The sequence below is a fragment of the Anoxybacillus ayderensis genome (assembly GCF_000833605.1).
In the GTDB taxonomy this organism is placed as follows: Bacteria; Bacillota; Bacilli; order Bacillales; family Anoxybacillaceae; genus Anoxybacillus; species Anoxybacillus ayderensis.
In genome coordinates this window covers 115,344-173,014 of the sequence record NZ_JXTG01000004.1, presented here as the reverse complement: position 1 = coordinate 173,014, position 57,671 = coordinate 115,344, and the positions used below count along the sequence as shown (strand labels likewise).

At 40.8% G+C, this 57,671-nt stretch carries 58 protein-coding genes and 1 other annotated feature (2 of these 59 cut by a window edge); of the genes, 8 read left to right on the top strand and 50 right to left on the bottom strand.

Annotation, left to right across the window (positions count from 1 at the left end):
* The 29 genes from mmsA to JV16_RS06340 all read right to left on the bottom strand — a co-directional run.
* A protein-coding gene (gene mmsA, locus JV16_RS06480; RefSeq protein WP_042534786.1) for a multiple monosaccharide ABC transporter ATP-binding protein crosses the window boundary here: on the bottom strand, positions 1-257 show its 5' end (the start). The gene continues 1,279 nt to the left of window position 1, outside the view; only the first 257 of its 1,536 coding nucleotides appear in the window; it begins with the start codon at positions 255-257; its stop codon lies beyond the left edge, outside the window.
* Positions 258-333: 76 nt separating this feature from the next.
* Positions 334-1,410, bottom strand: coding sequence for a multiple monosaccharide ABC transporter substrate-binding protein (gene chvE, locus JV16_RS06475; protein WP_042534784.1), 1,077 nt, complete (start codon positions 1,408-1,410; stop codon positions 334-336).
* A gap of 165 nt (positions 1,411-1,575) precedes the next feature.
* Entirely contained in the window at positions 1,576-2,823 is a 1,248-nt protein-coding gene (locus JV16_RS06470; RefSeq protein WP_042534782.1) for a response regulator transcription factor, read from the bottom strand.
* Positions 2,817-4,583, bottom strand: a complete 1,767-nt coding sequence (locus tag JV16_RS06465; protein ID WP_042534781.1) for a cache domain-containing sensor histidine kinase — start codon at positions 4,581-4,583, stop codon at positions 2,817-2,819. The genes JV16_RS06470 and JV16_RS06465 overlap by 7 nt, the downstream gene beginning before the upstream one ends.
* A gap of 11 nt (positions 4,584-4,594) precedes the next feature.
* On the bottom strand, positions 4,595-5,593 hold the full coding sequence (locus tag JV16_RS06460) for a substrate-binding domain-containing protein (protein ID WP_042534779.1): 999 nt from the start codon (positions 5,591-5,593) through the stop codon (positions 4,595-4,597).
* A 901-nt stretch (positions 5,594-6,494) separates the two neighbouring features.
* The gene (locus JV16_RS06455) at positions 6,495-7,580 is read right to left on the bottom strand and encodes a M42 family metallopeptidase (RefSeq protein ID WP_042534777.1); all 1,086 of its coding nucleotides are present in this window, start codon (positions 7,578-7,580) and stop codon (positions 6,495-6,497) included.
* 55 nt (positions 7,581-7,635) lie between these two features.
* A complete protein-coding gene (locus tag JV16_RS06450; protein ID WP_042534776.1) occupies positions 7,636-8,124 on the bottom strand; it encodes a dUTP diphosphatase in 489 nt (162 codons plus the stop codon).
* Between the two features lie 60 nt (positions 8,125-8,184).
* The gene (gene rplT, locus JV16_RS06445; protein ID WP_003397837.1) at positions 8,185-8,544 is read right to left on the bottom strand and encodes a 50S ribosomal protein L20; all 360 of its coding nucleotides are present in this window, start codon (positions 8,542-8,544) and stop codon (positions 8,185-8,187) included.
* Between the two features lie 18 nt (positions 8,545-8,562).
* A complete protein-coding gene (gene rpmI / locus JV16_RS06440) occupies positions 8,563-8,763 on the bottom strand; it encodes a 50S ribosomal protein L35 (RefSeq protein ID WP_003397838.1) in 201 nt (66 codons plus the stop codon).
* A 19-nt stretch (positions 8,764-8,782) separates the two neighbouring features.
* Positions 8,783-9,325, bottom strand: a complete 543-nt coding sequence (gene infC, locus JV16_RS06435) for a translation initiation factor IF-3 (RefSeq protein WP_004889092.1) — start codon at positions 9,323-9,325, stop codon at positions 8,783-8,785.
* A 25-nt stretch (positions 9,326-9,350) separates the two neighbouring features.
* Positions 9,351-9,474: a sequence feature (ribosomal protein L20 leader region), on the bottom strand.
* A 118-nt stretch (positions 9,475-9,592) separates the two neighbouring features.
* Positions 9,593-11,524, bottom strand: a complete 1,932-nt coding sequence (gene thrS, locus JV16_RS06430; RefSeq protein WP_042534774.1) for a threonine--tRNA ligase — start codon at positions 11,522-11,524, stop codon at positions 9,593-9,595.
* 296 nt (positions 11,525-11,820) lie between these two features.
* Positions 11,821-12,675: a putative sporulation protein YtxC gene (ytxC, locus tag JV16_RS06425; RefSeq protein ID WP_042534772.1), complete on the bottom strand. Its 855-nt coding sequence runs from the start codon at positions 12,673-12,675 to the stop codon at positions 11,821-11,823.
* Between the two features lie 62 nt (positions 12,676-12,737).
* A complete protein-coding gene (gene dnaI, locus JV16_RS06420) occupies positions 12,738-13,670 on the bottom strand; it encodes a primosomal protein DnaI (protein WP_035050332.1) in 933 nt (310 codons plus the stop codon).
* 10 nt (positions 13,671-13,680) lie between these two features.
* On the bottom strand, positions 13,681-15,078 hold the full coding sequence (locus JV16_RS06415; protein ID WP_021093799.1) for a replication initiation and membrane attachment family protein: 1,398 nt from the start codon (positions 15,076-15,078) through the stop codon (positions 13,681-13,683).
* Positions 15,079-15,111: 33 nt separating this feature from the next.
* The gene (gene nrdR / locus JV16_RS06410; RefSeq protein ID WP_009361824.1) at positions 15,112-15,582 is read right to left on the bottom strand and encodes a transcriptional regulator NrdR; all 471 of its coding nucleotides are present in this window, start codon (positions 15,580-15,582) and stop codon (positions 15,112-15,114) included.
* A 61-nt stretch (positions 15,583-15,643) separates the two neighbouring features.
* Complete coding sequence (locus JV16_RS06405) at positions 15,644-16,036, bottom strand: hypothetical protein (protein ID WP_021093798.1); 393 nt, start codon at positions 16,034-16,036, stop codon at positions 15,644-15,646.
* A gap of 75 nt (positions 16,037-16,111) precedes the next feature.
* Positions 16,112-16,486: an adenosylmethionine decarboxylase gene (speD, locus tag JV16_RS06400; protein ID WP_003397846.1), complete on the bottom strand. Its 375-nt coding sequence runs from the start codon at positions 16,484-16,486 to the stop codon at positions 16,112-16,114.
* Positions 16,487-16,727: 241 nt separating this feature from the next.
* Positions 16,728-17,756, bottom strand: coding sequence for a glyceraldehyde-3-phosphate dehydrogenase (locus JV16_RS06395; RefSeq protein WP_035048760.1), 1,029 nt, complete (start codon positions 17,754-17,756; stop codon positions 16,728-16,730).
* A 107-nt stretch (positions 17,757-17,863) separates the two neighbouring features.
* Positions 17,864-18,466, bottom strand: a complete 603-nt coding sequence (coaE, locus tag JV16_RS06390; protein ID WP_084220289.1) for a dephospho-CoA kinase — start codon at positions 18,464-18,466, stop codon at positions 17,864-17,866.
* A gap of 12 nt (positions 18,467-18,478) precedes the next feature.
* Positions 18,479-19,105: a sporulation membrane protein YtaF gene (gene ytaF, locus JV16_RS06385; RefSeq protein WP_026011499.1), complete on the bottom strand. Its 627-nt coding sequence runs from the start codon at positions 19,103-19,105 to the stop codon at positions 18,479-18,481.
* A 64-nt stretch (positions 19,106-19,169) separates the two neighbouring features.
* Positions 19,170-19,985 carry a DNA-formamidopyrimidine glycosylase gene (gene mutM, locus JV16_RS06380; RefSeq protein WP_042534770.1) on the bottom strand — a complete coding sequence of 272 codons (816 nt, stop codon included), beginning with the start codon at positions 19,983-19,985 and terminating at the stop codon, positions 19,170-19,172.
* A 17-nt stretch (positions 19,986-20,002) separates the two neighbouring features.
* Positions 20,003-22,630 carry a DNA polymerase I gene (gene polA / locus JV16_RS06375; RefSeq protein ID WP_021093793.1) on the bottom strand — a complete coding sequence of 876 codons (2,628 nt, stop codon included), beginning with the start codon at positions 22,628-22,630 and terminating at the stop codon, positions 20,003-20,005.
* Positions 22,631-22,825: 195 nt separating this feature from the next.
* Positions 22,826-24,589 carry a two-component system histidine kinase PnpS gene (pnpS, locus tag JV16_RS06370; RefSeq protein WP_021093792.1) on the bottom strand — a complete coding sequence of 588 codons (1,764 nt, stop codon included), beginning with the start codon at positions 24,587-24,589 and terminating at the stop codon, positions 22,826-22,828.
* A complete protein-coding gene (locus JV16_RS06365; RefSeq protein ID WP_021093791.1) occupies positions 24,582-25,298 on the bottom strand; it encodes a response regulator transcription factor in 717 nt (238 codons plus the stop codon). Before JV16_RS06365 ends, pnpS begins: the two co-directional genes overlap by 8 nt.
* Before the next feature lie 89 nt (positions 25,299-25,387).
* On the bottom strand, positions 25,388-25,858 hold the full coding sequence (locus JV16_RS06360; protein ID WP_035062864.1) for a MaoC/PaaZ C-terminal domain-containing protein: 471 nt from the start codon (positions 25,856-25,858) through the stop codon (positions 25,388-25,390).
* A 56-nt stretch (positions 25,859-25,914) separates the two neighbouring features.
* Positions 25,915-26,853, bottom strand: coding sequence for a malate dehydrogenase (gene mdh / locus JV16_RS06355; protein WP_021093789.1), 939 nt, complete (start codon positions 26,851-26,853; stop codon positions 25,915-25,917).
* A gap of 22 nt (positions 26,854-26,875) precedes the next feature.
* The gene (gene icd, locus JV16_RS06350) at positions 26,876-28,150 is read right to left on the bottom strand and encodes an NADP-dependent isocitrate dehydrogenase (RefSeq protein ID WP_035062862.1); all 1,275 of its coding nucleotides are present in this window, start codon (positions 28,148-28,150) and stop codon (positions 26,876-26,878) included.
* A gap of 65 nt (positions 28,151-28,215) precedes the next feature.
* Positions 28,216-29,334, bottom strand: coding sequence for a citrate synthase (gene citZ / locus JV16_RS06345; protein ID WP_021093787.1), 1,119 nt, complete (start codon positions 29,332-29,334; stop codon positions 28,216-28,218).
* 260 nt (positions 29,335-29,594) lie between these two features.
* Positions 29,595-30,050 (bottom strand): DUF441 domain-containing protein, encoded by a 456-nt coding sequence (locus tag JV16_RS06340; RefSeq protein WP_021093786.1) that lies wholly within the window; start codon positions 30,048-30,050, stop codon positions 29,595-29,597.
* 88 nt (positions 30,051-30,138) lie between these two features.
* On the opposite strand from JV16_RS06340, the gene ytvI reads away from it, so the two are divergent.
* Entirely contained in the window at positions 30,139-31,257 is a 1,119-nt protein-coding gene (gene ytvI / locus JV16_RS06335; RefSeq protein ID WP_021093785.1) for a sporulation integral membrane protein YtvI, read from the top strand.
* Between the two features lie 18 nt (positions 31,258-31,275).
* Here the strand turns inward: ytvI and JV16_RS06330 are convergent, their stop codons facing one another.
* The 8 genes from JV16_RS06330 to dnaE all read right to left on the bottom strand — a co-directional run bounded on the left by JV16_RS06330 (position 31,276) and on the right by dnaE (position 41,727).
* Entirely contained in the window at positions 31,276-31,668 is a 393-nt protein-coding gene (locus JV16_RS06330) for an FxsA family protein (protein ID WP_021093784.1), read from the bottom strand.
* A 45-nt stretch (positions 31,669-31,713) separates the two neighbouring features.
* Entirely contained in the window at positions 31,714-33,474 is a 1,761-nt protein-coding gene (gene pyk / locus JV16_RS06325; protein ID WP_021093783.1) for a pyruvate kinase, read from the bottom strand.
* Between the two features lie 48 nt (positions 33,475-33,522).
* Positions 33,523-34,482, bottom strand: a complete 960-nt coding sequence (gene pfkA, locus JV16_RS06320) for a 6-phosphofructokinase (protein ID WP_021093782.1) — start codon at positions 34,480-34,482, stop codon at positions 33,523-33,525.
* A 189-nt stretch (positions 34,483-34,671) separates the two neighbouring features.
* Positions 34,672-35,649, bottom strand: a complete 978-nt coding sequence (gene accA / locus JV16_RS06315) for an acetyl-CoA carboxylase carboxyl transferase subunit alpha (protein WP_042534768.1) — start codon at positions 35,647-35,649, stop codon at positions 34,672-34,674.
* The gene (accD, locus tag JV16_RS06310; protein WP_021093780.1) at positions 35,634-36,506 is read right to left on the bottom strand and encodes an acetyl-CoA carboxylase, carboxyltransferase subunit beta; all 873 of its coding nucleotides are present in this window, start codon (positions 36,504-36,506) and stop codon (positions 35,634-35,636) included. Before accD ends, accA begins: the two co-directional genes overlap by 16 nt.
* 69 nt (positions 36,507-36,575) lie before the next feature.
* Positions 36,576-37,178, bottom strand: a complete 603-nt coding sequence (locus JV16_RS06305) for a FadR/GntR family transcriptional regulator (protein WP_021093779.1) — start codon at positions 37,176-37,178, stop codon at positions 36,576-36,578.
* Positions 37,165-38,418, bottom strand: a complete 1,254-nt coding sequence (gene ystJ, locus JV16_RS06300) for an NADP-dependent malic enzyme (protein ID WP_042534766.1) — start codon at positions 38,416-38,418, stop codon at positions 37,165-37,167. The genes JV16_RS06305 and ystJ overlap by 14 nt, the downstream gene beginning before the upstream one ends.
* 87 nt (positions 38,419-38,505) lie before the next feature.
* A complete protein-coding gene (gene dnaE / locus JV16_RS06295) occupies positions 38,506-41,727 on the bottom strand; it encodes a DNA polymerase III subunit alpha (RefSeq protein ID WP_042534764.1) in 3,222 nt (1,073 codons plus the stop codon).
* 112 nt (positions 41,728-41,839) lie between these two features.
* On the opposite strand from dnaE, the gene ytrH reads away from it, so the two are divergent.
* Positions 41,840-42,178, top strand: coding sequence for a sporulation membrane protein YtrH (gene ytrH, locus JV16_RS06290; RefSeq protein ID WP_021093776.1), 339 nt, complete (start codon positions 41,840-41,842; stop codon positions 42,176-42,178).
* On the top strand, positions 42,175-42,675 hold the full coding sequence (ytrI, locus tag JV16_RS06285) for a sporulation membrane protein YtrI (protein WP_021093775.1): 501 nt from the start codon (positions 42,175-42,177) through the stop codon (positions 42,673-42,675). Before ytrH ends, ytrI begins: the two co-directional genes overlap by 4 nt.
* A gap of 8 nt (positions 42,676-42,683) precedes the next feature.
* On the opposite strand, the gene JV16_RS06280 is transcribed toward ytrI, so the two are convergent.
* Positions 42,684-43,631, bottom strand: coding sequence for a DHH family phosphoesterase (locus JV16_RS06280; RefSeq protein WP_021093774.1), 948 nt, complete (start codon positions 43,629-43,631; stop codon positions 42,684-42,686).
* 98 nt (positions 43,632-43,729) lie between these two features.
* Here JV16_RS06280 and JV16_RS06275 point away from each other — a divergent pair, with 98 nt between their 5' ends.
* The gene (locus tag JV16_RS06275) at positions 43,730-44,029 is read left to right on the top strand and encodes a YtpI family protein (RefSeq protein WP_021093773.1); all 300 of its coding nucleotides are present in this window, start codon (positions 43,730-43,732) and stop codon (positions 44,027-44,029) included.
* A 16-nt stretch (positions 44,030-44,045) separates the two neighbouring features.
* On the opposite strand, the gene JV16_RS06270 is transcribed toward JV16_RS06275, so the two are convergent.
* Together JV16_RS06270 and JV16_RS06265 are read right to left on the bottom strand one after the other, a co-directional pair.
* Positions 44,046-45,356: a CBS domain-containing protein gene (locus tag JV16_RS06270; RefSeq protein ID WP_021093772.1), complete on the bottom strand. Its 1,311-nt coding sequence runs from the start codon at positions 45,354-45,356 to the stop codon at positions 44,046-44,048.
* A gap of 73 nt (positions 45,357-45,429) precedes the next feature.
* Positions 45,430-46,107 (bottom strand): metal-dependent hydrolase, encoded by a 678-nt coding sequence (locus JV16_RS06265; RefSeq protein ID WP_021093771.1) that lies wholly within the window; start codon positions 46,105-46,107, stop codon positions 45,430-45,432.
* A gap of 105 nt (positions 46,108-46,212) precedes the next feature.
* On the opposite strand from JV16_RS06265, the gene JV16_RS06260 reads away from it, so the two are divergent.
* Positions 46,213-47,307 carry a M24 family metallopeptidase gene (locus JV16_RS06260; RefSeq protein ID WP_021093770.1) on the top strand — a complete coding sequence of 365 codons (1,095 nt, stop codon included), beginning with the start codon at positions 46,213-46,215 and terminating at the stop codon, positions 47,305-47,307.
* A gap of 17 nt (positions 47,308-47,324) precedes the next feature.
* Here JV16_RS06260 and JV16_RS06255 read toward each other — a convergent pair whose 3' ends face one another.
* On the bottom strand, positions 47,325-48,104 hold the full coding sequence (locus JV16_RS06255; protein WP_200861312.1) for an SDR family oxidoreductase: 780 nt from the start codon (positions 48,102-48,104) through the stop codon (positions 47,325-47,327).
* Between the two features lie 81 nt (positions 48,105-48,185).
* Positions 48,186-48,314, bottom strand: a complete 129-nt coding sequence (locus JV16_RS16085; RefSeq protein ID WP_021093768.1) for a hypothetical protein — start codon at positions 48,312-48,314, stop codon at positions 48,186-48,188.
* Positions 48,315-48,419: 105 nt separating this feature from the next.
* Between JV16_RS16085 and JV16_RS06250 the strand changes: the two genes are divergently transcribed.
* On the top strand, positions 48,420-48,872 hold the full coding sequence (locus tag JV16_RS06250) for a universal stress protein (RefSeq protein WP_009361531.1): 453 nt from the start codon (positions 48,420-48,422) through the stop codon (positions 48,870-48,872).
* A 12-nt stretch (positions 48,873-48,884) separates the two neighbouring features.
* Here the strand turns inward: JV16_RS06250 and argH are convergent, their stop codons facing one another.
* Together argH and JV16_RS06240 are read right to left on the bottom strand one after the other, a co-directional pair.
* Positions 48,885-50,261 (bottom strand): argininosuccinate lyase, encoded by a 1,377-nt coding sequence (gene argH, locus JV16_RS06245; RefSeq protein ID WP_042534762.1) that lies wholly within the window; start codon positions 50,259-50,261, stop codon positions 48,885-48,887.
* On the bottom strand, positions 50,258-51,466 hold the full coding sequence (locus JV16_RS06240; protein ID WP_021093766.1) for an argininosuccinate synthase: 1,209 nt from the start codon (positions 51,464-51,466) through the stop codon (positions 50,258-50,260). The genes argH and JV16_RS06240 overlap by 4 nt, the downstream gene beginning before the upstream one ends.
* A 146-nt stretch (positions 51,467-51,612) precedes the next feature.
* Between JV16_RS06240 and JV16_RS06235 the strand changes: the two genes are divergently transcribed.
* Positions 51,613-51,927: a hypothetical protein gene (locus JV16_RS06235; protein ID WP_021093765.1), complete on the top strand. Its 315-nt coding sequence runs from the start codon at positions 51,613-51,615 to the stop codon at positions 51,925-51,927.
* A gap of 27 nt (positions 51,928-51,954) precedes the next feature.
* On the opposite strand, the gene JV16_RS06230 is transcribed toward JV16_RS06235, so the two are convergent.
* From JV16_RS06230 to JV16_RS06210, 5 genes are all read right to left on the bottom strand, one after another.
* Positions 51,955-53,148, bottom strand: a complete 1,194-nt coding sequence (locus JV16_RS06230) for an acetate kinase (protein WP_042534760.1) — start codon at positions 53,146-53,148, stop codon at positions 51,955-51,957.
* 157 nt (positions 53,149-53,305) lie between these two features.
* Complete coding sequence (locus JV16_RS06225; protein WP_042534759.1) at positions 53,306-54,280, bottom strand: class I SAM-dependent methyltransferase; 975 nt, start codon at positions 54,278-54,280, stop codon at positions 53,306-53,308.
* 85 nt (positions 54,281-54,365) lie between these two features.
* Positions 54,366-54,872: a thiol peroxidase gene (tpx, locus tag JV16_RS06220; RefSeq protein ID WP_042534756.1), complete on the bottom strand. Its 507-nt coding sequence runs from the start codon at positions 54,870-54,872 to the stop codon at positions 54,366-54,368.
* Positions 54,873-54,949: 77 nt separating this feature from the next.
* Entirely contained in the window at positions 54,950-55,378 is a 429-nt protein-coding gene (gene ytfJ, locus JV16_RS06215; protein ID WP_042534754.1) for a GerW family sporulation protein, read from the bottom strand.
* Positions 55,359-56,009: a DUF2953 domain-containing protein gene (locus JV16_RS06210; protein WP_042534752.1), complete on the bottom strand. Its 651-nt coding sequence runs from the start codon at positions 56,007-56,009 to the stop codon at positions 55,359-55,361. Before JV16_RS06210 ends, ytfJ begins: the two co-directional genes overlap by 20 nt.
* A gap of 125 nt (positions 56,010-56,134) precedes the next feature.
* Between JV16_RS06210 and JV16_RS06205 the strand changes: the two genes are divergently transcribed.
* Positions 56,135-56,938, top strand: a complete 804-nt coding sequence (locus JV16_RS06205) for an NAD kinase (protein ID WP_042534750.1) — start codon at positions 56,135-56,137, stop codon at positions 56,936-56,938.
* A gap of 21 nt (positions 56,939-56,959) precedes the next feature.
* Here JV16_RS06205 and JV16_RS06200 read toward each other — a convergent pair whose 3' ends face one another.
* Positions 56,960-57,671: the 3' portion of a phenylacetate--CoA ligase family protein gene (locus JV16_RS06200; RefSeq protein WP_042534748.1), read on the bottom strand. It continues 419 nt past the right edge of the window; 712 of the gene's 1,131 nt are visible here — the last part of the coding sequence; the start codon falls outside the window, past its right edge — the gene reads right to left on this strand; the stop codon is at positions 56,960-56,962.

The following is a 57,671-nucleotide window of genomic DNA, read 5'->3' as shown; positions in this document are numbered from 1 at the left end:
ATGACAATCCCTAACTCCTCACTTTGTTTAATATCTTTAAATTTACATACTTCCCCTTTAAATAAAATGTCACCACTATACGTGCCGTAAGGATAGACACCGCTCAACACTTTCATTAGCGTCGATTTTCCTGCACCGTTTTCCCCGCAAAGCGCATGAATTTCTCCTTCTTTCACTTGCAAATTTACATTTTCAAGCGCTTTTACCCCTGGAAATTCTTTTGTAATTCCACGCATCTCTAATATGAATTGTGACATTGCTCACCACTTCCCTATTGTGAAATAAATGATATAGTGATAGCTCTTGGACTATCACTATATCATTTCACCCTGATTACTTAGTTAACTGGTCTTTTGTGTAATATCCGCTATCTACTAACACTTTTTCGTAGTTAGAAATGTCTACAGAAACCGGCTCCAATAAATAAGATGGTACGACTTTTACCCCGTTATTATATGTTTTCGTGTCATTTACTTTCGGTTTTTCTCCTTTTAAAACAGCGTCAGCCATTTCCACTGCTTTTTTCGCTAATTCCCGCGTATCTTTAAATACTGTTTGTGTTTGTTCTCCCGCGATAATAGATTTTACAGACGCCAATTCAGCATCTTGACCTGTAATTACTGGCATCGGTTTTCCTGAGCCATAGCCAACTCCTTTTAATGATGAAATAATGCCGATACTAATTCCGTCGTAAGGAGATAATACTGCATCTACTTTTGCATTTGTGTAATGAGCGCTTAATAAGTTATCCATGCGTGCTTGAGCCGTTGCTCCATCCCAACGCAACGTAGCTACTTGATCAAATTCAGTTTGTCCGCTTCGAACGACTAATTTTCCAGAATCAATATATGGCTTCAATACAGACATCGCCCCATCGAAAAAGAAATACGCATTGTTATCATCAGGCGAACCTGCGAACAATTCGATGTTGAATGGACCTTTTCCATCTTTTAGACCAAGCTTTTGTTCGATATATGAGCCTTGAAGCACTCCTACTTTGAAGTTATCAAACGTAGCGTAGTAATCGACGTATTTGCTGTTTTTAATAAGACGATCGTAAGAAATGACTTTAATGCCTTGTTTATGCGCTTTTTCTAATACATCCGTAAGCGCTTCCCCGTCAATTGGCGCAATAACTAATACGTTAACTCCTTTTGTAATCATGTTTTCAATTTGTGATACTTGGTTTTCAACAACGTCTTCAGCATACTGCAAATCCGTTTTATAGCCGAGCTTTTCAAACTCTTTTACCATGTTTTCCCCATCGTTAATCCAACGTTCAGAAGACTTTGTTGGCATTGATATTCCAACAAATCCAGCATCCCCTTTTCCTCCTGTTTCCTTTCCGCTACACGCGGCTAATGCAAATACAAATACAAGCAAAATCAATGTTGTGAAAAACTTCTTCATCTTCTTTTCTCCCCCTTTAATGATTCGTGTGATTCAACTAGAATATAACACCTATAAAATTTTCAGTCTTTTCAATCAACAGACTTTTTTTATAAAAATTTAACTTTGGTAAAGCGTTTTCAAAAAAAGAGGGTGTGTGGGTACCCTCTTTTTGTACGTACCAATTTATAATAAAACTTCCCGAACTTCCTTAAATAAAAACGCTCCTTTGCGATATTGATTTGGAGACACACCTACTACTTTTTTAAACGCCGTACTGAAATAGTGTTGTGTATCATACCCTACTCGTTCAGAAATTTCATGAATGGTTAGCTGTGTCGAGACCAACAATTGAATCGCCTTTTTAATTCGTACTTCCGTTAAAAAATTGACAAACGATATCCCTAGTTCTTGTTTCATAATGCGGCTCAAATATACAGGCGAAACGTTTAGTGATTGAGCAACGGATTCTAATGTAAGTGTTTGATCGGAAAAATGTTCTTGTACATATTGTTTTGCTCGTCGCACGATTGGCGAAATATTCGTTGCGCTATACGCCCTCTTTTTGCAGATTTCATATGCGTCTGCTACTTTCGTGAGTTCTCCTTCCACCTCTGCAGCGTATATATTGGCTTGTATGTTTAAATACTGCTTTATCGTTTTCTCAATTGTGCGAAATAGTTCTTCATCGGCCCAATCCCATAAACATACCACAATAAAGCCTACCGTATCGCGAAAAACCACTTTTCTTTTTCCCTCTAACAACTCCGAAGCGATATTTTCAATAGCAAAAAAGAACAATTGTTTCTCCTTTTCACTCATTAGTAGTTTGGTGCTGAAAAACTCTTGCCAGTAAATCACCGCCAGTTGTACAGGACAGGTGGAGGGGAGCTTGAAAAACTGCAATTGGGCAAAGATTTCGATTTCTTTCAATCGACCATGAATCCATTCTAAACAAAATTGCTGACGGATGAGCTGAAAATTTTTTTGCACTTGTTTTGACAATAACGTAACATATTCCGATTGTTGCAATTCCTTTGTTAGTTGCTGTTGAATTTTTTTCGCCACTTCACGCAAATGAGAAGGATTCGTTGGCTTTAAAATATAATCGTCGACTTGTAAACGAATCGCTTCTTGAGCATAAGCAAATTCGTCATGTCCGGTGACGACAACAATCCTGCATTTTGAAAGATTTTTTCTTATTTGTTTCATTAAAGAAATTCCGTCCATAATAGGCATAGTCAAATCAACAAATAGAATATCAATTTGATGGCGTAACGCTAATTCCATCGCTTCTTCTCCATCTTCCGCTTCCGCTACTACTTCCATTTGGAACTCGTTCCAATCAATCGCTTCTCTAATCCCCTCACGAATAATCGCCTCGTCATCGGCAATCAATACTTTCCATGTTCGCACATTTCTCCCCCCTAGCATCTTATGATAGGATGAACGATTGTTACCGTTGTTCCCTTTCCTTCTTCGCTTTCTACTTTTAAGCCATAAGCGTCGCCAAATGTTAATCGAATTCTTGCATGTACATTCATCATTCCATAACCTTTTATTTTTTTTCCTCCAGCAGTAAAATTAGCGGTTAAACTTTCCCTTAACGAAGACAATGCTTCTTGAGACATTCCAATGCCATCGTCTTGCACTTTAATAATTAACTTTCCATCTTTTTCTTCTGCTCTAATGAAAATATGCCCAGATCCTCTTCTCTGCTTAATCCCATGATAAATAGCATTTTCCACAATCGGCTGTAGTATGAGCTTTACTATATATAAATCGTGAACACTTTGGGAAATAGCAAACGTGTAATTTAGCTTCTCTTGATACCTTACTTTTTGAATGCTTAAATAGCTTTGAATATGTTCCATTTCTTCAGAGAAAGGAATCATGTCTTTCCCTTTGCTTAGCCCGATACGAAATAGTTTAGATAACGATTCGACGACTTGTGCGACATCATCAGCCCCTCTTTTTCGTGCCATCCAGTGTATCGTATCAAGCGTGTTATAAAGAAAATGTGGCTTAATGTGCTCTTGTAAACTGCGAAGTTCTGCTTCCCATCTTTGGCGTTCCTTCCATTCCACTAGGGAAATAAAACGCTGAATTTGGTCAAGCATTTTATTAAAGCTCTTCCCTAACATGCCTATCTCATCCGAACGGTTCTCTCGATAACGGCTCGTTAAATCTCCTGCCTCCGCTTTTTCCATAAAGGATATGAGCTGCCCAATCGGCCTTGATAATGAGCGGGCTAAGTAGTAGGAAGCACCAAGACCGATAAAACATACAAAAAAGACGAAGCAAGTAACGTAAAAACGGATTTCTTTAATCTCTAAAGCCGATTCTTGATTAGAAAAAACCCCTATTGTCGTCCAGTTTGTAAATGGCGAACGTTGGTAAATGAACTGAAGATACCGACCGTGGATGTTATGTGAGAACGTTCCAGAATCTTTTTTAAACCACTCTGTTCGAATTTGTCCAATTAGCGAGCGAGCAGGAGAATAAATATTTTCTCCCCGATGATCGATTACCATCAAATACCCCCATTTTCCTAAACGAACGTTTTTTGTTGCCTCCGCAATGACCCTTAGTTTTAAATCCACTAATACTACACCTTCGACTTCTTGTGTTTCTGGATTTAAAATAGCGCGTACCGCTGATACTACTTCGCTATTTTTATAATTCGTGTGCGTCGTTACGTTTCGTTGATGAGGGTGACCAATGATTTTAAAAATACCTTTATTTTGAACTGCTTCTTTGTACCACGTTTCGTCTGTAAGCGATTTCGTCGAACGAGCATACATTTCGTTGCTAATGTACTCTCCTTTATAGTTGACAAGAAGAATTCCGGCAACTTCAGGATATAACGTAGTAATGCCTCGTAAAAATTGACGAATACGGTACTCGTCATTCGTTTCGCCAACCGTTAAAAAATTTTTTACCTCTGGGTTAAAAGCTACCAAATACGTGATATTTTGCATATTATTTAAATAAAACTCTAATGTTCGGTTCACTTGGTTAATCAGCTGAAGTGTGTTTTGATTAATTTGCCTATCAATCGTTCGGTCTACCGCCCAACTAGTAAGTATTCCTAATCCTAGCGAAGGTAAAATCATAATTAACAATAAAAGTGAAACTAATTTATAACGAATCGGCAAATTGTTAAGCTGAAAATATTGGGTCATTTTCAACATGAATCCCTCTTTCATTTCGCATAAAAACTATCGACATTCTCTTTCGTAACAACTGTAATACCCGTATCGACGTACGAAGGCATCAACGGATAATCGGATGATAACGACGGTGTTAGTTTATGGTGAAGATGAAATAAAAATTGTAGCGCCCAATAGCCCATATTCCATGTGCCTTGAGCAAGCGTTGCATCGATAAGGCCTTGTTTAACCATATCTAACGTTCTTTTGTCTGTGTCGAAACTAATAATTCTTGTTTTCTTTGCGAGTAGGGAAACCGCTTCCCCTACCCCCACTCCCCCATTTGCTTCGGTAACAAAGATTCCGGAAAGGTCGGGGTATTGTTTCAATATTTCCAGTGCTACTTGCTTAGAAACAAGTGCATCTCCTTTTCCGTCTTTTACCACCGCCACTTCTATTCCGGGGTATTCTTTGTACATCGTTTCAATAAATCCTTTTGTTCGTTGCTGGTGATTTAGTTGGTTTGGCAATGTAATGACAGCGACTTTCCCTTTTCTCCCAAGCAGTTCAGCCATCTTGTGTGCAGCTGTTGCTCCGGCATTGTAGTTATTTGTTCCTAAAAAAGAAAACGCTTTACTTCCAAGTGCATCGGAGTCGAATAATACAACAGGGATTCCTTGTTCGACTGCTTTATTAATTGTTTTCGTCAGTTTGTTAGGATCCATTGCTGAAATAGCGATACCTGCTGGTTTTCTAGCAATCACTTGTTCTAACACTGTCACTTGTTCGTTCACATCATATTGCGTTGCTCCTCGATATTCGACCGAGACGTTTAACGCCTGTGCCGCATCTTCGAACCCTTTTAAACAGTTTTTCCAATAATCAATTCCCGATAAAAAGGTGACCATCACGTATTTTTCATCTATTTTTCCTTGAAGTGTTTGAACCTCTTGATGAAAAGAATTAATGTGGGAAATTTGTAGATTGTAATCATATACATAAATAATAAATGCAATGATCAAAAAAACGTAAATAAATAATAACTTTTTCATAATATTTCCTCCTGGAATAGATATTAATATTGTACGTATTAATATTTTTAATCATCCTTTCTTGCAAATCCGTCACCTTACTTTGATATAACCAGGATCAATTTTGTTCGTACAATTTTTATTAATAATCTAACATGTATATAAAACCACTTTCAACAATTTTCTCCTGTCAATCTTAATCAAATCTTAATCACTTGTTGTAAAATCGAGTAGGAGGAGGTGGTTAACCTCCGTCCTCTCACACCACCGTACGTACGGTTCCGTATACGGCGGTTCAATCAAGATAAGTGACGCAAGAATTCTCGATTCAAAAGCATCGTTCTTCCTTCCGTAAATAGCTGATCTTCTTATGCCAGTCGTCACTCCACCCTCCTAGAGATCTCCCACGGAATTCACCGTTTCCTTTCTCTTGGTAGGTTCTATGTTTTCTGTGTTCATCATGACGAACTGAATGCCAAGGGCTATTTTCTCTTGATTGTTCGGTCCTTCCGAATCGTTCTACACCGATTCGTACTATGACCTCTGCTGACTTCTGATGGTTCAGCTACCTATCACTAAGTAGGTTATGAAGCGTACTTCACGTATCCATCAGACCTCCTCGGGTAAGAGTGCAATCTTTCCTTCCATCTATCTGCTTCATTTACTCTGTATCATCTTCGGCAGAAAGGACTTTGTTTTGTTTGGCAAACTCATCCAATGATACCTAGCCTTATATGAAGTTCGTGTTCCTCAGACCGGAAGTTTGCCGCTCGCTTCCTTCAGATTCCGCGTCACCACGGACACCCTTACGTTAAGCTAACTGCTACTTCTGCCTTCGCAGTTCGGGACTTTCACCCTATAGATTGCACCCATGCCGAGCGCACCAAAAAAGCCGACCGTGTACAGGTCGACTTCTCTTCTCTTAATCAAAGGTAATTTCTTTTACTTTCTCTTCATCCAGTCGCTTAATGACTTCGACTAATAGTTTTACTGTTTGTTCGTAGTCATCGCGATGAAGAAGCGCAGCATGGGAGTGAATGTAGCGCGTTGGGATGGAGATGGTCAATGCTGGAACACCGCGCATCGTCATATGGATCGCACCTGCGTCTGTTCCGCCACCTGGCATCGCATCAAAACGATATGGAATGTTCATTTCCTCTGCAACATGAATGACGAATTCGCGCAATCCTTTATGGGAAACGAGCGTTGCATCGTATAAAACGATATGCGGGCCACCGCCAAGTTTCCCCATCGCCTCTTTTTCTGATACACCTGGCGTATCGCCAGCGATGCCAACGTCAACCGCAAAAGCAATATCTGGTTCAATCGTAAAAGCAGATGTTCGTGCACCGCGCAAGCCGACTTCTTCTTGTACTGTGCCGACGCCGTATACGACGTTTGGATGCTCGACGTCTTTTAATTGTTTGAGTACATCGATCGCAACGGCGCAACCGATACGGTTATCCCATGCTTTCGCAAGCAACATTTTTTCATTGTTCATCACCGTGAATTCAAAATATGGCACAATGGCATCGCCAGGGCGCACACCCCAAGCAATCGCCTCGTCACGGCTAGAAGCTCCGATGTCAATAAACATATCTTTTATTTCCACCGGTTTTCTTCTTGCTTCAGCAGGTAAAATGTGTGGCGGCTTTGAGCCGATGACGCCTGTAATATCCCCTTGTTTTGTTACGATCGTCACGCGTTGAGCGAGCATCACTTGTCCCCACCACCCGCCAAGCGGTTGGAAACGAATGAAGCCCTTTTCATCAATTTGCGTCACCATAAAACCAACTTCATCTAAGTGACCAGCAATCATCACTTTTGGTCCGTTTTCTTTTCCTACTTTTTTTGCAATTAAGCTACCGAGACGATCCGTCGTGACTTCATCTGCATATGGAGCGATGTACGATTTCATTACTTCACGTACTTCCCGTTCATTGCCCGGAACACCTTTTGCATCCGTTAACGCTTTCAACATCGTTAACGTTTCATCTAATTTCTTCACGTATGTCACTCCTCTCTATGTACAACATTCATTATACTAAACATTTTGACAGTTGTTAATAATTGTGACTTTGTCGCTCATGGTTCACTTCGTTTTTTGCGACATACGCTCGCTCAATTTGTTCAGCATTAAATTGAAGCGCATGACCGAGCTGTGCATACGCATACACTAATTGATCGTATGCTTGTTCGTCCATCTTTTCGCGAAACGTCTGAACGGCTTCAAATACGTGTAAAAACTGTTCAACGAGCGGATGACTTTCTTGCACATGCGGCCATTTTACATGCTCATGAAGCGAAAGATCAAGCCCGAGCGATAAAATAAAATGAAGGCCGTCTACATATTCCTCTAAAATTGTTTCTTCTGCCGCTTTCGGCTTCGAACTCCAAAATTTAAAGCAACGTGTTTCGTTCGCCAGTTCTCCAATTTCAACAAGAAGAGCTAACAACTTGCGCTCAACTAAACGTTCACCGCGCAAACCACGCTCCGTTTCAATTCGCTCATCTAATTGCCGTTGCATAGAAAATAATTTTTTTATATCCATTTTTCTCCCCCTCTTATAAAAAATGACCATCCCCTCAAGGGAGAATGGTCATTTCCTTTATTACTTGTTTAAGTTTTCTTTTGCGATGTTTGCAAGTTGTGTGAATGCTGCTGCATCGTTTACTGCTAAATCAGCAAGCATTTTGCGGTTTACTTCGATTCCTGCAAGCTTTAATCCGTGCATTAAACGGCTGTAAGAAAGACCGTTCATGCGCGCTGCAGCGTTAATGCGCGTAATCCAAAGTTTGCGGAAATCGCGTTTGCGTTGGCGACGATCGCGATACGCATACATTAACGATTTCATTACTTGTTGATTTGCAACTTTATATAAACGATGTTTCGAACCGAAATATCCTTTTGCAAGTTTAAGAATTTTTTTACGACGTCTGCGTGTGACTGTACCGCCTTTTACACGTGGCATAACATTTCCCTCCTAAAATTATTTTACGTTATCTAACAATTGACGAATGCGTTTGAAATCGCCTTTTGATACGAGCGTTGCTTTACGAAGTTTACGCTTTTGTTTTTGCGTTTTGTTTGCGAATAAGTGGCTAGTGAATGCGTGTGAACGTTTTAATTGACCTGTTCCTGTCTTTTTGAAACGCTTCGCTGAGCCTTTGTGAGTTTTCATTTTTGGCATAAGGTGTTCCTCCCTTTTGTTATTTGTCGTTTTTCGGTGCTAGCACTAAAAACATGCTGCGGCCGTCCATTTTCGGAGCCGTCTCAACCGTACCAATATCCGCGCACGCCTCAGCAAATCGATCAAGCACGCGCTGACCAATTTCCTTATGCGTAATCGCACGTCCTTTAAAGCGAATCGTCGCTTTCACTTTATCTCCTTTTTCAAGGAACTTCCGCGCGTTGCGCAATTTCGTGTTGAAGTCATGTTCTTCGATCGTTGGGCTTAAACGAACTTCTTTTACGTTAATCACTTTTTGCTTTTTGCGCGCTTCTTTTTCTTTCTTTTGTTGCTCGAAGCGGAACTTACCATAGTCCATAATGCGGCACACTGGCGGTTTCGCATTTGGTGCAACCATCACTAAATCTAAATTTAAACGCGCTGCAATTTCTAACGCTTCTTGCTTCGTCTTAATCCCAAGTTGCTCTCCATTTGGATCGACTAAACGAACTTCACGTGCCCGAATGTTTTCATTAATAATAAAATCTTTGCTAATAACTAGCCACCTCCACGGTTTTTTCAAGCTTGTTTGTTAAAGCAGAACGCACACGACAAAAAACGTGTGGGCACAATACACCCACACGTCTCGCTCACAACATTTTTCTGTCATGAAACCTGCTAACAGCCATACGGCGTCGATCAGGTGAGAAGCGGGTGCTTCTGCTTATGTTCAAACAAGTATTTACTTTTACTTCAACATATATACCATATATCAAAACACATTGTCAACTGATGTCAATTGATCACAACAAATAAAACTATAACAAACATGGGGCGAAAATGCAACTATTTATTTACGCACTTCTTTTACGATGGAGTCAACGAACGCATCGAGCGGCATCGTTTCGCTCTTTTGTTCCCCATATTTTCGCACGTTCACTGCCCGTTCGTTTACTTCGTTATCCCCAACAACGAGCATGTACGGAATTTTTTGCATTTGCGCTTCGCGAATTTTGTATCCAATTTTTTCTTCACGCTCATCGACTTCAACACGAATGCCTGCAGCTTGTAACGCCTGTTTTACTTCATACGCATAATCTATATGAACAGCTGGGGAAACAGGAATAACTTGTACTTGTACAGGCGCTAACCATGTCGGGAACGCCCCTTTATACTCCTCAATTAAAAAGGCAACGAAACGTTCCATCGTTGATACGACACCGCGATGGATGACAACCGGGCGATGCGGTTTTCCGTCTTCACCGATATATGTTAAGTCAAAACGTTCCGGTAACAAGAAGTCAAGTTGAACGGTAGATAACGTTTCATCTTTTCCGAGCGCTGTTCGCACTTGAACGTCTAGTTTTGGACCGTAAAACGCAGCTTCTCCTTCTGCTTCGTAATAGTCAAGTCCGAGCTCGTCCATCGCCTCTTTTAACATGCTTTGTGCTTTTTCCCACATCGCATCGTCATCGTAATATTTTTCTTTATCTTGCGGATCGCGATACGACAGACGGAACGAATAGTCCGTTAAACCGAAATCTTTATATACATCTAAAATTAAATTAACGACGCGCTTAAACTCGTCTTTAATTTGATCTGGGCGAACGAAAATATGCGCATCATTCAACGTCATCCCACGAACGCGTTGCAATCCTGTAAGCGCCCCTGACATTTCGTAACGATGCATCGTACCGAGCTCTGCGATACGAATTGGCAATTCGCGATAGCTATGAATTTTATGTTTATACACCATCATATGATGCGGACAGTTCATCGGACGTAAGACAAGCTGTTCATTATCCATCTCCATTGGCGGAAACATTCCATCTTTATAATGATCCCAATGGCCAGACGTTTTATATAACTCGACGCTACCGAGCACCGGTGTATATACGTGTTGATAGCCAAGCGACAGCTCTTTATCGACGATATAACGCTCAATTGTTCGGCGAATAGTTGCACCTTTTGGAAGCCAAAGCGGCAATCCTTGTCCTACTTTTTGCGACGTCATAAATAAGTCAAGCTCTTTTCCGAGCTTACGATGATCACGCTCTTTCGCTTCTTGTAAAAGACGTAAATATTCATCTAAATCTTCTTTTTTGAAAAAGGCTGTACCGTAAATACGTTGCAACATTTTGTTTTTGCTGTCACCACGCCAGTACGCACCTGCTACACTTAACAGTTTAAACTCTTTAATTTTTCCTGTTGATGGGACGTGCACCCCACGGCAAAGGTCGAAAAACTCTCCTTGTTCGTAAATGGAAACGACTTCTCCCTCTGGAATGTCGTGAATAAGTTCAATTTTTAAATGATCACCAATTTCTGTATAGCGACGAATTGCTTCTTCGCGACTCACTTCTTGGCGAACGATATCTAAGTTTTCTTTCACAATTTTTTTCATTTCTTGTTCAATTTTCGGTAAGTCTTCTGCTGTAATTGGTACGTCAACATCAATATCATAGTAAAAGCCGTTTTCAATGACAGGGCCAACGCCAAGCTTCACATCTTTGTACAATCGTTTAATCGCTTGTGCCATTAAATGCGCTGTGCTATGACGTAAAATGTCAAGCGCTTCTGGCATATCTTGCGTAATAATCGAAATGGCACCGTCTTCTTCAATCGGTGTACGCAAATCGATCATGCGATCGTTTAGCTTTCCTGCAATTGCTTTTTTCTTCAGTCCTGGGCTAATGGACGCTGCAATATCTTCCGTTGTCACTCCTTTCGGAAACTCCTTCACTGCTCCATCTGGAAATGTAATTTTTACTACATCCACCAAAGCTGCTCACTCCTTTTTTAAAAAATAAAAAAACTCGTCCCAAAAACGAGGGACGAGTTGGTTTCGTGGTTCCACCCTTCTTCCCGTCTATACGAACATAAAGCGAGCGTATAAACGGCTTCATCTCGATAACGGCGCAAACCGTCAGCAATTACTAAACGGGCAATCGTCCCATTGTTCACTGCTGAAGTTTAGAGGTGGTAAGTGCATTTTCCGTGTTAGGAAGGTTTCAGCCTATGCCTTCCCTCTCTGTGAACCGTAAAAATACACCCATGTCCTCATCATCACTTTTTGCTTTATTCACTATGTATGTCATTATAAGCATATTTTTTTGGAAAATCAAGAGGTGTTCGTAGCTCGATGCGCTCTTGAAACACATTTTGAATCGTTTGAATCATTCCGACATCTGTCACATTTGTATACATATATATTTTTTCTGGTGCTATCGATACGAGCGGCGCTAATACAGATGTATCAATGTACATCGGCTGACTCACCATCAATCGACGGTCAATAAACTGCTTTAGTTGATGAGGTGACAAGTAAAAAAAATGGTCATCGAAAAATTGAAACGTTTCGTTTTCGTATACTAAATGAAGGACGCTCATTTTCGGCTGGCGCGATGCCACAATTTCGCGCAACAGTTGAACAAAAGTTTGGTATTCTTGTTCTAATTTGTATTCGTCAATCGCTAATTCCACATAATGCATAAGCCGATCATAATACGGCTTTAAGCGAAAAGTGATAAGCGACTCGAATGAAAACACCCCTTCCTGCAAACATTCATGCAACGATTGAGCAATCAGTTGCTCACGCGGTACATTTATTTTCTTTCCGAGACGATAATCGTGCCTTTCCCCGTCAATAAACGAATATGTAAGCTGTAAAATTTGTTGTTGCTCTTCTTCGTTTTCATAAAAAAACGTGCGGGAAATGATCGATAAAATCCAACGTGTTTCAAATGCTCGAATGATGCATGAAGAAAAAATAGGAATGAACAATGCGCGCATATGCGCAACATTTTGTTCATGAAAGAAAACGGTAATCGTCTTGTCATCATAAAGCAACTTCCCATATGGTTGCGGTGCTTTACTCAATTGTTCAAATAGTCGTTGTGCATCTTGTCCATTTTGAAATACGATATAAATCAACGGTGCCCCCCCTTTTCCCGAAACATGCTTGTTTTATATATATGGGGAACACCGTTTGTTTATCACATTTCGATTCGGCGATTTTTTCCTGTCATTTCGATCGGAGTAGCTAAATAAACAATTCGTTCGATAATTCGTGCCGCTTTTACTTGTTCTTCTTCGCCTCGCTGCGAGTGAGCAAGGTGATGCGTCAGACGTTTTAAATCAAAATTTGATGTAAAACATGTCGGCAAATGCTCAAGCATGCGATATTGTAAAATCGGACCGAGCACCTCATCGCGCCACCAACTTGACATTAATTCTGCTCCTAAATCATCGAGCATAAGGACAGGTACTTGCTTTGCATATTCAATCGTATCTTGAAATGCATCGGTTTGAAGCGATGATTTCAACGAGCGAACAAACTCTGGTACGTACACGAGAAATGAAGCGATGTGCCTTTGTGCTAACTCATTTGCCATCGCTGCTAACAAATATGTTTTTCCGACGCCAAACGATCCGTATAAATATAGCCCTTTCATTCGTTTGCCTATTTCGTATGTCGATGCAAACGTGTTCGCAAGCTCGATCGCTTCAATTCGCCCAAGATCGTCCGTTTCTAGCTGATCAAACGATGCTTGCAACATGTCGCGCGGAATAAATAAACTACGAATGAGCGACTGTTGTTTTTTTCGTTCATCATCTTGCACTTTACGAGCACACCGCTCATATTGCACGTCAATGTTTTTCCCTTGCCAAATTAAATGAGGCGTATAACCTTTCAGTAAGTTCGGACATTGTTCTAAGCTTTGGCAACGTTCACAATGCTTGCTTTGTTGCACAAACTCGTACAATTTACCGAGATGACGATTTAACATCGCATCCGTCACGTGATGACCACGCAAAAATGTTTGAACATGAGGATCACGTAAAATGTCGCGCTTCATCGCCTCATATCGTTCTTTAAAATCGTGACGATTCATCAAATGGTGAATGGTTTCCCGAATTGGTTTCATCGTTTATCCCCTAACTTTTCGGTTTTTTTAACCGTTCTTCCAACTCGCGCCGTTTTTGTTCTAACTCTTCTTCTGATTTCACTTGTTTTCGCTCAAATTGTGAATAGTCCGTCTGCAGCCAATCTGGCAACAGTTCGGTACGAATCGGTTTTTTAGATCCTTTTTGTTCTTTTTCTTTCATAAATGTTTCATATTCTCGCGCCTCTTTTTTCGCCAATTCCATCGCTTGTTTCACCGTACGTACCTTTTTTCGCGCCCATGAACTCGCAATTTTTTCAACATATTTTTTCGGCAACTTCATATCTGTCCGCAGCATGACGTAGTAAATGAGCACGTTCATGACACCTGGCGGCAATTTTTGTTTAAACATAATGTCTTCAATCAACTGTAAATCAGCTAACGCCGGTTCAACTCCACCAGAAAAATCCATAAGCAATTGTCTCGGCGAAACGGTTTCAAGCTGTTTCATTAAATATTCTTCTTCATTTTTTGGTTCGGCATGTGCCATCGTTCGCTCTGCTAACGGTTGTACACGATCATATAGACGCGGAAGCGCTTCACCACGTTCAAATTGATACCATTCTTGCGCTGCTTTTCGTAATGCTTCAATATCAATTTGTTCAGCGGGATCGATGACGCCCATCACAATTTTTTGCATATCAAGAGGACCAATCCCATACAGAAAAGAAAGCTTTTTAATTGCATCTTTTACTTTTTCAGTAATCGCACGTCGTGGTACGAGGTGATGAGATAGTCCAGCGTAAAAGGCATCGAAGTCAAATATATCATCTTGCATCTTATATATCGCTCGTTCTTTTCCTATATACTGCTGTCCATCTTGAAGCATCACTTCTTGTTTCGCTTCATCACTTAATTTATGAATCATTTTTTCAGGTTGGATGGATGAAAAGACATCGTGAAATGAGCGGGTAATCGGTGTAAATGACGTACGATCAATGGCACGATCGGAAAAAAACTTTTTCAGCTTTTGAAATTTTGTTTTTCCGACACGATCATACAAAAATACATTTAAAACCCCATCGTTGAAAAATTGTTCTGGTGTAAGTGGAAGAAGTAGCTCATAAATAAATACCCGTTCATCGTCTTCATTCGTTCGTTTCATGTACGTATTTAACAACCCGATTCCTTCAAGCTTTAAACGCTCGGCATATATCGTTGGCAAACTACATTGCATAATCGCCATTAAACTATGATGTGTCGTCTCCTCGCTCCATAAACGCGCCTGCTCAAGTTCGCTCCATAACGTCATATATAAGCTATACGCTTGAGCACCAATTAAAGGTTGATATAAAAGTGTCAATACTTTTCGGTCTAATTCGCTTAAAATTCCTTTCGCATGTACAATATATCGGTCGACCGCAATTAACTCTTTCCAACTATATTCCATCTTATCGACCTTCTTCATATGAAAAAGAGCACATTATGCCCTTTCTCCTTGTTCTTTTTTAATGAGCTCTTTTAATTCTTCAATAAAGACGTTTAAATCTTTAAACTGTCGATATACAGAGGCAAAACGAACGTAAGCGACTTCATCAATTTTTGATAATCTTTCCATTACCATTTCGCCGATCGTTTCACTTTTTACTTCATTTATGCCGCTATTACGCAATTCTCGCTCAATTTGCTGCGTCACTTGCTCTAATTGTTCAAGGGCAACCGGCCGCTTCTCACATGCTTTAATCAGCCCGCGCAATATTTTTTCACGACTAAATTCTTCTCTCGTTCCTTCTTTTTTCACGACAATTAACGGTGTTTCTTCGACTTTCTCAAACGTTGTAAAACGAAAATGGCAACGTTCACATTCGCGCCGACGGCGAATGGAACGCCCTTCATCAACTGGACGCGAATCAAGTACCCGCGTCCCATGATGGTGACACGATGGGCATTTCATATGTATCAACTCCTGACAGTAATCTTACCCTTATAGTAGACAAAAAAAGGCGCATGCACAACTACTTCTCACTATATATTCCCGATCCGATGTATGTTAATCGTTTAGCTAATTGATCATATAAACGAATAATAAGTTGACGGCTAAATCCAAAGTCGATTGGCAACCACTTTGTTTCTGTCGTCACAGAAAAATCAATAGCTGTTTCGAACGGTCGAACAGAAATGACTGTGACGACGATAAATGCTTTTTTTCCTTTCGTAAGCGATACGCTCATTTCTCCTCTTTCTTCTGAGATTGCCACAATATGATAGCCGTCCATTTGCTCGAACAATTGTTTCACTTCTTTTAATGCAGCCGCTTGCGTCGTTTTATAATAACGGCTTTTCAACTGCTCATCCGGATGACGTTCCGATGTTTCATTATGATTCGTTAATACGTATTTCCATTTCACCTGTCGTCGCCTCACTTTTCAACGAATGATAAAAAAGAGGTGCAGAATCTACACCTCTTTTCCTCTTACACTTTATTATAAAGCTTTTGCTTGTTTAATTTCAATCGGACCCATGCCACGAGGTAATTCAATTGTTTCACGTGTTTGCGCACCTAACGCTTCTGCAATATAGTCAGCAGCAATCGTTGGATCTAAATGTCCACATGTGTACACATCAATACTCGCATATCCGTGTTCAGGAAAACTGTGAATCGTTAAATGTGATTCAGAAATGATCACAACGCCGCTAACGCCTTGTGGTGCAAATTTATGAAATGCAACTTCACGAATTTCCGCACCTGACTTTAACGCTGCATCAACAAATGTTTTTTCAATAAACTCGATGTCATTCAACTTATCAAAATCGCATCCCCAAAGTTCTGAGATAACGTGACGACCCATTGTATCCATGATCGTATCCCCCTTTAATAAATTTTGAAAAAAATAAACGATGAATTTCTTTTGCTTTCTGGAATGTATAACTACCACGGGGGAAAGTTAGTCCAAAGAGGTCCTAACCCTTTAAGTAGTCACATTACCATGCGTTCAAGAAGTTCACGAAAAATAGTATACTTCGTTTATATCTTTTTTTCAATATTGTTTTTTGTTTTTTATGAAATTAGGCATAAAAAATAACGCTGGAATGCCAGCGTTATGACATCGCAACCGCTTCGTTTTTTGACAACTGTTTTGCAACAAGCTTTGTTAAATCAACAACCCGGCACGAATAACCCCATTCATTATCATACCATGCTAATACTTTTACTTTCCGATTTTCGATTACCATCGTTGATAATCCATCGACAATAGCAGAGTGCGGATTCGTATTAAAATCAATCGATACGAGCGGTTCCATCGTCACGTCTAAAATGCCTTTTAACGATCCACGTGCTGCTTGCATAAATGCTTCGTTTACTTCATCGACCGTTACATCTTTTTTTACATCGACAACGACATCAACAAGCGAAACATTTGGCGTTGGAACGCGCAATGCCATGCCGTGCATTTTTCCTTTTAAATGTGGCAATACGAGCGCCAACGCTTTCGCTGCACCTGTCGTTGTTGGAATGATCGATTGTGCACACGAACGGGCACGGCGTAAATCTTTATGCGGATTATCAATATTTTTTTGATCGTTTGTATATGCATGCACAGTTGTCATCAACCCATTTTCAATGCCGAATGCTTCATCAAGCACTTTTACAACCGGAGCTAAACAATTTGTTGTGCATGAAGCATTTGAAATAATGATATGTTCTGGAGAAAGCATATGTTCATTTACACCGATGACAATTGTTACATCTTCATCTTTTCCTGGCGCTGTTAAAATGACGCGTTTCGCCCCTGCTTCGATGTGCATCATTGCTTTCTCTTTTGCATTAAACTTTCCTGTCGCCTCAATGACAATATCGATTTGAAGCTCTCCCCATGGCAGTAGGCGTGGATCGCGGGAATTGAGCAACTGTACTTTTTTCCCATTCACAATAAGTCCATCTTCAACCGGAATGACTTCCCCTTCAAATTTGCCATGGTTTGAATCATATTTTATTAAATGAGCTAACGTTTCAGGCGGATAGCTCGCATTAATCGCTACAATATCAAAATCTTGTTCAATTATCGCTTTTCGGAACACCATCCGTCCAATGCGTCCGAATCCGTTAATCGCTACTCTCGCTTTCATTATATAGCTCCTTTCAATATATATGTTATACTATTTGTTCGTTATCTACAAAAATAGTATAACACTTTTAGTTTGTTTATGCTATAAAAAAATAAAAAAAGGGCGTCCTATTTTCCAAGAACACCCCAACGTACTAAACATGCATGTAATTGTCGTTTCGTTTCTTCTATCGTTCCGTTATTATCGATCACTGCATCGGCTTTCTTTCTTTTCTCTTCAAGCGGCATTTGTGCTTTCATGCGAGCCCGTGCTTCTTCAACCGAAAAGCCATTGCGCTCACAAAGACGATGAAGCTGAGTTTGTTCATCGACATATACAACGAGAATGCGATCAACAAGATGCTCTAATTTGCTTTCAAATAAAAGAGGAATATCGAGAACAACTGCCTTTTCCTTTTGTTTCGCATATTGTTCTTTTTGTTGTAGCATATGTTTGCGCACAAGCGGATGAACGATGGCATTTAACTGTTTTCGCTTTTGTTCATCATCAAACACGATCGTACCGAGTTTGCGGCGATCAATCGCTCCGTTTGCTTCCAAAATGTCGCGGCCGAACACTTCAACAATAGGTTTATACGCTTCACCATTGATTGCTGTGACACGATGAGCGATTTCATCTGCATCAATAACAGGAATATGTAAGTCGCGAAACATCGCCGCGACCGTGCTTTTTCCGCTCGCAATCCCCCCTGTTAAACCGATCGTTAACACTTACTATCCCCCCTATCTCATTTTAAAAATACCAAGCACAATGAGCATAATTCCAGGCAAAAACGAATATTTTTGTAGCCAGTCATATGTCCTAAACGACTTACCAATTTTTAAACCGCTAAATAAAAAGCTAAAGCTAAGCAAACAAACGAGAAATGTCGTAAACGTTACAGAATAATTTAAAAGCGCTGCGCTCACTCCTGCTCCAAACGCATCAAGAGACAACGCAACACCTAAAAATACAGCTTCCATCCCTGTAATCGTACCTGATCGGTCAAAATCAGCCATCGTCGGCTTGCGTAAAATTTGAATAACAATACCGAGCGAACGAATTTCTACATTCATGAGAAACTTTTCTTCATTGTCGTCTCGTTTAAGGATAAATTGAATGAGCATCCATAGCCCTAATACGATCAATATACTTCCACCCATTGCGTTCGCAACAGTTGAGGAAAAAAACGCATATATGATGCGTCCAATGCCCATCGCTACTAAAAAAGTCATGCACGAAAACAGCGAAATAATGAGCAATGACCGAAGCGGAATATGCACATTCCGCATGCCATACGTAATCCCGACAGTCAAACCGTCGATGCTAACAGCTAAAGCAAGTAAAAATAAAGACCATGTGATCATCAGCGCCCGCCCCTTCCTTTGAAAAACTACCATAGTATATGGAAGAGGCCTAGGCAATGTTCTTACACTATGTTTGACAATGTTTACAATAATGCGTACCGCGATTCGCAACCGTTGTTTTGACAATGGGCTCTCCACATCGACGGCACGGCTTGTTTACGCGACCATATACGTACAATTGCGTCTGAAATGTTCCGATTTTCCCTTGCGTATTGACGTACGTTCGAACCGTACTTCCCCCTTTTTCAATCGCTTCTCGTATCGTTTCAACGATCGCTTCATGTAACGCTTCTACCTCCTGCGCCGTTAACGTAGCTGCGAGGCGTTCTGGGTGAATGGACGAACGAAATAGCACTTCATCGACATAAATATTCCCTAACCCAGCAACAATCGTTTGATCAAGCAATACCGCTTTTATTTTTCGTTTTGTTCGTTGAAGCTGATCGGTAAGCCATGAAACAGTAAACTGCTCATCAAGTGGCTCGATGCCGATGTGCAATAAAGGAGGAATGTTTTCCCCTTTATCGCACAAATGCATTGTCCCAAATTTACGCACATCGCGATAACGAAGTTCTGTACGATCTGTAAATGTAAAAAAGATATGCGTATGTCGATCAAATGGAGCATTTTCTTTTTCGTATATGTAGCGTCCTTCCATACGCAAATGGGACACAAGAACGACATCATCCAATTGAAAAATTAAAAATTTCCCCCGTCGCTCAATATCGTAAATCGTCTGTCCTTTTAATCGATCGCAAAATGTTTCTACGTCAGGATGTTGGACGATCTTTTCCCAATGTACTTTTACACGTTCAATCGTTTTGCCAACAACAAGCGGAAGAAGCGTGCGCCGCACCGTTTCCACTTCAGGGAGTTCTGGCATGTTTGTTCATCCTTTCCTTACTTCGCATCATACCACGTCGGTCCAAAGTGGTAATCGACCTTTAATGGAACACGTAATGACACTGCATTTTCCATCACATCTGGGACAATTTTTTTCAACAAATCAATTTCCTCTTTTGGGGCCTCTAAAATCAGTTCGTCATGTACTTGCAATAATAGACGCGCTTGTAACCGTTCTTCATGTAAACGTGTCGCTAAATCAATCATCGCTTTTTTAATAATATCGGCAGCGCTTCCTTGAATTGGTGTGTTCATCGCTGTTCGCTCAGCAAAGCTACGCATATTAAAGTTGCTGCTTGTAATATCCGGTAAATAGCGACGACGGTGGAGCAACGTCGTGACATATCCTTTTTGTTTTGCATCTTGTACAATTTCTTCCATATATCGTTTGACACCTGGATAGCTTTGAAAATATCGCTCAATAAATTCCGCTGCTTCTTTGCGTGTAATGCCTAAGTTTTGCGACAATCCGTAGTCGCTAATTCCGTAAACGATACCAAAATTGACCGCCTTCGCTTGCCGGCGCATATGTGCGGTCACTTCTTCTTCCTTTACATGAAAAATGTCCATCGCCGTTTTCGTATGAATGTCGAGATCATGATGAAATGCGGCAATTAAATTTTCGTCATTGGCAATATGGGCTAACACGCGCAACTCAATTTGCGAATAGTCAGCCGCAAAAATGACCCAGTCATCAAAAGATGGGACGAACGCTTGACGAATTTTTCTTCCTTCTTCAATGCGAATCGGAATGTTTTGTAAATTAGGCTCCGTTGAACTTAAGCGCCCTGTTTGCGTCAATGCTTGTTGGAAAATGGTATGCACTTTTCCTGTATCTTGGCGCACTACTTTCATTAATCCTTCTACATACGTCGATTGTAATTTTCCGAGTTGACGATAATGTAAAATTTGCTCAATGATTTCATGGTATGGCGCTAATTTTTCTAAAACATCCGCCGATGTGGAATAACCTGTTTTCGTTTTTTTCACAATCGGCAACTGTAATTTCTCAAACAAAATCGTTCCAAGTTGTTTTGGGGAATTAATGTTAAACGTTGTTCCTGCTAATTCATAAATGCGTTGCTCAATTTGTTGGAGCTGAGCGGTGAACTCTCTCCCCATGTTTTGTAAGCAATTCACATCCACCTTTACACCGTAAAACTCCATTTGCGCCAAAATGAACGTAAGTGGTAACTCTAAGTGAATAAGCAATTCAAATTGTTCATTTTGTTTTAGTTCATGAATATATGTTTCTTTTAGAGAAGCAATCGCTTTTGCCTTTCGTACGAGATGTTCAGCTAATACATTTGTCGGCGGAACCGTCTGTTTTGCCCCTTTTCCGTACACCTCTTCATCGCTTTGTACGTCTGTATATTGCTTCGTTTTTGCAACAGCTGCGATATCCCCGTTTGCATCTGTCGGATTGAGCAAGTATGCCGCTAATAATAAATCAAAATCGATTCCTTTTAATTCAATGCCGTGCCACTTTAGCGCAACAATTGCTCGTTTCGCGTCAAACACACTTTTTTTACATTGCTCATTCTCAAGCCATGCTCGAAATACAGAAGATGCAAAAGCAACGTCTGTCGGGATAAAAAAATGTCCTCGCTCATTCACAAGTGCAAATCCGAGAATCGGTGCTTGATGATAATTTTCATCAAGCACTTCGACAACAAGGGCGCTATCTTCCGTCAACATGTGCTCGTCAATCGTTTGTACCGTTACGAAAGAGATGTTCGTTAACGATCGTTGTTCATGTGAAGAATGTCCAATTTTATCCATGAGCGACGTAAAACCTAGCTCTTGAAACAATGCTGCCAGTCGTTCGACATCATATGACTGCCATGCTAATTCATCGAGCGATAGTGTGAGCGGAACGTCGCGATGAATGGTCGCTAACTGCTTACTTAGTAGCGCTTGTTCACGATACGTTTGTAAATTCTCTTTTAGTTTTTTTCCTGAAATATGTTCAAGTGATGCTAGTACGTGTTCAACTGTTCCGTACTCCTTTAACAACTTTAACGCTGTCTTTTCTCCGACTCCCGGAACACCCGGGATATTATCTGATGCATCCCCCATTAACCCTTTTAAATCAACAATTTGTGCGGGCGTTAATCCGTACTTTTCAAGCACATGCTCTGGCGTATATCGTTCCATATCTGTTATTCCTTTTTTCGTCACATGCACATGAATACGGTCAGACGCTAATTGAGTTAAATCCCGATCTCCTGAAATAATCACAACGTGAAATCCTTCTTTTTCCGCTTTTGTCGCAAGCGTCCCAATAATATCATCCGCTTCGTAATTTTCAAGTTCATATGTGCGGATGTTATATGCATCAAGCAACTCACGTAAAAATGGAAACTGTTCTGATAGTTCTGGTGGCGTCTTTTGTCTCCCACCTTTATATTCTGTATACACTTCATGACGAAATGTCGTTTTCCCTGCGTCAAACGCAACGAGCATATGCGTCGGTTTTTCTTCTTCAATGAGCTTCATTAACATCATCGTAAAACCGTAAATCGCATTTGTATGAATCCCTTTATCGTTATGTAAGAGCGGCAGAGCAAAAAAAGCGCGGTAAGCGATGCTATTGCCGTCGATCAATACTAATTTATTTGCCAAACCGAAAACCCTCCTCTTTATTCACTTACGCTTATTTTACCACGATACCCGCTAAAAAAGAAAAAAGACGAGAACATTCGTTGTCCTCGCCTATTCCAAGACAATCGGCTTCTTGGATGAAGGGGTTTTCATCTGTTATGTTACCAGTATTTTTTTAATATATGGTAAATCGTTTGTAAATATATCGTTAAAAAATCATTCATCTAAACAAGCATCAACGCGAAAATGAACAGTAAATGTCGTTCCTACACCTACTTCACTTTTTACAGAAATCGTTCCGTGATGCGCCTCCACTAAATGTTTTACAATCGCTAAACCAAGGCCTGTCCCCCCTGAATTGCGACTTCGTGCTTTGTCTACACGATAAAAACGTTCAAAAATGCGCGGAATTTCTTTTTGTTCAATGCCAATCCCTGTGTCGCTGACATGAACATGCAATTGTTTATCGTCTTTTTCAATGGAAACGGTGACGCGTCCACCTGCTGGCGTATAAGCGATGGCGTTATTAATTAAATTAATAAAAATTTGCTTTAAACGATGTAAATCTCCATACATATAACAAATCGGGGCATTCGATGTGCATGATAATGCAATTTGTTTATCGTTCGCTTTCCCTTCAAGCATGACAATGACTTCTTTTAATACGTCGTACAAGTCAACAACCGATATATTTAATGTAAATCCTTGTTGTTCAATTTTTGATAAATCAAGCAAATCTTGAATCAAATGTTGCAATCGTTCGCTTTCTTTTAAAATAATCGTTAAAAAATATTCAAGTGTTTGAGCATCATGCATTGCCCCATCTAATAACGTTTCCGCAAAACCTTTAATCGATGTAATCGGCGTTTTTAGTTCGTGCGAAACGTTCGCTACAAAATCTTTTCGCATTTGCTCAAGCTTTTTTAGCTCAGTAATATCGTGGAACACAACGATAATTCCTTTCCATTCATCGTTCGTTCCGATAATCGGTGTTCCGTATACTTCAAAATGTTTTCGCTCAATACCGACAGGAAGAAGCAATTGTTTCCGTACGTTTACTTCGGTCATAAATATTTCTTCGACAAGCGCAATAACTTCCTTATGCGGAAACGCCTCATAATATAAACGATGAACGTAGTCGGACGGATCAATATGAAACATTTCCTTATACGCGCGGTTCATGAGCGAAATGTAACCCCGTTGATCAATTAAAATTAAGCCGCTCCCCATATTTTCAATTAATGCTCGCAAGCGATCTTGCTGCATTTCTTGCATGCGCACCATCTCTTGTAAATTGCGCGCTAAAATATTAAGCGACTGGCTAAGCATCCCCGTTTCATCTTCTCGACTTTCGTACGTTCGCGCTTTATAATTGCCGCGTGCAAGTTCCATCGCCACTTTTGTTGCGGCCTCAATCGGTTTTGTATATTGATTTGTAATTTTAATACCTAATAAAAGAATAATGAAAAATGCAATACTTAAGCTGAATGTAAGCAAAATCCAAATTTGTTCATTTACCCGCTCGATCGCATCCATCGGCAAACTGAGAACAATATGCCCAAGTTGCTCATCCCGCTGCCAAAATGGGACGGCATAATAATATAAATCTTGTTCTTCTTCAAAAATAACGGAACGATCTTCTTGTTTTAATAACGTTTGAATCAATTTTTTATGACGCTTTTCATCGATGGATACGTAATTGTTTGTATCAAACATAAGCTGTCCATCTCGGTCAACAATCGTGATGCGAGCGGACAGCATGTCGCTAATGGCACGCAATTTTTGCTCAAACGACGAGGATTGGAACGATTTATTCTCTATATATAAAGCTAAAAGCTTGGCCTCCTTCTCCATCCGTTCATGGACGGTATCCGCATAAAATTTTTGAAATAATTGACCTAATAACACCCCAAGACCAAATAAAACAGATAAAATGACCGAAACGAGCCCGAGCAATAGCCGAGAGCGAAATTTATTCATCCACTTTCGGCTCCTCTAGCTTATACCCTAATCCGCGTATTGTTTTAATGTATACGGGTTTTCGCGTATCTTGTTCGATTTTTTCACGCAAATGGCTAATATGCACATCAACAATGCGCGTATCTCCAGCAAAATCATAATTCCATACGGCGCTAAGTAACTGATCGCGCGTCAATACACGCCCTTTATATTTCGCTAAATATGCTAATAGCTCAAATTCTTTTGGAGTTAATTCTAATCTTTGTTCTGCAAAATACGCCTCATAACGATCTGGGAAAATTTTTAGTTGCCCGACAATGAGCGAATCGTCACCATTTTCTTGTTTTTCTTCATTTTCATGAATAGTCGTTCGGCGCAAAATCGCCTTGACACGTGCGACAACTTCGCGTGGGCTAAACGGCTTCGTCATATAGTCATCAGCACCTAATTCAAGACCAAGCACTTTATCAAACTCATCGTCTTTTGCCGTCAACATTAAAATAGGGGTCATCACTTTTTGTTGACGCAATTGCTTACATACTTCGATGCCATCTAATTTTGGTAACATTAAATCGAGAATGATAAAATCAGGTCGTTCTTCCAATGCTTTATGAAGCCCTTCTTCCCCATCATAAGCCGTCAATACGGTAAATCCAGCTTGTTTTAAATTGTACTCTAATAGAGTGACGATCGAATGCTCATCATCGACAACTAACACACGTTTCGACATAGCCATCCTCCAACAACGTAAATTTGTTACATTTTTATTATAACGAGTTATTTTGAAAGATAAAAATAAAAAAAGAGGCGATGCCCCTTTTAAAAGTTATCTAATGCTTTTTCTTCCATAAACGGATATGGCGGAACGACACGCAACGCTCCAACTAATATTTCTTCCCCATCTCGAACCGCTTGAACCGCAATATGAATTTCATTGTTTTCTTCATCGACATGCGTTACTTCAAATAAAAACTCGACATGCTCATAATGATATACTGGTCGTTTAAATTCAATCGTTTGGGAAACGATATGGCTTCCTGGACCCGGTAAATATTTTGAAATAGCTGATGTAATCATACCTGTTAACATAATCGCTGGTACGATTGGACGTTTCAACGGTGTTTGGGATGCATAATCATGTTGAATATAAAGCGGGTTCGCATCGTTTGTCAGCCCTAAATATAACAATAAATCTTTATCTTCAATCGCTTCCGTTAATACAAGCTTCTCCCCGACCGAAATGTCCGAAATTAAACGTCCAATTTTACGCTTTTTCCCTAACATCGTCATCTCCCCTTTGTTTGACCATATACAAAAATTCGGGGAAAGATCCCCCGAATTTTTTATCATTGTAACACTTTCATCACGTTTTTCACCGATTCAACAGATTTCGCTAATGCTTCTTTTTCTTCGTCTGTTAACTGTAATTCGATCACTTTTTCGATTCCGTTGCCACCTAAAATCGTTGGCACACCTAAATAAATGCCTTCATATCCGTATTCGCCTTCTAAATAAGCGATGGCTGGAAGAACTCGGCGCTGGTCTTTTACGATCGCTTCAACCATCTCAGCAAGGGACGCAGCTGGCGCATAATAAGCGCTACCGTTGCCTAGCAAGTTGACGATTTCACCGCCACCTTTACGCGTACGTTCAACAATGGCATCTAAACGCTCTTTTGGGATTAACGTTTCGAGCGGAATGCCCCCTGCATATGAGTAACGCACAAGCGGTACCATATCGTCTCCATGACCGCCTAAAACAAATCCTGTAATGTCTTTAACAGATAAGTTTAATTCTTGTGCAACAAATGTCCGGAAACGCGCGGTATCTAATACACCAGATTGGCCGATGACGCGGTTTTTCGGAAAGCCTGATTCTTTAAATACTGTATATGTCATCGCATCTACTGGGTTTGTTAAGACGATAATAAAGCAGTTCGGTGAGTATTTAACGACTTCTTTCGTTACAGCTTTCATAATGTTTTGATTTGTCGTTACTAAGTCGTCACGACTCATCCCTGGTTTGCGTGCAATCCCCGCAGTGATGACAACGATGTCCGAATCAGCCGTATCCGCATAATCCGACGTACCAATAATGTTGGCGTCAAAACCAAGAACTGGGCTTGACTCAAGCATATCGAGCGCCTTGCCTTTTGTCGGATTTTCCAATTGTGGAATGTCGACAAGAACGATATCACCTAGCTCTTTTTGCGCTAAAATAAACGCTGTTGTCGCTCCTGTAAATCCAGCACCGATAATTGAGATTTTTTTACGTTTCATACCCACGTTCTTCCATCCCCTTTTTATTTTATTCGCTCATGTTTCGAATGAGGGCATCCGCAAATTCAGAGCATTTCACCTCTGTTGCACCTTCCATTAAGCGAGCAAAATCATATGTGACCACTTTGGATGCAATTGTTTTTTCCATAGAGTCAATAATGAGTTTCGCTGCCTCGTTCCAACCGAGATGTTCAAACATCATTACACCAGATAAAATGACCGATGACGGATTTACTTTATCTAATCCTGCATATTTTGGTGCTGTGCCATGCGTTGCTTCAAAAATTGCATGACCTGTTTCATAGTTAATGTTTGCACCTGGAGCGATACCGATGCCGCCTACTTGTGCTGCAAGCGCATCAGAAATGTAGTCGCCGTTTAAGTTCATCGTTGCAACGACATCAAACTCGCGTGGACGAGTTAAAATTTGTTGTAAGAAAATATCTGCAATCGCATCTTTGATGATAATTTTTCCTGCTGCTTCTGCTTCCGCCTGCGCTCTGTTTGCAGCCTCTTTTCCATCCGTTTCAACGATGCGATCATATTCTGCCCATGTAAACACTTGATCGCCAAATTCTTGCTCAGCTAATTCGTAACCCCAGTTTTTAAACGCACCTTCTGTATATTTCATAATGTTTCCTTTATGAACGAGCGTCACCGATTTGCGGCCGTGTTCAATCGCATATTTAATCGCCGCCCGCACTAATCGTTTCGTTCCTTCCTCTGAAATTGGCTTAATGCCGATTCCTGATGTTTCAGGGAAGCGGATTTTGCGTACGCCCATCTCATTTTGTAAGAAATCGATCACTTTTTTTACTTCTGGCGTTCCTTTCGCATATTCGATTCCAGCATAAATATCTTCCGTATTTTCACGGAAAATAACCATGTCTGTATCTTCAGGGCGCTTAACTGGAGAAGGAACTCCTTTAAAATAGCGAACCGGACGTAAGCATACAAATAAATCGAGCTCTTGGCGAAGCGCAACGTTTAATGAACGAATGCCACCACCGACCGGCGTTGTTAACGGACCTTTAATCGCAATTATGTATTCACGAATCGTATCAAGTGTTTCTTGTGGCAACCATTCACCTGTCAACTTAAACGCTTTTTCACCAGCAAGCACTTCTTTCCAAACGATTTTCCGTTCACCTTTATACGCTTTTTCAACAGCTGCTTCCAATACGCGAGAAGCGGCTGCCCAAATATCTGGACCTGTCCCATCCCCTTCAATAAATGGGATAATTGGATAATTTGGAACGTTTAATACTCCGTTTGTAACTGTAATTTTTTCTCCTTGCATCATCATACCTCCAAATCATGTAGTGTAAAAAGGTGAGAGGTGAACTTCTCACCTTTTCTAAACAATCGTTATGCGCGTTCTTCAAGCGGTACGTACACTTGTCTCATCGGTCCTGTATATTCTGCACGCGGGCGAATGAGACGGTTGTTTTCGTACTGCTCTAAAATGTGTGCAAGCCATCCAGACATACGGCTAATTGCAAAAATTGGTGTAAATAAATCGTGATCAATTCCTAAACTATGGTAAACAGAAGCTGAGTAGAAATCAACATTTGGTGGTAACCCTTTTGTCGATGTAACAATCTCCTCAATTTTCACCGACATGTCATACCAATGCGGTTCACCTGTTAACTTCGTCAATTTTTCAGACATTTTCTTTAAATGTTTTGCGCGTGGGTCTCCGTGACGATAAACGCGATGACCGAAGCCCATAATTTTTTCTTTGTTGTTTAATTTGTTGTGAATGTACGTTTCTACATTTTCAAGCGTACCGATTTCCGTCAACATTTTCATGACCGCTTCGTTTGCTCCGCCATGAAGAGGTCCTTTTAATGCTCCAATCGCTGCAGTAATGCCAGAGTATACATCTGATAAAGTAGCAACACAGACGCGCGCCGTAAACGTTGAAGCGTTCAATTCATGGTCCGCATGAAGCACAAGCGCTTTATTAAACGCTTCTTCAGCGATTGGATCCGGCTCTTTCCCTGTTAACATGTATAAAAAGTTTGCCGCAAAACTTAAATCTTTGCGCGGTGGTACAGGCTCTAATCCTTTGCGAATGCGGGAAAACGCAGCAACAATTGTTGATACTTTCGCCTGTAAACGAATCGCTTTGCGATAGTTCGCTTCCGGATTCATCGCTTCCGCTTCTTCATCGTACAATCCAAGGAACGAAATCGCTGTGCGAAGCGCTGCCATTGGATGAACTTTGTCAAGCGGATACATTTTAAAGTGATCAATGATTTGTTGCGGAATATCGGCATTTTCTGCCAACTGTTTCGTTAACGTTTCTAGCTCTTCTTTGTTTGGCAATTTGCGGTGCCAAAGCAAATAAACAACCTCTTCAAACGTAGCATGTTCTGCTAAATCATCGATATTATACCCAACGTACGTGAGCGTATCATCGATGATCGAACTAATTGTGGAAGTGGTTGCGACAACCCCTTCGAGACCGCGAGTTACTGTCATCTTACATCTCTCCTTTTCTCTTTTATTCCCCTTTTCCCATGTTGAAACGCGTCGTCGAGCGATTGCTCAAAACAGCTGAATAAAAATGCAAAGAAAATGCTTACATTTTGTTATATATTCACCCATCCGCTTAACGAAGCGAGCAGGGGAATATATACGATAGTTTCGTACATGCTCCAATACCATTATAAACAATTATCAGACTTTTGTGAACTAAAAGAAATCATAATTCAAAAATATTATTATAAAAAAGTAATAAATCACGAAAATACATCGACCATTTTCATGAGCATATACGCAATACCCGCACCAATTAACGGCCCAACCGCAACGCCTTTGAATAAAGATACAGCTAAAATCGTCCCAATGACAAGCGCAGTCGTCATATGCGGATCTTTTGCAAGCAGCGTGACGCCTCCTTTTGCTAATAAAGCGACCGCAATACCTGATAACATTGCAATCCACGCGTAAACCGATCGAACAGACTCTGCTAGCTCTTTAAAACCTATTTTTCCAGAGGCAATCGGAACTAATACAGCAATCGTAATGATGGTCACCCCAAGATTGATTCCTTTTTGTTGTAAGTAAGGGAATACTTTTGAACTTAGTCCGATGCTTTTCACAACGAGTAAAAAAAGCACTGCGACAATAAGAGAATGATTTTTTGCCATCATGCCAATGACAAGAAGAATAAATAAAAAAATAAACGGTTGCATCAAATATCACCTTCTTCTTTGAAACTTTTTCTTCTTTTGCATTGTATATTATAATAGTCATAAATGACAAAAGACGGGAGGTGAAAACGTGCCAAATCAATATGTATATCGCTCCCTTCGCTTTTTATTTGTCATCTTTGTCATCATTGCTGGGTTAGCGAGTTTATATTATGTATCAACGTTAACGTATCCGTTTTTAATTGCGTTAGCGATTGCCTTTTTCATTAATCCAGTTGTGGATGTATTAGAGAAAAAAGCGAAAATGCCGAGGGCGCTAGCGGTCATCATTGTTTTAATTTTTTTACTTGCACTCGTTGCAGGGCTTGTCACTCTTCTTGTCGCAGAAATTGTGACGGGCACACAATATTTAGCAACAGTCGTTCCAAGTCATTTTCAAAAGCTTGTTGTTTACATGGAACAGTTTGTCGCCAGCCAAATTATTCCACTATACAACCAGCTAGCTACGCTCTTTAAAAATTTAGATACATCTCAACAAGATACGATTATGGCAAACATTCAGTCGGTTGGGACGAGAATTGCTACAACAGTTGGACAATTTATCCAAAATATATTACAAAATATCCCTTCGATTATCGGATGGTTGCCTAATTTTGCGACAATCTTTATTTTTTCATTGCTCGCTACATTTTTTATAAGCAAGGATTGGTATCGTCTAAAATCGTTGTTCCAAAAACTGTTACCGAACAAAGTACAAACGAGCAGCACAAAAGTGTTTACTGAACTAAAAAAGGCGCTATTTGGCTTCCTTAAAGCGCAAGCCACACTCATTTCTATTACAACGCTCATTGTATTAGTCGGATTGCTTGTGTTGCGAGTAGAATACGCGATCACTATCGCGCTTATTATTGGCATAGTAGATATTTTGCCGTATTTAGGAACAGGTTTAGTATTCGTTCCATGGATTGTTTACACAGCAATAAGCGGGGATACTCATTTTGCCATCGGTCTTGGCGTGCTATATATCGTTGTTCTCGTACAGCGACAAGTGATGGAACCGAAACTTCTTTCTTCTAATATCGGGCTCGATCCATTAGCTACATTAATTGCTTTATTCGTTGGTTTCAAATTGATCGGGTTTCTCGGATTAATCGTTGGACCGGTATTGCTTGTCATTGGACGCACGCTACATCATGCTGGCGTATTTCAAGACATTTGGCATTTCATTGTTGGAAAAAAAGAAGCATAAGCGACGAGCTTATGCTTTTTATTTTCGAATGTATATCCAAGTTTTCGTATAAAACATCCACTTAAACAAACGGACGAGCCACGGTTTCATTTTTTCGCGCGCAAATGGGAGAAGCAAAATAAAACCTGCTGTATCAGTAATAAATCCTGGCGTTAACAATAACGTCCCGCCAACTAAAATGCAAATCCCATCTAATAGCGCATCGCTTGGGATACGTCCATTCATCCATTCGTACTTCGCGCGCTGAAGCGTGTGCAATCCTTGCTTTTTCGCTAAAAATGCACCGATAATGCCTGTCGCCACGATGAAAGCAAATGTTGGCCATACCCCGATTGCCTTTCCAGATAAAACAAGAACGACAATTTCTAACGCTGGGATAACGATAAAAAGAAGAAAAAAGATATTACGCATACATATCCCTCCAAAATGAGAAAAGAAGGGGTTGTCCCCTTCTTATTATAGCACGCTTGCGTGACCACGATAAATGGCACCGAAACTTGCGTCTACTGTAATATCTTGTCCGTCTTTTAAAATGGTTGTCGCATTGTTTACACCGACGATGACCGGGATGCCTAAGCTTAAGCCGACCACAGCTGCATGGCTCGTTAAGCCGCCTTCTTCTGTAATGATCGCAGCAGCTTTTTCTAACGCTTTCATCATATCCGCATCTGTTGCAGGAGCAACTAAAATGCCGCCTTCAATCATTTTTTCAACTGCTTCTTCTGCTGTTTTCGCTACAACAACTTTTCCAAATGCTGATTTGCGACCAATACCTTGGCCTTTGGCAATCATATCGCCAATCATATGCACTTTCATTAAGTTTGTCGATCCTGTTTCTCCAACCGGAACACCTGCCGTAATGACGACGAGATCACCATGTTTCACAATACGTGTATCAAGAGCTGCTTCAACTGCAATATCAAGCATTTCATCTGTTGATGTAGCATGTTGAGCAACGCGTGGGTAAACACCCCAAACGAGCGCTAATTTACGCGAAACACCTTCATTCGATGTAACAGCGATAATTGGCGCTTTTGGACGGTATTTCGAAATCATGCGAGCTGTATGGCCGCTGACTGTCGGCGTAACAATCGCGGCGACATCTAAGTTTAATGCGGTGTGAGCAACCGATTGTCCAATGGCATCTGTAATCGTTGTGCCGCTTTGTTTGCTTCGCTTCGATAATAAGTCGCGGTATTGTAACGCTTGTTCTGTGCGCAAAGCAATGCGATGCATCGTCTGTACCGCTTCTACTGGATAAGCACCTGCTGCTGTTTCACCTGACAGCATAATCGCATCTGTTCCATCGAAAATGGCATTCGCGACGTCACTTGCCTCCGCACGAGTTGGACGCGGATTGCGCTGCATTGAGTCAAGCATTTGTGTCGCTGTAATAACTGGTTTTCCGAGCGCATTACATTTTTTAATTAATTCTTTTTGCACAAGCGGCACTTCTTCTGCCGGAATTTCAACGCCTAAATCTCCGCGGGCAACCATTAAGCCGTCTGCGACTTCTAAAATTTCGTCAATATTGTCTACGCCTTCTTGGTTTTCAATTTTCGGGATAATTTGAATGTGCAACGCGTGATGTTCTTCGAGCAATTCACGAATTTCAAGCACGTCAGAAGCGCGGCGAACGAACGATGCAGCAATGAAATCAATGCCTTGTTCAATACCGAAACGAATATCTTCTGCGTCTTTTTCAGTAATCCCCGGCAATTTCACTTTTACGCCCGGGACGTTCACACCTTTTTTATTTTTCAGTACGCCACCGTTTAACACTTTCGTCCGAATTTCTTTTGCCTCTTTATCGATCGCTAACACTTCTAATCCGATTAATCCATCATCTAATAAAATAGTTGAGCCAACGTGAACGTCATCAATTAACCCTTCATAAGTAATCGAAAATTTTTCTGGCGTACCGAGCACTTCTTTCATGGAAATCGTCACTTCAGAGCCTGCCTTTAACTCAATCGCCCCATTTTCCATGTTATGCGTACGAATTTCTGGACCTTTCGTATCCAATAAAATCGCTACCGTTTTTCCAGTTATTTTTGACGCTTCACGAATGTTGCGAATGCGCGCTGCATGTTCTTCATGACTTCCGTGCGAGAAGTTAAGACGAGCGACGTTCATTCCTGCTTCAATAAGTTGCACAAGCTTTTCTACACTTTCACTCGCTGGACCGATCGTACAAACAATTTTCGTTTTGCGCATAAACACCCTCCTACAAATTGCATATGGAAACGATACCATAAATATACATTAAATTGAAAGCTCTTTGGACAACTGATACATTTTTTGGTCAACTGTATGTTTTTGTGCTAACGCTTCAATGATGTCATGATCAACAAGTTGATTGTTTTGAATGCCGACGCAACGTCCGCCTTTTCCTTCAAGCAACAATTCTACGGCACGAGCACCTAAACGACTTGCAAGCACACGGTCAAACGCTGTCGGTGAACCACCACGTTGGACGTGACCTAATACGGTTACACGCGTTTCAAAGCCTGTTGCTTCTTCAATTCGTTTACCGAATTCCACACCGCTACCGACGCCTTCCGCAACAACAATAATACTATGTTTTTTGCCGCGTTCATGTCCACGTTTGAGACGTGCAACAATTTCATTCATATCATAATCCGCTTCTGGAATTAAAATGCTTTCTGCTCCGCCAGCAAGACCGGCCCAAAGCGCAATGTCACCAGCATGACGCCCCATGACTTCAATGACGTATGTACGCTCATGAGATGTCGCTGTATCACGAATTTTGTCAATTGCATCAATAACCGTATTCAATGCTGTATCAAAACCGATCGTGAAATCTGTTCCTGGAATGTCGTTATCAATCGTTCCTGGCACGCCGACGCAAGGATAGCCGTGTTCTGTTAATTTTTTCGCCCCTTGATACGAACCGTCACCACCGATGACAACGAGCCCTTCAATGCCATGCTTTTTCAATTGCTCAATTCCTTTTAACTGTCCTTCTAACGTTTTAAATTCTGGGCAGCGGGCAGTATATAACATCGTTCCACCACGATGAATAATATCGCCGACATCCCCGATTTCAAGCTTTTTAATGTTTCCGGCAATTAATCCCGCATATCCGTGGTAAATGCCGTACACTTCTAATCCATGGTAAATTGCTTTTCGAACAACTGCGCGAATGGCCGCATTCATTCCTGGTGAATCGCCACCGCTCGTAAGCACACCAATTCTTTTCATCACTCTTCACCTCTTTAAAAAAATAAAATAAGAAGTATGACCTCTTACTTTAAGATAACATGAAGGTATATGGAACACAATACATAATGAAATGTTTCACAAAACGTTGATTTTTTCACGCTACAAAAAGTTTACCCAAAGTCGCCCTTTTCATGTAATAAAAAAGGCCATCGAAATGGATGACCTTTTTTACGTAACGGACACGTGCTGTTGTGACTCGATAAAATCGCCAATCTTTTTATATTTTTCATATCGTTGTGCAATTAACTGTTCAGCGTTTAACGGAAGCAATTCACGCAACGAGCGTTGAAGAACGTCATCAATATATTTCGCCTGTTCATCAACATTTCGATGCGCACCGCCGCGCACTTCTGGAATCATTTCATCAATGACGCCAAGCTGCTTTAAATCTTTCGCTGTAATTTTCATCGTTTCGGCAGCTTTTTTCGCGAGTGACGCATCTTTCCATAAAATAGCCGCTGCCCCTTCTGGCGAAATAACGGAATACGTTGAATTTTCAAGCATATGAACATAGTTTCCGACACCAAGCGCAAGCGCACCGCCGCTTCCACCTTCACCGATCACAATGCATACGACAGGGACAGTCAATCCCGCCATTTCAAACAAATTTCGTGCGATCGCTTCACTTTGTCCGCGCTCTTCGGCAGCTTTTCCTGGATACGCCCCTTTCGTATCAATAAAACAAATAATCGGACGCCCAAATTTTTCGGCTTGTTTCATTAGACGAAGTGCCTTTCGATACCCTTCTGGATGCGGCATGCCAAAATTACGGCGAATATTTTCTTTCGTATCTTTTCCGCGTTGATGTCCGATGACTGTCACAGGCAATCCGTGATATTTCGCAATTCCTCCGACAATCGCTTCATCGTCGCCAAAACAACGATCACCGTGACATTCAAAAAAGTTCGTAAACAACCGATCGATATAATCGAGCGTTGTCGGACGATTTGGATGTCGGGCAATTTGCACACGATCCCACGGGCTTAAATTAGCATAAATATCATTTTCAAGCTTTTCAAGTCGCGCTTCTAACTTATTGAGTTCATCTGAAAAATCGACGTCACGATGTTTCGTAAACTCTTTCAGTTCGCTAATTTTTTTTCGCAGTTCTACAAGCGGCTTTTCAAATTCTAATTCGTATGCCATTCGTCTCCACCTCGCGATTGGTGAATGTCTAATACATTCGTTAATTTATCTTTTAATTCATGACGCGGAATAACAGCATCTAATTGTCCGTGTTTCAATAAAAATTCCGCAGTTTGAAAATCATCTGGCAACTCTTCCCGAACCGTTTGTTCGATGACTCGTCTTCCCGCAAAACCGATCAACGCCCCCGGTTCAGCAAAGTTATAATCTCCAAGCGAGGCGAAGCTTGCTGATACACCACCTGTCGTTGGATGGGTCATGACTGAAATGATGAGCCCACCTTGTTCGCTAAACAGTTTTAATGCAGCGCTTGTTTTCGCCATTTGCATTAAACTTAATACACCTTCTTGCATGCGCGCTCCACCTGAAGCGGTAAAAATAATAAAAGGTACTGATTTTTCCATCGCTCGTTCGATGGCGCGTGCAATTTTTTCTCCGACAACTGATCCCATGCTTCCCATACGGAAACGGGAATCCATCACTGCAATAACAACAGGAAAGCCGTTTATCGTTCCTTCTCCTGTCACAACCGCTTCATTCAATTTCGTTTTCTCACGATCTTCCTCAATTTTCTCCATATACTGTGGAAAATCAAGCGGATTTTTAGAAAGAAGGTGACGATCGTATTCATGAAACGTCCCTTCATCTAACAAACACGCAATGCGTTCAGGAGCAGACATCGGATGATGATAGCCGCACGATATACAAACGCGTAAATTTTTCACTAATTCTTTCGTATACATAATTTTTTTACACTTCGGACATTTTGTCATAATGCCTTCAGGTACATCTTGCTTTGCTTGTTCAGATGGAATGGTCGCATACTTCTTCTTTTTGGAGAACAAATCTTTCAGCACATGTTTCCCTCCCCTACTTAGTCCATTTCTACTTTACTGGATAAAGACAACTTTGTTTGTCACATTGTGTCAATTCTCTTTCGACATTTTTTGCATCACGTATTGCTCATAAACGGCTGTTGCTTCTTCGCACGACCGCTTTTGGAGTGCCTTCCACATCTGTTCGTAACATTCGGAAGGGAGCTCGACCGTATATACGTGTTCAAAAAAATCGCTTAATACAAGCCAAATGCGCAACAATAAATAGTTATCGGTCGCTTCTACAATCCGTCGAAAAAATGAATGGTACATACGATCAGCTTGTGCAATGCGCTCGAGCTTCTCGTCCGTCATTCGTTTGCAAGCAAGCTGTAAGCACATTCGTTCCATAAGTAGTTTTGTTTCTATTAAATCTCTTTTTTCCCGATTTCCTTGCAAAATAAACGAGCCAAGTAGTTGAATGAGCTGATGGTCGCCAAACGGTTTCATAAACGTTCCTTCCCCGCGGCGCGTTTCGATTAGCCCAAGCAACTCTAGTGCTCGGAGCGCTTCACGAACAGAAGAGCGTCCGACTCGCAATCGATCGGCTAGCTCTCGTTCAGATGGAAGCCGATCGCCAGGTTGAAGACCTGCTTCTTCAATCATGCGATGAATTTGCCAAAACGTTTCAATGTATACTTTAGAAGTAGTCATGTTCACCCTCACCTGCAATTAGTGCTAATTGCCGTGTTCGTTTTTCTACCTCTTTTGGATCGACAATCACTTGGGCCACTCCTGTTTCCATGGCGGCTTTTGCCACTGCAGCAGCGACAGCTGGAGCGACGCGCGGATCGAGAGGAGCAGGAATAACATAATCAGCACGCAATTCATCTTCTGTAATTAAATGCGCAATGGCTTCTACAGCGGCCATTTTCATTTGTTCATTAATTTGTTTGGCGCGTACATCAAGAGCACCTCTGAAAATACCTGGAAATGCCAACACGTTATTCACTTGATTCGGATAGTCGGAACGTCCTGTCCCAACAACTGTTGCCCCTGCTTGTAACGCCTCTTCCGGCATAATTTCTGGCGTCGGGTTTGCCATCGCAAAAATGATTGCATCTCGATTCATCGTTTCAACCATGCTCGCTGTCAACGCTCCAGCAACAGACACACCAATAAATACATCCGCACCAACGATGACTTCCTGTAACGTTCCTGCTTTTTTCTCATCGTTTGTCCATTGGGCAATTTCATGTTTGATCTCATTCATTCCATATGGGCGCCCTTCATAAATCGCCCCTTTTGAATCGCACATGATGATATGTTTAACCCCGTAACAACGAAGCAACTTCATAATCGCAATTCCTGCTGCTCCCGCTCCGTTAATGATCACTTGAATATGTTCTATTTTTTTGTTCACTAACTTTAACGCATTCATTAAACCAGCAACAGTCACAATCGCTGTTCCATGTTGATCATCATGAAAAACAGGAATGTTCATTTCTCGCTTTAATCGTTCCTCAATCGTAAAACAATGCGGAGCAGCAATATCTTCTAAGTTAATGCCACCAAATGTCGGCTCAAGCAATTTGACGGTCTGAATCATTTGTTCTACATCTGATGTATTTAAACAAATCGGAAATGCATCAACCCCAGCGAAACTTTTGAAGAGCACCGCCTTTCCTTCCATGACTGGCAACGCTGCGTCTGCCCCAATATTTCCAAGCCCTAACACTGCACTCCCATTGGAAACGACCGCCACTGTGTTCGCTTTTAACGTATAATCATATATTTTGCTCGGTTCGGCATGAATGGCTTTGCACGGTTCTGCTACACCAGGAGAATACGCTAAGCTTAAATCGTAAGCATTTCTTAACGGCACTTTCGCTTTTACTTCCAGCTTCCCTTGATAACGCTCATGCATATGAAGCGCTTCTTTAAACAACGACACGACATATTCCTCCCTAACAAGCGGCCACTGGTCTGACCACTTAACTTCTATAAAAATATAATAAAAATGAAAAATAGTAAAGCATTTTTATTTCACAACGACATTCCCATCCCCCAGCAATGCCGTTAGTTGATGAATGCACTCATCGTGTGGGGACACAGCATATTCATGAGAAAGCTGCACTTTTTTTCGTTCTGCTTCATAGTACAAAATAACAGGTGCATATCCGCGATGAGCGATTAACACTTCTTTTAACTTCTGCAATATAGCTGGCGACGCGTGCTGTTCATCAATTTTCACGTAAACACATACCGGCTTCCTCACTTGTTGTACAATGAGATGCCAGCCATTTGGCCGCTGCTCTATTTTCCCTTCCATGTACAACACGCTTCCTTGTTGTAATAAAGAATGAAATCGGCTATAAATCGTCGGAAATGCGATCGCATACCATTCATCGCTATCATCACAAATCGTCACAAACGCCATTTCTTCCCCTTTTTTTGTCCGCTTTTTCGTCACCTCCTCAACGTATGCGATTACTTTGCCAACATTCTCTTTCTCTATTTCCCATTCGTACATACGTTTTGCTCCCCACATGGAATAAAAATGGGCAAATGATTCAATCGGATGAGGGGAAACGTATACGTTAAGCCATTGCTTTTCGTATTTTAATTGGTCGATGAGCGATAACGGTTCAGCATGAACATATTTTGGTCGTACGTCGAGATTAGGGGTCAGAAACTCGGCATGCTCAAGCGCCACGTCAATACTTGCATAAAGGGTGGCACGCTCCACACGAAATTCGTCAAAACAGCCAGAAAAAATAAGCGCTTCGACGATCTTTCTTTGTGAAGGCTCGATACGTAATCGCGAAACGAAATCAAAAAAATCGGAAAATGGTTGTCTTTGACGCTCCCGAATTATTTGTTTAACAAAGGCGGAACTTACTTGTTTAATCGCTAACAATCCAAAACGAATATCGTTTCCATCAACGGTAAAATGACCTTCACTTCGTCCGACGGAAGGAGGAAGTAAACGTATTCGTTTTTTGCGAAGTTCGTGTACACATTGCATCATCTTTTCTTTTTGTCCGATGACATTTGTTAATAAAACAGCGTAAAAATCGAGCGGATAATGCGCTTTGATATATGCAAGCATATATGCGATATAGCTGTATGCTACTGCGTGGCTCCTGTTAAACCCATAACCAGCAAAACGAACGATTAGCTCATACAATTCGTTTGCGATATGGGCAGCGTACCCATTTTGCATACACCCTTCAATAAAACGCTGTTTCTCTTTTTCCATTTGTCCAACGTCTTTTTTACTTATTGCGCGACGTAACAAATCGGCTTCTGCTAACGAATAGCTCGCCATTTGTTCAGCAATTTTCATAATTTGCTCTTGATACACGATAACTCCATATGTCGATTGCAAAATCGATTGCAAATCATCATGCATGTAAACGATCGGCTCACGCCCATGTTTACGGGAAATATATGTTGGAATTTGTTCCATCGGTCCGGGACGAAATAAAGCGTTTACTGCTACAATATCTTCAAACGTTGTCGGTTGTAATTCGCGCAACACCCGCTTCATTCCTTCTGACTCAAGCTGAAACACACCAAAAGTATCCCCTTGACTGAAAAGCGCATACGTTTGTTCGTCATCAAGCGGTATATTTTCAAAACGCAAACGATGGCCTGTCCGCTGTTCAACGCTATGAATCATTTGTTCAACGATCGTTAAATTTTTGAGGGCAAGTAAATCGAATTTTAATAATCCGATTTGTTCAAGTGCATCCATCGCATATTGCGTCACATACGTTGTCGTTTGTCCGCCTTGAAGGGGGACGATGTCTGTTAACGGGCATGGGCTAATGACAATACCAGCAGCATGAATGGACGTATGCTTTGGCAAGCCTTCAATCCGTTGTACGACGCTATGCCATGGACGCGTATGATCGAATCGTCCCGTAGCTAACGTTTGCTCCATTTCTTGTTCATCTACTTCAAACACACGACCGACTTCACGAATGGCTGAGCGCATTCCAAATGTCCCAAACGTGATAATTTGCGCAACATAATCTTTTCCATATGTTTGTTCAATATAACGAATGACTTCTTCACGACGATGATCAGGAAAATCGATATCAATATCTGGAAGTGACAGACGAGCTGGATTTAAAAATCGTTCAAATAAAAGCCCGTATTGTAACGGGTCGACTTGTGTAATTCCGAGTATGTAAGCAACGAGGGAACCTGCGGCTGATCCACGTCCCGGTCCTGTCAATATCCCTCGTTCACGCGCAAAACGCATGAAATCAGCGACAATTAAGAAATAGTCACTAAAATTCATCTGTTGAATGATTTGCAGTTCATATTGTAACCGAGTAACATATGCTTCTGGGCGATCAGGAAAGCGTTTCGTGAATTGCTCCCAACACCACGTTTGCAAATATTCGTCAGCCGTTTTCCCCGAAGGAACAGGATAGCGCGGCATAAACCATTTTTTAGCCTCAAACGTCACATTGCATCGCTGTGCAATACGCACCGTCTCCTCGATGGCTTCACGATACATTGAAAATAATGAAATCATTTCGTCAGCGCTTTTGAAATGGTATTCATTCGTTAAAAAGCGTGGACGGCTCGGGTCGGCCATTTTCTTTCCGTATTTCATCGCAAGTAAACATTCAAAAGCAAGCGCATCTTCTTTACACATGTAACGTACATCGTTTGTCGCCACGAGCGGCATGTCCCATCGTTTACTATGTTCAAGAAGTAGGGGCAACAAATATTCTTGTTCTTGTAAGCCGTGTCGCTGCACATTTATATAAAAATCGCCGCGTTGAAATAGCTTCGCGTACGTGTGAACGAGCGTTTCTGCTTGATCGATTTCCCCGTTCAGCAAATGCTGCTCCACTCGCCCATGTACTCCGCTTGTCATACCGATTAATTCGCTCGTGTAGCGGGATAAGTCACATAAAGAAATGCCCTTTCCGTCATTTAATTGAATGGCTGTAGCAATATGGACAAGTTGACGATACCCGTCGTTATTTTTCGCCAACAGCACCAGTTGATCTGTATGCCCATGCTTATCAAATACTGTCGCAATCATACCGATAATCGATTTGATTCCGTGCGCTTGACACGCCTTATAAAACGGAATTACCCCATACAAGACGTTTTCATCCGTTAACGCAACTGCTGAAAATTGAAGTTCACGCGCCCGCATAACGAGCTCCTCAATTTTCACCGTGCTACTTAATAAGCTATAACCACTTCGCACTTGTAGATGGATAAACGACAATGTGTCTCCCACCTTTTCTATTTTTTTCATTATATTCACTATATATGTTGAAAAGCAAAACATACCTTGCTTGTTTGTCCCATATACATAGTATACAGAAGGAGTGAGCGAGATGGAGATGAAAACAGCGTTTTTGCCTGCTTTTATTCAAAGCTATTTCATCGCTTTAGGTGTGTTAGTTGGAGGAGCGTTGATCGGTGGATTTGGAGCTTTTTTATCTGGAGAACCACCGCTGACAATGATGTATCGTTTTGCAAGCAGTTTAAAAATTTGGGCTTTAATTGCAGCGATCGGAGGGACGTTTGATACGTTTTATAGCGTTGAGCGCGGATTTTTCCAAGGAGAAACACGAGATGTCATTAAGCAATTTTTACTCATTTTATCAGCAACGGGCGGCGCACAAACAGGTATGACGTTTATTCGCTGGTTTACACAGGAGCATGGCGCATGAGAGTCCCACCGTATGCACGCGATCCAGGATGGCAACGTTTTTTTGCTGGAGCGGCCATCGGAGCAATCATTAGCTGGATCGTTTTTTTACAAATTTTCGGTATTTTACAAGAAAAACAAGTTCGCCAGCTCAACGTACAACGAGAAATCATCGCCCAGTTGAAACACGATTTAAACATTTGGCAACAAGATTACATCGAACTAAATAAAGAAAATAAAAAACGACTAACGATTCAATCAATTGATGTCAAAGTCATTAACGCGCAATCATACGGCATCGATACGTACACAGCGTTTCGAATTGAAGAAGATATAAAAAAAGATATTCAACATATCACAGCGAAAGATATTGAAACAGTATATAAAAGTAAGGAGCTACTAAAAAAAGCGATTGAAAATAAAACGTATATCATCGACAACCGTACGTACCATCTTCATATCGAAACAATTTTATTTTTCACAAATATATCTATTGAACTAAAATTAAAGCAACAGTAGAGGCATCTCTACTGTTGCTTACATACTTCGTTTAAGTCTGCCAACACGTGTTCCACTTCTTCCCACGAATAAATGGACGCTCCTGCTGCTAGTGGATGGCCACCGCCTCGATATTTTTTTGCAACTTCGTTGACGATCGGACCTCTTGAACGAAGACGAACGCGAATTTGATCATCTTCTTCCACAAAAAACACCCATGCTCGTATTCCGTCAATATTTCCAAGCACGCTAACAAGTTGCGAAGCCTCTGATGGTGTTGCATCATATTGTTTTAATAATTGTTTCGTTAATATAATATGAGCCACTCCGTGTTCGGATAGTTCAAAATTTTGCAACACATATCCGCTTAAATGCGCGATAGATAGTTTTGTACGATATAACTGATCATACAAGTCGACAAATGAAAATCCGTATTCAACTAATTCGCTTGCATATTTAAATGTTTTTGGATTCGTGCTTGGGAAAAGAAAACGACCTGTATCCCCAACAATCCCTGCATAAATCAGTCGAGCGGCTTCTTTCGTTAAAACGAGACCGTGTTCCTTGCCGACTAAATACAACTCATAAATCATTTCACTAACCGAGCTAGCGTTTGTATCTACCCATAAAATGTCACCATACGGATCTTCATTTGGATGATGATCAATTTTAATAATTTTTTTTCCAAGTTTATAACGTTGATCGCACACTCGTTCTTCATTTGCCGTATCGCAAACGATCACAAGAGCGTCGTTATACGTTTCATCAGGGATGACATCCATTTTACGTAAAAATTCGAGCGATGGTTCATCTTTTCCAACGGTATATACGTGCTTTTCTGGAAACGACGCTTGAATAAGTTCTGCTAATCCCCCTTGTGAACCGTACGCATCAGGATCTGGTCGAACGTGACGGTGAATAATAATCGTATCAAATTGTTGAATATGACGAATGATTTCCAAAATCTTTTGTTCCATGGCGCTTCTCCCTTTTTTTCTCCATTAAAACATATTTTATTATGATTCGAAAAGATGTAAAATAATCACGCAACGATTTTTTTGTTGGAGGACTGACTATGCCGATATTTGTTATACTTATCATTTTTTCACTTTCGTTTTATTTGTATTACAAAATCAAATATTTCCGCAGCAAACGGCCGATGGAGCGCAAATGGATTAGTGCAAAATCAAGCATTGCGCTTGGCTCATTTGTATTTTTCTTTGCGATCAATCAATTTTTTATTCACCGTTCAACTGTCTCCCTTATCGTTGGCATCGTCTTTCTTTTCGTTGGTGCAGGAAGCATATGGGGAGGTTATCGTGCCCATCGCTACTATTTTCCACTTGCAGTAAAAGAAGCGGAGGAAACGAAATAGGCTGCTATATGCAGCCTTATTGTCGTTCAATCAACTGACACATCATTAACGCCTTTCCGACAAGCGTTCCTTCATTAAACACTTCGACGTCAACCTTCCCAAACTTACGACCTATTTCTAATAGCTTCGGCTTAATGTCGATCACGCTATCAATTTGGACAGGTTTAATAAAATAAATGGTGATGTTTTCTACGACGAGGTCACCTCGTTTATGTAAGCGAAGCGCGCGCGTCGCTGCCTCAGTTACAATCGTTGTAAATACCCCATATGATAACGTCCCTAAATGGTTTGTCATTTGTGGAGTAATGTTGCAACGAAAAACACCGTCAACCGTTTCAGTTAAAAACTGAGTTGTGACAATATCATCGATCGTCTCACCAATTTGCGGCTGACGTTGCACCATTTGCAATGCCTTTAATACGTCTTGACGGCTAATAATTCCTTGCAGTCGATTATATTCATCGACGACCGGCAACACTTCAATTCCTTCCCAAACCATCATATGCGATGCGGAAGCGACTGACGTTTTTCCGCTTACCGTAATCGGATGTTTCGTCATCACTTTCTCAATAAGCACGTCACGCTCATAGTCCATTACATCTTTTGCAGTCACAATCCCTTGTACTTTTAATTGTTGATCGATGACCGGAAAACGACTATGCTTCGTTTCACGATTGAGCTCATACCATCGTTCGACTTGATCTGTCACATACAAATATGCCGTTTTTTCAAATGGCGTCAAAATATCTTCAACGAGAACAATTTCTTTTTTAATCAACTGGTCATAAATGGCACGGTTAATCATTGTCGCAACCGTAAACGTATCATAACTTGTCGAAATAATCGGCAGCTGGCGCTCATCCGCTAGTTTTTTTACATGTTCTTCTGTATCAAAACCACCTGTGATGAGAACGCCCGCTCCTGCTTCAAGCGCTAATTCGTGCGCTTTTGTTCGGTTTCCGACAATCAGTAAATTCCCTGCTCCCGTATATCGCATCATCGCTTCAAGCTTCATCGCACCGATGACGAATTTATTTAACGTTTTATGTAATCCTTCTTTTCCTCCGAGCACTTGCCCGTCAACGATATTGACAACTTCGGCATACGTCAGCTTTTCAATATTTTCTTTCTTTTTTTGTTCAATCCGAATCGTTCCGACTCGTTCAATCGTGCTCACATATCCTTTTGTTTCAGCGTCTTTAATGGCACGATAAGCCGTCCCCTCGCTTACTCCCATTTCTTTAGCAATTTGGCGCACAGATATTTTTTCTCCGACCGGTAAGCTCTCAATATACTGTAAAATTTGTTCGTGCTTCGTAATCGTCAAGTTGCCCCACCCTTTTTCGACAGTTTCTTACTCTTATTATAAGGGTGTGCATGACCGCATTCAATGAACGTTTTCACAGTTCAATACTTTCACCAACATGCAAGACGCGCCCAACGCCCTCAATCATCGACACAAACTGCTGTGGATCTTGTTGAATGACAGGGAAAGTATTGTAATGAATCGGAACAACCATTTTCGCCTTCAACCATCTCGCTGCAACAGCCGCATCTTCTGGTCCCATCGTAAAATTATCGCCAATTGGTAAAAACGCCACATCAATGTCATTCATTTCTCCGATGAGCTTCATATCAGAAAATAACGCGGTATCTCCGGCATGATAAATCGTTTTTCCTTCGGCATGAAACAAAATGCCACTTGGCATGCCTGTATACACGATCGTTTCGTTTTCTTCTACATAGCTGGATCCGTGAAACGCCTGCGTCAATTTGACTTTTCCAAAATCAAACGTAAACGATCCACCGATATGCATCGGATGAACACGAACACCTTTCCAGCTTAAATAAGTAGCTAATTCATACGGAGCAATGACAAGGGCGTCGTTTCGCTTCGCTAATGAAACGGTATCACCGACATGATCGTTATGACCATGTGTTAATAAAATTACATCCACGTGAACGTCTTCTGCTTTTAAATCTGTCATTGGGTTGCCCGTAATAAACGGATCAATGAAAATCGTTTTTCCGTTCGTCTCCATTTTAACGACAGAATGTCCGTGATAAGTGAGCTTCATCTTTCCTTCTCCTTTCCCCGTTTTTTACATCATTTTGTTTCTTCATTTCTGTCCTATTTCCTTCTTTTTTTATCCGTGATAATCTGAAAAAGAAAGGAAGTGAAAATGATGGAGCGAATAAGCAAACTCCAACAAAAACTGAAAGAAAAAAATGGATCATGGGCGTTCATTACATCAACAGCAAACGTTTTTTATTTCAGTGGCTTTTATAGCAATCCACATGAACGACTACTAGCCGTTGTGATCTTCCCGGATGACGAACCGTTTCTCATCTGTCCAGAGATGGATGCGAATCAAGCAAAACAGGCCGGTTGGGCATATACGATCGTCAGCTATGATGATGTGCATCATCCTTGGCATATGTTGCGCGATGAACTAAACAGACGAAACGTACAAACAGAACGAATTGGTATTGAAGCATCTCATATGACGGTAAGTCGTCTTGAGCAGCTACAATCATACTTTTCACATGCATCGTTTTTCGACTTAACTGATACGCTCCATGAACTGCGAATGACGAAAGATGAAAAAGAGTTACAAACGCTTCGGCAAGCAGCTGAATTAGCTGATTTCGGTGTCGATGTCGGCGTTCGTGCCCTAAAAGAAGGGAAAACAGAACTGGATATTATCGCTACCATTGAGTACGAATTAAAAAAACGAGGGGTACGCGCCATGGCGTTTGATACGATGGTGCTTACCGGAACAAATAGCGCGCATCCTCATGGTGTCCCAGGAATGAATCGCATCCAACCGGGTGATTTTGTGCTGTTTGACCTCGGTGTCGTACTTGACGGATACTGTTCTGACATTACGCGTACCGTCGTATTCGGAAAGCCAACTGAACAACAAAAGCGAATATACGATATCGTCTTACAAGCGCAACAAGAAGCTATTCATGCATGTCAAATTGGTGCATCTATCGGAAGCGTTGACAAGGCAGCTCGTTCGCGAATTGAACAAGAAGGGTACGGGGCGTATTTCCCGCATCGAATCGGACATGGGCTCGGTATTGATGTTCATGAATATCCATCGATGAATGCAACAAATACCATGCCGCTTCAAGCTGGAATGGTATTTACGATCGAGCCTGGCATTTACGTTCCTTCCGTCGGTGGCGTACGTATTGAAGATGACATTTATATGACCGACAAAGGACCGCTTCTTTTAACGACATATCCAAAAGAACTACAAATCATATAGGCTGTCATGTTGGCAGCCTATTTTCGATAACGATGAATGACATCAAGCCCGCCTGTCACTTCAATAACTGTTCCGGTAATCATATCGGAAAAATCATCGCATAAAAACTCGACAACGCGTGCAATATCTTCCCCTGTCCCTGAACGGCCAATTGGCGTCATATCGTCTTTCATCTGACGAGCATATGCAATCGTTGCTTCTTTCATTTCTCCAATAATATTTCCCGGACAAACCATATTCGCTGTAATGCCGTATTCTGCTTCTTCAAGTGCAATTGTTTTTGTTAATGAAACAAGCCCCACTTTCGCTGCGCTAAACGCTGATCGATACATCCATCCTGGCGCATGATCTGCCCCTTGAAAACCGTACGTTACAATGCGTCCGAAACGTTGATTCCGCATAATAGGCACAACTCGCTTAAATAAATGAAACATCGCACTTAAATTTCCTTCAATCATTTCATACCACTCATCATCCGTATAATCAGCTAGTTTTTTTCGTTCAAATATGTAAGGACCTGCATTATGAATTAAATAATCGATGCGACCGAATGTAGCAAACGCTTCATCTACAAGACGAACTAAATCTTCTTTATTCGTCACATCTCCTTGCACAAAATGAAGGCGATCATGACAATGACGATACGCTTCTTTCAACGCTTCAACAGCTTGTATGTCGCTTCGGTAATGGACAGTGACAGCATAGCCTTTGTCTAAAAAGCGTTCCGTTACTTTTTTACCAAGTCCTTTCGTTCCTGCTGTTACAATAGCATGTCTCACCATTATCCCTCCATCCATGCTTTGTTATGTTTATCGTACTACAAATAGACGGAGGAAAACACATATTATGCTCGATTACCACGAGAAACAAAAGAGGCATTATCGCCTCTTTTGCTCATCTTTCTGTTCAATAACCCCGCTAATGTATGCGTCCGTAATTTGTTCGGTCACTTCTGCGACCCCATTTTCATCGTAATACAATTGTTCTTTCTGTTCCTTTTCACGCATCGTTTTACCCCTTTCGTCATAAATTTTTCGACAATACGTAGTGTTTGTTTTACAAAAAATGATATACTTGAATTGGAAGGAAAATTTTTTATTGGGGGAGTGTTTATGTACAAGTACAAAAAAATTTTAGTCGCAGTCGACGGCTCAAAAGAAGCAGAATGGGCGTTTAAAAAAGCAATTGAAATTGCTAAACGGAACGATGCTTCACTCGTTCTTTCGCACATTATCGACGTTCGTTCATTCGCGACGATCGAAGCATACGATCGAACAGTGGCAGAGCGAGCGGAAAAATTCGCAAAAGAATTGTTGCAATCATACGAAAAGCAAGCAGTCGATGCGGGCGTCAAAGAAGTCGTCACAGATATTGAGTACGGTTCCCCAAAAGTAAAAATTTCAAAAGAAGTCGCTCCGAAATATGAAGTAGATTTAATTGTTTGTGGCGCAACAGGAATGAGCGCTGTGGAACGATTTTTCATTGGAAGCGTTTCTGAACATATTACAAGATATGCAAAATGCGATGTACTCGTCGTACGCACACCTGAACAAACAGAGGCATAAAAGCGTTTGCTTTTATGCCTCTATCATTTGTTTTGCTTTCTCAATCGCTTTTTTCACTTCCGTAAACCCTGTTCCTCCTGCGCTCGTGCGACGGTTGACAGCTGTATACGGATTGAGCGCTTCATAAATATCTTCCTCAAATAAAGGGGAAGCTTGTTGATACACATGAAGCGGTAAATCAGCTAAAAAAACACCTCGTTCAATACATGTCAGCACAAGTTTTCCGACGATTTCATGCGCCTCGCGAAACGGCACACCTTTTTTCGCTAAATAATCGGCTAGTTCCGTTGCATTCGAAAAATCTTGTTTCGTTGCTTTTTCCATCACATCTGTGCGAATCGTCATCGTTTCAATCATACCAGCAAAAATTTTTAAGCTACCGATCACCGTTTGTACGGTATCAAACATTCCTTCTTTATCTTCTTGCATATCTTTATTGTAAGCAAGCGGTAGCCCTTTCATAACGGTTAATAAAGCCATTAAGTTTCCGTACACTCGCCCTGTTTTTCCACGAATGAGCTCAGCCATATCTGGGTTTTTCTTTTGTGGCATAATGCTGCTTCCCGTCGCAAACGTATCATCCATTTCAATAAACTGAAACTCTTGGCTCGACCAAAGAATGAGCTCTTCACAAAAACGAGATAAATGCATCATTAAAATAGAACTATTACTTAAAAATTCAATAATAAAATCGCGATCACTTACCGCATCTAAACTATTTTCATATATGCTATCAAAGCCGAGAAGTTGTGCTGTTAAATGGCGATCGATCGGAAACGTTGTCCCTGCGAGCGCTCCAGCACCGAGGGGTGATTTGTTAATTCGTTTGAGCGATTCGGTAAAACGTTCGCGATCCCGTTCAAACATCCATACGTACGCCATGAGATGATGGGCAAACGAAATCGGCTGCGCCCGTTGCAAGTGCGTATAGCCGGGGACAAGCGTTTCAATATGTTGTTCCGCCTTTTTGACAAGCACGCGCTGCAGCTGACGAATGAGTTCAACGATCTCGATCACTCGTTTTCGCAAATATAAATGCATATCTGTCGCCACTTGATCGTTGCGACTTCTCCCTGTATGAAGCTTACCACCAACAGGACCAACTTCATCAATTAACATTTTTTCAATGTTTAAATGAATATCTTCATACGCAACAGAAAAAGAAAGTTCTCCTTGTTTCGCTTTTTCTAATAGCTTCATTAATCCGTTTTTGATCGTTGTGACGTCTTCTTTCGGTAAAATGCCACATTCGCCAAGCATCGTCACATGCGCGATACTTCCTTCAATATCTTCTTCAACGAGCTGTTGATCAAAATGGATCGATGCCCCAAAGTCATCGACCCATTGTGCTGCTGTTTTTGTAAATCGTCCCCCCCATAACTTTTTCACACGTTCACCTTCTTTTCTCCATTGACGATGCTATATACTTTTGTAGGCAAGCCAAATAGAGAAATAAATCCGACAGCCGCTTGATGATCGAATTCGTCTTCTGCTGTATACGTCGCTAACTTTTCATCATATAACGAAAACGGAGATTTTCGCCCTTCTACAATCGCATGACCTTTAAACAGTTTCACACGTACAACGCCGGTAACATTTTTTTGTGTTTCTTTTAAAAATGCAACAAGCGCATCTTTTAGTGGCGAAAACCAAAGACCGTTATAAATGACTTCCGCAATTTTTTGCTCGATGATCGGCTTGAAATGAGCTACTTCTTTTACAAGCGTTAAGTCTTCTAACTCTTTATGCGCTTTAATTAGCGTCATTGCTCCAGGGCATTCGTACACTTCACGCGATTTAATGCCAACGAGTCGGTTTTCAACATGATCGATGCGGCCGACACCGTGTTTTCCTGCTAGTGCATTTAATTGTAAAATGAGCTCTGCAAGCGAATACGCTTTTCCGTTAATTGTTTTCGGTACCCCTTGTTCAAAGCCGATTTCAATGACATCTGGTTCATTCGGTGTATGTTCAAGTGCAGTTGTTAACTCATACGCTTCTTCTGGCGGCGCTGCCCACGGATCTTCTAAAATGCCACATTCGTTACTTCTTCCCCATAAGTTTTGATCAATGGAAAACGGGCTATCTAAATCGATTGGAATCGGAATGTTATGTTGCTTTGCATATTCAATTTCTTCTTCGCGCGACCATTTCCACTCCCGAACAGGCGCAATCACTTTTAAGTTCGGGTTTAATGCTTGAATCGATACTTCAAAACGCACTTGGTCATTCCCTTTTCCTGTGCAGCCGTGCGCCACAGCAACCGCTCCTTCTAATTCAGCAATTTCAACGAGCTTTTTCGAAATTAACGGACGGGACAACGCAGAGATGAGCGGATATTTTCCTTCATATAGCGCATGGGCTTGTAAAGCAATTAACGCATATTCATTCGCGAATTCTTCTTTTGCATCAATCATATATGATTGTACAGCGCCAACTTTCAACGCTTTTTCTTTCACAAATTCTAAATCTTTTCCTTCTCCGACATCTAAACAACAAGCTACAACATCATATCCTTGTTCTTGTAGCCATTTAATCGCTACCGATGTATCTAAACCCCCAGAATAAGCGAGCACTACTTTTGGTTTTGCCATGATCGTTCCTCCCTAAAGAATAAAAATACTTATTATTTAATATTTATTCATTTTGCATATTAATAATGTAACAGCTATTTTTCTTTTTTTCAATAACTATTTTGATTAAAATAAAAATTAATAAATGAAAAGGATGGGAGAACGAAATGAGTGCACACTTTGTATATGATGAACGCCTTGGCATTCGCTTGCCACATTTAGAGAAAGCATGGGATATGTACACAAAAGAAGAACAAGCAGAAATTTTATTAGAGTGGGAGACGATTCGTGGGAAAATTCCTGATCGAATTATTGAATTAGAACAGCAAATTAATGAAAAGCAAAGACAACTCGGAGAAGAAAACGATTTCGCTCGCTCATGCATGCTCAACTTTGAAATTGCATCTCTCGCTTCAATCATTAACGATTTATGGATTTGGTATCGAATGAATCAAACAGTAACAAACCGCATACATCAATAAAAAAGGTGCCCGTATGGACACCTTTTTTTACGCTATGTTCGCTAATCTCATGACGTCGCGAGCAATCATCACTTCTTCATTCGTTGGGATGACTAATACTTTTACAGGCGAGTGTGGATAGCTAATGAACGCTTCTTTTCCGCGCACTTTATTTAATGCCGGATCCCAGTATACGCCCATAAATTCAAGACCACGCAATACTTTCGCACGCACGACATCGCTATTTTCTCCAATACCTGCTGTGAAAATAATCGCATCGACACCACACATACGCGCTGCGTATGAACCAATATATTTATGAATACGTCCAGCAAATACTTCAAGCGCTAATTCGGCACGTTGATCGCCTTTTGCCGCCGCTTCTTCAATATCGCGCAAATCGCTTGAAAAAGCAGTTAAACCAAGCATACCGCTCTTTTTATTTAAAATATCAATCACTTCTTCTGCTGTTTTTCCTGTTTTTTGCATAATGTATGGGATTAACGCTGGGTCAATATTACCAGAGCGTGTCCCCATCGCTACACCTGCAAGTGGCGTAAAGCCCATGGACGTATCGATCGATTTTCCGCCTTCTACCGCTGCGATACTTGCGCCATTTCCTAAATGACAAGAAATTAAACGAAGTTGCTCAATTGGACGTCCTAATAGTTCAGCTGCTCGTTGTGTCACATATTTATGTGATGTGCCGTGGAACCCGTATTTACGAATGCCAAACTTTTCATAATACTCGTATGGCAAGCTATATAAAAACGACTGCTCTGGCATCGTCTGATGGAACGCTGTATCGAATACAGCCACAGCTGGTACGTTCGGCAACACTTCACGAAACGCTTTAATGCCAACAACGTTCGCTGGGTTGTGCAATGGGGCTAAATCTGACAAATCTTCAATTTCTTTTAACGTTTCATCTGTAATTAAAACAGAATCGCTAAACTTTTCACCACCATGCACAACGCGATGACCAATTCCTTCAATTTCATCAAACGATTGAATAATGCCAAGCTCAATTAATTTATCAAGCAACATTTTCACAGCAACCGCATGATCTGGAATGGATGTTACTTCTTTTATTTTTTCCCCATTGACTGTAATATTAAAAATCGCATCTTCAAAACCGATTCGCTCAACCACACCTTTTGTTAATACTTCTTCACTCGGCATGTTGAACAATTGAAACTTTAACGAAGAACTTCCCGCGTTGATCGCAATGACTTTTGGCATTTGACTAAACAGCTCCTTTAACATCGTTCACAATTATTGTATGCAAATATGCGAATTTCATCGGTACGTTTCTCATTTTACGGGTCGTTCATCGCTCTTTTCAAGTACGCAAACGTTACGAAAACGTTTTCTTCACATATTTGTTATATTCAGAAGGTTATGAACGATTTTCTTTCAGCCATTGTTCGAGCTTCACGACCATCGCTTGCATCGCCTCTTTATTTGCAAAGCTAGGAAGTTGTGCAAGCAACGCTTGTTTTGGCGCTTTCGCATGCGCGCCTTTCTTTTGCAAAATAAAAATACTTTTCGCTGCTGCTTCATTTTTAAACATCGAAAGCGGAAGCTGCAACAAGCCTTGAATAAACATTTCTTCTTTAATCAACGCATGCAATTTTTTTGATTCATCTGATGTAAAAAGCGTATTTGGGACGAGAAAAAATAAATATCCGCCTTCTTTCGTGTAACGAATGCTTTGTTCAATAAATAAATAATGGGCATACGAATGGCCGCTTTCGGCATGTAAACGAAACGATTTGGCATGTTCATCGTCTGGATAATATCCGATCGGCAAATCGCATACGACTACATCGACCGATTCAATAAACAACGGCTTTAAGCTATCTTGATGAAAAAATTGAATTTCATGTTGTTGTAAATTTGCATTGACATAAGCGAGTTTCAATAGTAAATCGTCCGCATCTGCTCCGTAGCTTTTTACTTTTTTATTTGTGAGTTGATTCAACACAGCCGTCATTAAATTTCCCGTTCCAACGGCAGGATCGAGAAGAGAGAGCGAAAAATATGTTTTTGTAAATTCATCAACTAAATAACCGATAAATACCGATACAGCATCTGGTGTCATTTGATGATGAGGTTGTACATATTGTTTCATTCCTTTTAACATCGCTAATTGTAACGCTTTACGAATATGTTCATTGTTCCAATCATGTAACCGAACGGATGTGTACGCTTTTTTTAACCGCTTTTTTAACAACTCGTTCACTTCTTCTTGCAAAACATCTCCGTGAAATAAGTTTTCACCTGTTTCTGCGACAGCTTCTAAATACGAACATTTTAACTCCTCTTGCAACAATGTCGCCGTTTCATCGATGACTGTAAATAGCTTTTCCAATGTGTTTCACTCCTTTCTGTCCGACATTTTATTTTAGGAAATTTAAACGAAAAAGGCTATCCCTTTTTGAGATAGCCTCAAGCAATTATTGTTGAGCCGCTTGTTTTGCTGCTTCGATTGCCGCTTCGTAGTTTGGATGATTTGTTGCTTCTGATACGTACTCGACATACGTGACGCGATCGTTACGATCAACGACAAATACAGCACGAGCGAGTAAACGTAACTCTTGGATAAGCACACCGTATGCTTGACCAAACGATACATCGCGATGGTCAGATAACATAACAACGTTTTCTAATCCGTTTGCCGCGCACCAACGTTTTTGAGCAAATGGCAAATCGACGCTAATCGTCAACACTTTTACTCCTTCAATGTTTCCTGCTTCTTCATTAAAGCGACGTGTTTGTGCATCACAAACGCCTGTATCAATCGACGGCACAACGCTAATTAAGCGAACAAATCCTTTTGTATCATCTAATGTCACCGGCGATAAGTCGTTAGCAAGCACCGTAAAATTCGGAGCTGCATCACCGACTTTTACTTCGTTACCGACTAATGTGACCGGGTTTCCTTTAAATGTAACCTTCGCCATAGTAAGCCTCCTCTTTATATAAGATACAGGCTCATCATAACGTAATTAGATGAAAAATTCAATTATTTCGATTGAGACTAAATATCAAAATCTGATACTTCGTTTTGTTGTTGCTTCGGCTTTTCTTTTTTCTCGAACATTTGTTGAATTTTTTCGATCGCTTGCGGGGCGAGATCTAAAATTTTCTCATATAAATGCGTACTTTCATCTACATGTAGTAGCTTCACACCTGAACTGTTCACAATTAAAAAAGCAATCGGTGTAATCGATACACCCCCACCACTTCCGCCACCAAACGGATGAGCTTCTTTTTGTTGTTCATTTCCATGATTCAACATAAACTCGCTACCGCCGGCCGCAAAGCCGAAACCGACTTTCGATACAGTTAAGATGACGCTTCCATCCGGTGTCTCGACAGGATCACCGATGATCGTATTGACATCGATCATTTGCTTTAAATTTTCCATCGCTGTCGTCATTAACCCTTCAATCGGATGTCCATTCATTTTCATTCCTCCTAGCAACTTTTGCACCTTTTTTCCAATGTTTGACGATCTTCAGTCCTGCTAATATAGCATAACCGATTCGAAATCGAATCATACATGTAAACGATGTACGCGATAATGCGCCTTGAAAAAAAGGGGCAATAAAAATGGAAGGAGCGCTACAAACGTTCATATATTTGCTAATGATTGCTACCATATAATATTTAACTGACCAGCCAATCCCAACGAGCATCGCTGTTTTTGCCGCATCTCCCACACCGATTTGCGTATGCCATTGAAACTGTAAAACGGAAACGTTTTGTAAAAATTTTTTTATAATCGTATGTAAATGAACGATGTCATTTACCCACTGTTTGATTTGTGCTAAACGTTGGCGCGCATCAGCAACGGTAAATGTCGTTTTTTCATCTTTCCCCATATTCGTTTTCTCTTCTGTCACCAATCCTGCTTCTTTTTTCGATATTTCAATGAGCGGAATCGTAAAACGATAACGAAGAAAACGAAGAAGGCGAATATGTATTGTTAATTGATCATCGTCTTGGGTATGTTGAAATTGAATGGTGATTCGCACATATAAAAAAGGAATAATCGCTAAGAAGGTAATAAAGATGATGGCAATCACGAAAATCATCGGTTTTTCACTTCCTTCCCGATGACATTTTCGACAAAAATGAGCAAAATTAAACGAATAAATTCGCTATGAATGGAAAATAAATGATAAAATAAACGTGAGGACATTTTAACGGAGGGAAAACGATGACTGAACGCCGTAATCGCATGTACTTCTTTCATAAACATGATGAAGAAACGACGAAACAAGTTCAACCGCTCATTGAACTCGCCAAACAGTATGAATTTGAAGTCGTGGATAATGCAAAACATGCAAACATTATTGTAAGCGTCGGTGGAGACGGTACGTTTTTGCAAGCGGTAAGAAAAACCGGATTTCGTGACGATTGCTTATATGCTGGCATTTCGACATTAGGCTCATTAAGTATGTATTGTGATTTTCATATTCACGATACAGAAAAAATGATTGAGGCGATGACAACGGAACAAATCGAAGTGCGTAAATATCCAACGATTTATGTGACAGTCAATGATTCTACGTCATTTTATTGTTTAAATGAATGCACGATTCGTTCAAGTATTATTAAAACGTTTGTCATGGACGTATTTATCGACAATTTGCATTTTGAAACGTTCCGAGGCGATGGAATGATCATTGCTACACCTACTGGAAGTACAGCTTACAATAAATCGGTCAATGGGGCAGTCGTAGACCCGATGCTTCCGTGCTTTCAAGTAAGCGAATTAGCGTCACTAAACAATAATCGTTATCGCACGCTCGGTTCATCATTTATTTTAAGCGGGAATCGCAAGTTGACATTAAAAGTGGTACAAGACGGAAACGACTATCCAATTATCGGTATGGATAATGAAGCACTAAGCATTCAACATATCGAAAAAATTGATGTTGCATTAAGTGGAAAAGTGATTAAAACAGTCAAACTGAAAGATAACTCTTTCTGGGAAAAAGTAAAGCGGACATTTTTGTAAAAAGAGGCATTACGCCTCTTTTTACCATTTTCTTTGGTCGATGAGACACCGCTCTCCGTCATTTACACGATCAACGGAAACAAATGTCGGTGTAACACGAATAACGTTTTTTATTTTTTGTTTCGCTTCTTCATTCAGCTCTTTTTCGATGTAAATCGTCAATTGATCATGACCACCTTCATTTGTTACGACCGCTTGAAATAGCGGGCATCCTACCTCAACCATGACTTGCTTCAACTGTTGTTCGTGCACAAACATCCCTTTCACTTTTACGCTTGTTCCAACACGTCCAAGCACACCAACGATACGCTCGCCTTTATACCCATCGACCCAACGTGACACATCTCCCGTGCCAAATCGAACAAGCGGATACGTGCGATCAAATATCGTAACAACTATTTCTCCCTCCTCATCAAGCGGTACTCCGCTAATCGGATCGCACAGTTGGACGATAGCTCGCGAACTAATTTTTAAACCTGGACCTTGATGATCTTCAAATGCAATGCAACCGCAATCAGCCGTCCCATATCCTTCAAAAACATGAATACCCCGTTGTTCAAACTGTTCGCGCATGCTTTCTGTTAACTTTTCTGCCGTAAAAAACGCCTTTTTCACCGTGACATGTATTCCTTTTTCATCCGCATACTGCAACAATAAATATAAAAAACTTGGTGTTCCAACATACCCAGTCACTTGCAAATCATTCATGAGCTGCACTTGCAATTCGCGATTG

Excerpts from the sequence above, each read along its gene's own strand:
- JV16_RS06275 (WP_021093773.1), top strand. The coding sequence starts at position 43,730 with ATGCCGATATTTGTTATACTTATCATTTTTTCACTTTCGTTTTATTTG.
- JV16_RS06360 (WP_035062864.1), bottom strand. The coding sequence starts at position 25,858 with ATGACGATGTTAGGGAAAAAGCGTAAAATTGGACGTTTAATTTCGGAC.
- JV16_RS06280 (WP_021093774.1), bottom strand. The coding sequence starts at position 43,631 with ATGGAACAAAAGATTTTGGAAATCATTCGTCATATTCAACAATTTGAT.
- JV16_RS06265 (WP_021093771.1), bottom strand. The coding sequence starts at position 46,107 with ATGAAGCTCACTTATCACGGACATTCTGTCGTTAAAATGGAGACGAAC.
- JV16_RS06230 (WP_042534760.1), bottom strand. The coding sequence starts at position 53,148 with ATGCCAAAAGTCATTGCGATCAACGCGGGAAGTTCTTCGTTAAAGTTT.
- JV16_RS06415 (WP_021093799.1), bottom strand. The coding sequence starts at position 15,078 with ATGGAATATAGTTGGAAAGAGTTAATTGCGGTCGACCGATATATTGTA.
- JV16_RS06305 (WP_021093779.1), bottom strand. The coding sequence starts at position 37,178 with ATGACTACTTCTAAAGTATACATTGAAACGTTTTGGCAAATTCATCGC.
- JV16_RS06460 (WP_042534779.1), bottom strand. The coding sequence starts at position 5,593 with ATGAAAAAGTTATTATTTATTTACGTTTTTTTGATCATTGCATTTATT.
- JV16_RS06465 (WP_042534781.1), bottom strand. The coding sequence starts at position 4,583 with ATGTTGAAAATGACCCAATATTTTCAGCTTAACAATTTGCCGATTCGT.
- accA (WP_042534768.1), bottom strand. The coding sequence starts at position 35,649 with ATGGCATACGAATTAGAATTTGAAAAGCCGCTTGTAGAACTGCGAAAA.
- JV16_RS06235 (WP_021093765.1), top strand. The coding sequence starts at position 51,613 with ATGAGTGCACACTTTGTATATGATGAACGCCTTGGCATTCGCTTGCCA.
- JV16_RS06260 (WP_021093770.1), top strand. The coding sequence starts at position 46,213 with ATGATGGAGCGAATAAGCAAACTCCAACAAAAACTGAAAGAAAAAAAT.
- rplT (WP_003397837.1), bottom strand. The coding sequence starts at position 8,544 with ATGCCACGTGTAAAAGGCGGTACAGTCACACGCAGACGTCGTAAAAAA.
- ytrI (WP_021093775.1), top strand. The coding sequence starts at position 42,175 with ATGAGAGTCCCACCGTATGCACGCGATCCAGGATGGCAACGTTTTTTT.
- mutM (WP_042534770.1), bottom strand. The coding sequence starts at position 19,985 with ATGCCAGAACTCCCTGAAGTGGAAACGGTGCGGCGCACGCTTCTTCCG.
- JV16_RS06330 (WP_021093784.1), bottom strand. The coding sequence starts at position 31,668 with ATGCGTAATATCTTTTTTCTTCTTTTTATCGTTATCCCAGCGTTAGAA.
- ytrH (WP_021093776.1), top strand. The coding sequence starts at position 41,840 with ATGGAGATGAAAACAGCGTTTTTGCCTGCTTTTATTCAAAGCTATTTC.
- ytfJ (WP_042534754.1), bottom strand. The coding sequence starts at position 55,378 with ATGAATGGACATCCGATTGAAGGGTTAATGACGACAGCGATGGAAAAT.
- rpmI (WP_003397838.1), bottom strand. The coding sequence starts at position 8,763 with ATGCCAAAAATGAAAACTCACAAAGGCTCAGCGAAGCGTTTCAAAAAG.
- dnaI (WP_035050332.1), bottom strand. The coding sequence starts at position 13,670 with ATGAAACCAATTCGGGAAACCATTCACCATTTGATGAATCGTCACGAT.
- JV16_RS06470 (WP_042534782.1), bottom strand. The coding sequence starts at position 2,823 with ATGCTAGGGGGGAGAAATGTGCGAACATGGAAAGTATTGATTGCCGAT.
- JV16_RS06395 (WP_035048760.1), bottom strand. The coding sequence starts at position 17,756 with ATGAAAGCGAGAGTAGCGATTAACGGATTCGGACGCATTGGACGGATG.
- pnpS (WP_021093792.1), bottom strand. The coding sequence starts at position 24,589 with ATGAATAAATTTCGCTCTCGGCTATTGCTCGGGCTCGTTTCGGTCATT.
- citZ (WP_021093787.1), bottom strand. The coding sequence starts at position 29,334 with ATGACAGTAACTCGCGGTCTCGAAGGGGTTGTCGCAACCACTTCCACA.
- pyk (WP_021093783.1), bottom strand. The coding sequence starts at position 33,474 with ATGCGCAAAACGAAAATTGTTTGTACGATCGGTCCAGCGAGTGAAAGT.
- JV16_RS06240 (WP_021093766.1), bottom strand. The coding sequence starts at position 51,466 with ATGGCAAAACCAAAAGTAGTGCTCGCTTATTCTGGGGGTTTAGATACA.
- pfkA (WP_021093782.1), bottom strand. The coding sequence starts at position 34,482 with ATGAAAAGAATTGGTGTGCTTACGAGCGGTGGCGATTCACCAGGAATG.
- speD (WP_003397846.1), bottom strand. The coding sequence starts at position 16,486 with ATGGATACAATGGGTCGTCACGTTATCTCAGAACTTTGGGGATGCGAT.
- JV16_RS06205 (WP_042534750.1), top strand. The coding sequence starts at position 56,135 with ATGACTGAACGCCGTAATCGCATGTACTTCTTTCATAAACATGATGAA.
- nrdR (WP_009361824.1), bottom strand. The coding sequence starts at position 15,582 with ATGAAATGCCCATCGTGTCACCATCATGGGACGCGGGTACTTGATTCG.
- JV16_RS06255 (WP_200861312.1), bottom strand. The coding sequence starts at position 48,104 with ATGGATGGAGGGATAATGGTGAGACATGCTATTGTAACAGCAGGAACG.
- icd (WP_035062862.1), bottom strand. The coding sequence starts at position 28,150 with ATGATGCAAGGAGAAAAAATTACAGTTACAAACGGAGTATTAAACGTT.
- chvE (WP_042534784.1), bottom strand. The coding sequence starts at position 1,410 with ATGAAGAAGTTTTTCACAACATTGATTTTGCTTGTATTTGTATTTGCA.
- JV16_RS06210 (WP_042534752.1), bottom strand. The coding sequence starts at position 56,009 with ATGATTTTCGTGATTGCCATCATCTTTATTACCTTCTTAGCGATTATT.
- JV16_RS06250 (WP_009361531.1), top strand. The coding sequence starts at position 48,420 with ATGTACAAGTACAAAAAAATTTTAGTCGCAGTCGACGGCTCAAAAGAA.
- JV16_RS06365 (WP_021093791.1), bottom strand. The coding sequence starts at position 25,298 with ATGTCGAAACGTGTGTTAGTTGTCGATGATGAGCATTCGATCGTCACT.
- JV16_RS06450 (WP_042534776.1), bottom strand. The coding sequence starts at position 8,124 with ATGGATATAAAAAAATTATTTTCTATGCAACGGCAATTAGATGAGCGA.
- JV16_RS16085 (WP_021093768.1), bottom strand. The coding sequence starts at position 48,314 with ATGCGTGAAAAGGAACAGAAAGAACAATTGTATTACGATGAAAATGGG.
- tpx (WP_042534756.1), bottom strand. The coding sequence starts at position 54,872 with ATGGCGAAGGTTACATTTAAAGGAAACCCGGTCACATTAGTCGGTAAC.
- JV16_RS06340 (WP_021093786.1), bottom strand. The coding sequence starts at position 30,050 with ATGCAACCGTTTATTTTTTTATTTATTCTTCTTGTCATTGGCATGATG.